Raw genomic sequence first — 54,647 nt, 5'->3', positions numbered from 1 at the left:
GCAGGCCGAGGGCAAAACCACCATCCTCGAAATCCTGGTCTCGCGCGAGCTCGGCGACCCCTTCCGCCGCGACGCCCTCTCCAAGCCCAAACGGCTGCTGGAAAAGTACAAGGACTACGTGTGAGGCCCCGAGGGCGCCCGCGCGCCCTCGCGCAAGGATGAGAAGCGGGATCGACCCGCCCAAAGCCCAGCGGGCCGGGCGCCCCAAGGCGCCCGGCGAGCGCCGCGGCAAACCCTTAGGAGAATCATGAGCGTCATCGAGCATGTCACGCTCTATCGGCTCCAGGTGCCCTTGACCACCCCGTACAAGCTCGCGTTCGGGCCGGTCAGGGCCTTCGACACCCTCCTGGTGGAAGCGGTGGACTCGGACGGCCGCGAAGGATTGGGGGAGGCGACGCTCCTCACAGGCTACACCGAAGAGACCATTGACGGGAGTTGGGCGCTGACCCGGGAGCTGGCGCCCCGAATGGTGGGCCGCTCCCCCTTGGACGCGAAGCGCGTGGCCGAGGCGGCGGTCGGCGCGGCGCCTTTCACCACCACGGCCCTCGCCACGGCTGTGGATATGCTGGAGGGCCATCCATGTTTGTCGGTGGAGCGAACGACGACAGTGCCTCTGCTGGGACTCGTGAACGGCACGCAAGCCCACGAGCTGGAGTCGGAGATCGAGAAGCTCCTCAGCGAAGGTCACGGCACCCTCAAGATCAAGGTGGGCTTCGATCCGGAGCGGGACGCGCGCAAGGTGGCCCTGGTCCAGCGGTTCAACCGCGGGCGGGCCCGGCTTCGCATCGACGCCAACCAGGGCTACAACGTCGACGAGGCGCGCCGCTTCTTGCGGACGCTGGATCCGGCCAGCGTCGAGCTCTTCGAGCAACCCTGCGCTGCGGGGGACTGGACCGCGGCCAAGGCGGTGGCCGAAATCTCGCCGGTGCCCATGATGCTGGACGAATCCATCTACGGGATCGAGGATATCGAGCGCGCCGCACGCCTGCGATGCGCCAGCTTCATCAAGCTGAAGCTCATGAAAATGGGAAGCCTCGATCGCCTCAAGGCCGGCATCGAGCGCATCCGCGCTTTGGGCATGGAACCGGTCCTGGGCAACGGCGTGGCGTGCGAGATCGGCTGCTGGATGGAGGCTTGCGTCGCCCGGGAAACGATCGGGAACGCGGGCGAGATGAACGGGTTTTTGAAGCCCGTGTCGCGCCTGCTGGAGCGGCCCCTCCGGTTCGAGCGCGGGGCCATCGTGCTGGAGCCGGGCGATCGGCCCTCCCTCGACCGCGACGCGCTGGCACGCTACACGGTGGCGCGGGAAGGATTTTCCGCGAAAGCCTCGGCCGCGCTTTGAGCGTGTTTGCATGTAAGCGCTTCCAAAGGATGGGATGATGGGACGGAAAACGCTGGTCACCGGGGTCATAGGGTCGGACACCCATATCGTGGGCAACCGCATTTTGTCCATGGCGCTGGAGAAGGCCGGCTACAAGGTGGTGGCCTTGGGGGCGCTGACCCCGGCCGAGGACTTCATCAAGGCGGCGGTGGAGACGAACGCTGATGGGATCCTGGTCTCTTCCCTCTACGGCCAGGGAGAGCTGGACTGCCGGGGCTTTCGCGACAAGTGCATCGAAGCGGGCCTGGAGAACATCCTGCTCTACGTGGGCGGGAACCTGGTGGTGGGAAAGCAGCGCTGGGAAGACGTGGAGAAACGCTTCCTCGCCATGGGCTTCGACCGGGCGTTCCCCCCCGGCACGCGCACCGACGAGGTGATCGAGGCCCTCGCCCGGGATTTCGAGGCCCGGGAAAGGCAAAAGACAGAAGCGTGATTCACCAGGGGGGAAATTTTCGCTGATCGCATGAAGACGGCGCTCCTCATCGATTTCGGCAGCACCTACACCAAGCTGCGGGCGGTGGACGTGGACAATGCCCGCATCATCGGCGCCGGCCAGGGGCCGTCCACCGTTGCCACCGACATCACCGTGGGCATGGTCACGGCGCTCCAGGACCTGGAAGCCCATATCGGTCCGCTTCCCAGGTTTACCTACCGGCTCGCCTCTTCCAGCGCGGCTGGGGGCTTGCGCATGGTCACGGTGGGGCTGGTGCGGGAACTCACCGCGGAAGCGGCCCGCCGGGCAGCCCTCGGGGCCGGGGCGAAGCTAGTAGGCACCTTCGCCTATCGCCTGACCCGCGGCGATGTCAAAAAGATCGAGGCGCTTTCCCCCGACATCCTGCTGCTCGCAGGCGGCACCGACGGCGGAAACAGCGAGGTGATCCTGCACAACGCCGAAGCGCTAGGAACCTCCTCCCTCGCGTGTCCCATCGTCTACGCAGGTAATCGGGCGGCGGCCGAAGAGGCTCAACGGCTCCTCGGCGGCAAGACGGTCATCGTTGCCGAGAACGTGATGCCCGAGTTCAACGTGCTCAACATCGAGCCCGCCCGTGCCGCCATCCGCCGGGTGTTCATCGAGCGTATCGTGCACGCGAAGGGCATCGACCGGGCCCAGGCCCTGTTCGATCAGGTGTTGATGCCTACGCCCGAGGCGGTCATGGAGGCGGCACGGCTGCTGGCCGACGGCTGGGAAGGGCAGCCGGGGCTGGGGCCCCTGCTGGTGGTGGATCCGGGTGGGGCGACGACCGACGTGCATTCGGTGGCGGACGGGCAGCCGACCCAGCCGGGGATCATACCCCACGGCTTGCCGGAGCCGCGCGTCAAGCGCACCGTGGAAGGGGACCTGGGCATGCGCCACAACATTGGCGCCGTGGCCGAGATCGTCGGTCTGGAGGCCTTGGCCCGGGATGCGGGACTGCCCGCCGACCGGGTGAGGCAAATGGTGGATGAGCTCTCGCGCGAGGTGGAGCGGCTGCCAGAAAGCGACGAAGAGCGGGCCCTCGATCTGGCCCTCGGCCGCGCCGCCGTGCGTTTGGCGGTCCAGCGCCACGCCGGGACGCTGGAGACCGTCTACACGGTCCAGGGACCGGTCCAGGTGCAGCACGGCAAGGACCTGCGGGAAGTGGCCACGGTGATCGGCACCGGCGGCGTGCTGGTCCACGGCGCCGATCCTGGAGCGATCCTGGAGACGGCCCTGTTCGATCCTGCTGAGCCCTGGTCTCTGCGGCCGAGGGCTCCGCGGCTTATGCTCGACCGCGATTATTCCCTGTACGCCTGCGGCTTGCTCGCCCAGGTGGAGCCGGCAGCCGCGCTGCGCTTGGGCTGCAACTGCCTCGTTCCCGTGCACAAGGAGTCCCGTCATGAACGCACCGTCGGCGCCTGAGACTCGGCTACCCCTCTCCCAGGAACGGATCCCCGATGACGCCTTCGACGCCATGCGCCGGGAGAACCTGGCCCGCTGGCCCACGGGGAAGGAGGTGGTGCTCGAGCGGGCGGTGGAGCTGCACCAGCGGCTGCCGAAGCACAAGCGGCTCGCCTACGTCATGCGGCGGGCGGTGCAGGAGGGCCGCTGCCTTACCCAACCCCGGGGTGGCTTCGGCACTTTCCGGCTGCAACTGGAACTGATGCAAATCCTGGACAAGGAAGGACTAGCCGACATCGTGCCCACCACCACCGACAGCTACACCCGCAACGAGCAGTGGGTGCTGGCGCAGAAGGGGATCGAGGAGTCGGAGCGGGAAGGACGCTCCATGCTGAACGGCTACCCCATCGTGAACTACGGGGTTGAGGTGAGCAAGAAGCTGATCGAGGCCATCGACAAGCCGGCCATCATGCTGACCGGCACCGCCATGCCCAAGCTCACGGGGGAGATCGGTTTCGCCTCGGGCTATTCGGGCTACCTGGGTTCTGGCATCGCCTACACCACTTCCTACATCAAGGAACTCTCCATCGAGGAGGGTATCCGCAACTACCAGTACCTAGACCGGCTGGCGGCGCTGTACCAGGAGCACGGCGTCGAGCTGCACCGGCGCCAGCCGGGTTTCCTCACCGGCACCAACATCCCGCCTTGCATCGCCATCATGACCTGCGTCCTGGACGCGCTGCTGGCCGCCGCCCAGGGGGTCAAGAATTACGGCCTGGAGATGGGGCAGACGCTGCACCTCGTCCAGGACGCGGCGGCGGTGCGGGCTTGCCAGGATCTCGTTCAGGAATACCTGCGCAAGGCGGGCTACACGGATGTATTTACCCCAGTCACCCTTCTCCACTGGATGGGCGCCTGGCCCCACGACGAGGCCCAGTCGGCAGCCCTGGTGGTCTACGGCGGAACGCTGGCCGCCGTGGCCGGGGCGGTGTCGGTCACCACCAAGACCACCCACGAGGCGTTCGGCATCCCCACGCCCCAGGCGAACGCGGAAGGGTTGCGCATGACGCGCATGGGGATTTACCTGGCGCGCCGGATCCGTCTCGATCCCCTACCCGAGTTCCAGTTCGAAGTGGAGCTGATCAAGCGGGAAGTGCGGCCCATCATCGACAAGACCCTGGAGATGGGGGACGGGGACGCGGCGGTGGGGGCGGTGCGCGCATTCGAAGCCGGCGTCATGGATATCCCCTGGTCCCCCAACCGCTGGTGCAAGAGCCGGGTGATGCCGGCCCGGGACGCCGAGGGGTACTTGCGCATCCTGGATCCTGGCCTCATGCCCTTCCCGAAGGACGTGCTGGAGATCCACGAGGAGCGGCTCAAGCGGCGCGCGGAGAAGGATGGCGTGCCCTTCGGCCCGGAGCTGGCGGTGGCGAGCGTCTACGAAATCTCCGAGCCCCTGGCACGGCTTATGAGCGACGCTTGGGCGCGGGACTGAACCCATCGGGTTTCCATTGCTTCCTCCCTTGCGCCGGGCCTTGTGCCCGGCTTTTTTTATCGGCCGGGCTTATCTATCGGACGAGCGCTCGGCGAAACCCAAAGCGTGACCCCTTCCACCCGCTCGATGTGCGCTTTAGCGCCCGGGCGGGGCACGTGTTCCTGGGGGACCGCGGCGCGTGCCTTCCATCGTTCCCCCTTGAGCCGTACGTGCCCGGCGTAGAACCCGTGCTCATCCTGCTGGAAGTCGGAGAGCACCTCCACCTCTTGGCCGGGAAGCGACTCGGGGCCGACCTGGGGTCGAATTCGGGAGGCAAGACGCTGGAGCAGAAGCTCGATGGCGATGAAGATCAGGGCGGCGATGGGAAGCCCGTACCGGGCTGGCAGGTCGAGCCCCCAGTACACGCCCACGGCGAGCAGCGCCGAAAACGGAAAGGCCAGCAGAAGCAATACGACGCGTTGACCGACCGTCATGGGAGGGTAATGCCCGATATTTCCTTAGGCCGAGGACTGCGGCGGAATGTTCCGTGGGTCGTTATCTCTTGCGTTCGAGCAAGGCGTCCAGGCCGGCGAACGGCTTGTAGGTTGCCCGGGATTCAGGCTCGGTGCCGGGCGCGGGCCGGCCGCGAACCGACTCGTCCACGACCCGCGCGTGCTCGTTCTCGTGGCAGTAGAGGCACAGGAGCTCCCAGTTGCTGCCGTCGGGCGGATTGTTGTCGTGGTTGCCGTCCCGGTGATGCACGGTGAGCTGATAGAGCGTCGCGCGGGTGAATTCCCGCCCGCACCGGGCGCAGATCCAGGGAAAGAGCTTGAGGGCCCGCGCCCGATACCCTTTCTCCCGCTCCTCCCGGGCGCGCCGGGCCTCGGCCACGATACGGTCGAGGCGTGCCTTGTCCGGCGGTTTGCCGGGCGGCATGGCTGGCCTCCTGCAAGCTGGCGGTCCGCTGAAAACGGACGCACCGCGGTTACTTTCCGTAATTCACGATCACCGTCTTGGTGGCGGTGAAGTGCTCCAGCATGGATTCTAGGGAATACTCCCGCCCTAGCCCGCTCATCTTATAGCCGCCGTAGGACAGCCCCGCCCTCGGCCCCGCGTACTGGTTCACTTGCACGAAACCCGCCTGGAGCTTTTCCGCGAAGGCGAGGGCCTTGGCGAGATCGCGGGTCCACAGCGCCCCAGCGAGGCCGTACTGGGTATCGTTGGCGAGGGTGAGGGCTTCGTCGAAGTCGCTAAACCGGTACAGCAGCGCCACGGGACCGAAGATCTCGTCGGTGCACACCGGGGAGGTGTGGGGAACCCCCTCAATCAGAGTGGGCGTGTAGAAGTAACCCTTGTCTAGCCCGGGTGCGGGGCCGCCGCCGCACAGGATGCGAGCGCCCGGGGTGGCGCGGGCCATGTCCACGTAGGACTTGACCCGCTCGAACTGCTCCCGGGAGATGATGGCCCCCATCTGGGTCGCCTCGTCCAAGGGATCGCCGATCTTGAGCTTCTCCAGTTCCTTCACGGTGCGGGCGACGACCTGGTCGTAGACCTGGTCGTGCAGGTAGATGCGGGTGCCGGCGGAACAGGACTGGCCCTGGCGGGTGAAGCGCATGCCGGCGATGATTCCTGGCACTGCTTTGTCTAGGTCGGCGTCGTCCATCACGATGTTCGGGCTCTTTCCCCCGAGCTCTAGGGTAACCGGGCAAAGCTTTTCAGCGGCGTAGCGCAGGATCTGCCGACCCACCGAAACGGAGCCGGTGAAGCTTACCTTGCGCACCAGGGGATGCTCGGCTAGGGGTCGGCCCGCCTCTTCCCCGAACCCGGAGATGGCATTCACCACGCCAGCAGGCAAGACTTCGTTCAGGATCTCCACCGTGCGGGTCACGGTCAGGGGCGCTTGCTCGGCGCTCTTCACCACCAGGGTGTTGCCCGCCACCACGGCCGGACCCAGCTTCACGCACAGGAGGGCGAGGGGCGAGTTCCACGGGATGATGGCGCCGACCACTCCCAGCGGTTCGCGCGCTACGTAGGCCAGCGTATCCGGGTCCCAGGGGATCGTGCGTCCCTTGAGCTCCGACCACAGGCCGGCGAAGAACCGTAGCAGCTCGATGGCGCCGGCCACCTCGGGCCGAGACTGGGTGGCGAGGGCATTGCCGGTCTCCAACGCCAGGAGCCGGGCGAGGGGTTCCGCCTCCTGCTCCAGCCGGTCGGCGGCCCGGCGCAGCAGGTCGCCCCGCTCCCGGGCCGGGAGGTGCGACCAGGCGGGGTAGGCCCGATGGGCGACCTCCACCGCCCAGGCCACGTCCCGGGCATCGCACCGGGCGGCTTCCGCGATGACGGTTTCGTCGCCAGGATTTTCCACCGGAAAGGTGCGGCCGCTGGGCGGAGGCTGAAGCCGACCGTCCACCAGGACCTGGCCGGCGAGGCGGCGGGCTTCCGTCAGGGCGGCGGCCTTGGCGGGGCTCGCGGGGGTGCGCAGAGGTTCGACGCTGGACATGGAGGTTCCTCAAAGACGATGCACAGACGACACCCGCCCGCGCCAAGGCGCAACGGGCGCTCTTCGAATAAAAGGGAATTTTAGGCGCGCCCCAGCCGGGGCGAAACCTCTATCGCTCAGCCGGACGGAGGATCTCCGGCCGCTTGGCGCCGTTCAAAGATCGCCGAAAGGATTTTCGATGGCGCGGGGATCGCCCTGCAGCCGGCTCGGAAAGGTGCGCGGATGACGCTCTTCCCGCCAGCAGCCGCACGCCCGGTACTCCCCGGAGGCGTCGCCGAAGGACGCCTCCTCTTCGACCGGCCGGGGGAGCCGGTCTTCGATGCTCTTCAACACTGCGCTCATCTCGGGTCTCCTCGTCCGCGCTTGTGGCGCGGGCTTCCGCCGCTCTTTTCACGATATGAAAGAGCCACGCAACATATGATAGCGCAAGAAGTATAACGAGAGCTTACCGTTTCTATTATTCTTTCTTATGATTTGATTGGGCTCGACCAAGACGGGTTAATGGTCCTCGGGCCTGTGGGCAAGGGGGTGGTCAATAGGTTCTCGAACTTTGTCTTTTTCCATGAGGCCGGCCGCTGCGGCAAGCGGCGCGGATTCACCGACGCCGGAAGAGCCATTCGACTCCACGAGGCCGCGGTGAATTCCGACAAACGGCCGGATACCGGGAAAAGATCGAGCGTCAGGACTTTAAAGCTGATCCAAGGGGCTCACCACACCGCGGCCGCCGCGGTTGAGCACGTGCGTATAAATCATCGTCGTGCTCACGTCCTGGTGGCCGAGCAACTCCTGCACCGTACGGATGTCGTAGCCGCTCTGCAACAGGTGGGTGGCGAAGGAATGGCGCAGCACGTGCGGCGTGCACGGCTTGGTTATCCCGGCGCGCGAAGCCGCCAGCTTGACCGCCCTCTGCACCGTCTCCGGCAGGATGTGGTGGCGCCGTACCGCACCCGACCGCGGATCCGTCGAGCGCACCGTCGAAGGAAACACGTACTGCCAACCCCAAGCTTTGCCGGCCTTGGGATACTTGACCGCCAGCGCGTCCGGCAGCCACACCTCGCCGTAGCCGGCGGCCAGGTCCTCATCGTGCAGCTTCTTGGCCCGCGCCAGTTGGTCTTGCAGGGGCGCGATCAGATTCTCCGGCAGCATTGTCACCCGATCCTTGCCGCCCTTGGCCTCCCGCACCACGATCTCGCGCCGCTCGAACTCCACGTCCTTTACCCGCAGCCGCAGCCCCTCCAGCAGGCGCATGCCCGTGCCGTAGAGCAGGCTGACGATGAGCCACATCGTGCCGTTCAACTCGTTCAACAACGCGCGCACCTCGCGCGGCGTCAGCACCACCGGCAGGCGCTTTTTCACCTTGGCTTGCACCACCTCGTCCAGCCACGGCAGCTCGACGCCCAGCACCCGCTTGTAGAGGAACAGCAGCGCCGCCTTGGCCTGGTTCTGGGTGGAAGGCGAAACCTGTCGCACCGTCGCCAGATGCGTCAAAAACGCGCAGACCTCCGCCGCTCCCATCTCGCGGGGATGGCGCTTGCCGTGGAACAGTATGAAGCGGCGTGCCCAGTCCACGTAGGCCTCCTCGGTGCGCAAGCTGTAGCGCTGCACTCGCAGCGCTTCGCGCATCCGGTCCAGCAGCTTCGGGCGTTTCGTGACAATGGCATCCATTCGTCAAATCTTACGCAGCCTAATTCAGGAATGTAACGCTATGTCGTTGACTGTTTGGATTATGCAATTGACTTAGTCTGCTTGCCGGTCTATGCTAGCCTTCACCTAATTTTAGTTAGGGGTGTTAAACAATGTGCGCCAATAAGCCCTCCACACTGACCGGGTACAGAAAAAATGAAAATTCCAATCCTGTGCAAGTTGCTCGGTTGTCCGTCCGGTCTTTTACAACAAACCCATAAAAACACTTCTTTGAGGTATCCCATGCTTGAAGCTCTTTGGTCAGTTGAGTTCGTTTCAAATTCTCAAGGCGTTGGTGCTGGTGTAGCCGTCATCGAAAACGGAAAAGTTCTTGGTGGTGACGCACAATATTTCTACGTTGGCGAGTGCTACGTAGAAAACGGCATTGTTCAGGCTACCGTTAAAGTCACCCACTACTTTGGGCAACCACACTCCGTTTTTGGCCCAGCAAAGCAATTCACACTCTCCTTGTCTGGCAAACCCGCACAAACAACTTTCGATATGTCGGGGTATGTCATAGAAAACCCACAGCTAAAAATCCTCATCAGGTTTACCCGCCGTGCCGAGCTTCCATAACACCCCTAACAATTCCATCAACCCGGACTGGCTTACAGCGGGCTTCGCCCGCTTCCAGCCAGCCGGTTATGTCAAACGTTAGCCAGCCAAGCCAAGCGCACGATGAAAAACCAGTACTTCGGTGACATCAACGACTACCGCAAGTATGGTCTCCTGCGCGCACTACAGTCGGGAGGCAACAGTCGTCTGCTCGTCGCCTGGATGCTCACGCCGGACGACGACACCCGAGACGGGCGACTCCGGTCGTACCTCAAAGCTCCCGCCAAGTGGGAAAAGTACGACCCGGCTCTGTTCGCCGGTCTCGCTGACCTCCTTCGCGTGGCACGGCAGCCTACCGTGTCACTGATCGAAGGGACCAGCCTCCTGCCGGGAGCGTCCTACTACTCGGCGCTGGTCCCCGACGCGCGCCGGGAACGTGAGGCGTGGTTTGATGGCCTGCTGCGTGCAGCCTCTGGCGTCGATCTCGTATTCGTCGATCCGGACAATGGGATCGAGGTGCCCTCGAGGCCAGTCGGTCGCAGAGGCTCCTCGAAGTACGTCACCTGGGACGAAATCGGAGGGCTGTGGACGGCAGGGTGTTCGATTCTCATCTACCAGCACTTCCGTCGTGAGCCCCGTGAAGCCTTCGCGGAACGTATCGCGGCAGACCTACGTTCCCGCACCGGCGCAGGTTTCGTGGAGGCGTTTCGAACGCCTCGCGTCCTATTCCTGTTGGCAGCACAGGACCGGCATGCGAAGCGTCTCGGAGATACGATTCCCTTCCTCTCGCACCGCTGGAACGGTCAAATCAAGGCGATGGGGCTGGCTAACAAGCCGCTGCAGCCGACCGGCTTCGCCGGCGGCTGAGCGGGAAGACGTTATGCGGTCGGTAGCCCGTGAAATGAACGAATGCTCGAGAGTTCCGAGCTTGCGTTTCCGAGAAGTCACACCAGACCTATGGAAAGACTTTGAGGCGCTCTTCGAAGGCAAGGGCGGACCGAAGAATTGCTGGTGCATGGTGTGGCGGACGTTGCCCAGTAAAAGCCGCAGGAACAAAGCGGCCAAGAAGCAGGCGATCAAGAATCGCATCTTGGAGGGGCAGCCTGTTGGCTTGCTTGGATACCGAGGAAGCGAACCTGTCGCGTGGTGCTCGGTCGCACCGCGCGGCACTTTCCGCGACCTCGGCGGTCTCGACGATGATAGCACTGTTGTGTGGTCCCTTGTGTGCATGTTCGTCAAGCCTGAGCTTCGCGGTCTAGGCATCGGCCAGCAACTTATTCTCGCCGCGATGGAACTCGCACGTCGTCATGGTGCGGACGTTCTGGAAGCATATCCTGTCGATCCAGAGTCTCCGAGCTATCGGTTCATGGGCTTCGTACCCGTGTTCCAAGAACTCGGCTTCAGAGAGGTAGGGAGGGCCGGAAGCCGAAGGCATGTCATGCGCCTGGACCTGCGATGAGGGCTGGTATATATGAGCCGCACAACAACCGGCTGCAGCGGACGATCCCTCGCTGCGCGCGGGATCGCCGCTGAACCGGAGCGTTAGTCGGCCTTTGGAGGGTGCGCTGAAGCGCACCCTGCTGCTTGCAGCAGTCGGCCCCGCGTGACTCCAGGCCGGTCGCTAAGCGGCGAAATGGCCCTCGAAAGCGCGGAGCGGGATTGGTGTCGCTTCTATCCCCGCGCCGCTTCCCGTTCGGCGAAGGTGTCGTTGCGCACCCAGGGACGGCAGCGCAGGTACGGGTTGGGGTAGTGAACCGTCGCGCTCAGCTCGGCGGCGGCGTGCCAGGCCCAGCGCGGGTCGTAAAGCATTCCTCGCGCCAGCGCTACCATGTCCGCCTTGCCTTCGGCCACGATCGCCTCGGCGTGGCGGGGCTCGGTGATCATGCCGATGGCCACGGTGGTGAGACCTGTCGCGCGTCGGACCGCCTCGGCGAAGGGCACCTGGTAGCCGGGGTAGGTCTTGATGACCTGATTCTTGACTAACCCGCCGCTGGAGACATCGATCCAGTCACAACCCAGTGCTTTGAGGGCGCGGGCAAACTCCAGGGTATCCGGCAGGTCCCAACCGCCCTCGGCCCAGTCGGTGGCCGACACCCGCACGCCCAGGGGCCTGTCCTCGGGCCACGCCGCGCGCATGGCGGCGAAGACCTCCAGGGGAAAGCGCATGCGATTCTGCAGGGAGCCCCCGTAGCGGTCAGTGCGGCGATTGGAGAGGGGAGATAGGAACTGGTGCAGCAGATAGCCGTGGGCGCAATGCAGCTCCAGGGCGTCGAAGCCGATGCGGGCGGCCCGCCGGGCTGAGGCGACGAAGGCGTCGCGGATCGCCTCGATCTCCTCCATCGTGAGGGCGCGGGGCACAGCGGCGCCCTCGCCGGACGCCACGGCAGACGGGGCCACCGGCTCCCAACCCCCTTCCTCCGGCGTGAGCTGCCGACGTCCCTCCCAGGGCGGGAGGGTGGAGGCCTTGCGGCCGGCGTGGGCCAATTGGATTCCGATCCGGGCGTGTCCGTGGCGCTTGCAGAAATCCACCACCCGCTTCAAAGCCCGTTCGTTCTCGTCCGAGTATAGGCCCAGGCAGTAGGGCGTGATGCGACCGCGGGGTTCCACGTCCGTCATCTCCACCATGAGGAGCCCCACTCCCGAGACGGCGAATTGCCCCAGGTGCATGAGGTGCCAGTCGGTGGCGCAGCCCTCGACGGCCGAGTATTGGCACATGGGCGAGACCATGATGCGATTGTCCAGGACGGTCTGGCGCAGGCGTAGCGGCTGAAAAAGACGGCTGCTCATCGGGGGTCCCTTCGATAACGGACGCTTGGGGACAGGCAATCGCGCGACATAAGGATATCCCATAGGCGGATAATGATGTAAGCGGTTGCATAAAGCTCCCGCTTCGTATAAAGTGCCTCTCAGGCTCCGAAAAAGACCGCATGAAACGGGCCTGTGCACCTATCGAACCAGAGGAGACGATATGATGAACCGCACTCAGCTTATCCGCCCCTTTGTCGCGGCGGCGTTGGTCGTGACGGCGGGCGCCGCAGGGTGGCCCGTGGCCCACGCCGAGGAAAAGTATCCGTCGCGCCCGGTGGAAATCGTGGTACCTTGGGGTCCGGGCGGCGGAGCCGACCAGGTGGCGCGCCAGGCGGGCAAGATCCTGGAGGAAGTGCTCAAGGTTTCCTTTCCGGTGGTGAATGTTCCTGGGGCTACTGGGCAGACCGGTCTGACCAAGATGCTGACCGCCCCTGCCGACGGCTATACCATTTCCATCATGACGGGGGACACGTTCAGCTTGCTTGGCAGCGGGGCCAAGCTCAACTGGAGCCTCAATGATTTCGTGCCGGTGGCCATCATGATCCGCCAGCCGTCGGCGTTTTTCGTTGCCGAGAACGGTCCGATCAAGAACTGGAACGACCTGGTGAACGAGGCCAAGAAGCGGCCGCTCAAGGTGGCAGTAACCGGCTTCGGCAGCCCGGACGACATCCACGTCAATTACTTCAAGAGCAAGGGCATTAACCTGGTCTCGGTGCCCTTCGCTAAGCCTGGCGAGCGCTACAGCTCCATTCTCGGCGGCCACGCCGACGTGCTGTACGAGCAACTGGGAGACGTGAAGAGCTTTCTCGAAGGCAAGCAGATGCGGCCGGTCGTCGTTTTCGATTCCAAGCGCTTCCCTGCGTTTGCCGACGTGCCAAGCTCGGCCGAGCTTGGCTATCCCATCAGCATTTACCAGTTCCGCATGTTCATCGTCAAAGCGGGCACCGATCCCCAGAAAATCAAGGTGCTCTCGGATGCGCTCGCCAAGGTGGCGGCTGACCCGGGTTATAAGGCCTACCTGAAAGACCAGTATGCCCTCGAGGACAGCTATATTCCGTCCGCAGGCGCCCAGAAGTTCCTGGAAACCGAGCTCAATAACATGAAGAAATTCGCTGCTGAAGCCGGGATGAAGTAGAAAGCCGTTCCCCCGAGGGCCGGTGTCCGGAGATGCCGGCCTTCGTATTCCATAGCCCGCCGGAAGTGGGCAGGGGGAGCGAAGGAGGAGCGAAAATGATCGTCGAGCGGCTCAAGCGAGCGCTTCCCTACGGGGTAGTGCTGACGGCGGGTTTTTATCTATTCCACGTTGCCAACCGGATCGAGTATTTCGCGCCGCCCGGCCGGATTGGTCCGGACGCCTGGCCCAAGATCGTGATCTGGCTTCTAGTGGCAGCGAGCGTCTACGGGATCATCCGAGCGCTGACCCGCCCTAGTGCCGAACCCCTTCCCGAGAAGGAAATTGTGGAAGCGCCTGTAGGGGATCCTCATCCGACGCTCGACGCCGAGCCGTCGGAGAAAACCTATCCGGGGCTGCTCCTCATGGGGGTGCTCGCCACCCTCGCCTATGTGGCCTTGGTGCCCACGCTGGGCTTCTTTCTCGCCACGAGCAGCTATCTGATCGCCTTCATGGTCATCGGCCGCTACCGGAATTGGGCGGTCATCTTTTCCACTGGCATCATCGGATCGTTGTTGATGATGTTCTTTTTCATGCGAGTGGTCTACATCTCCCTGCCGATCGGAACAGAGCCGTTCTCGGCGATCACGCTTTTCCTGATGAAGCTGATGGGCATCAAGTGACGAGGTGACGACATGGACAACGTATTACATCACCTCGCTATCGGCTTCCTTCACGTGTTCGAGCCATGGAACCTGGTGGCGCTCGTGGTAGGACTCGTCATGGGCCTACTGGTGGCCGTGTTGCCGGGGCTCACGCTGGTGATGGGCGTGGTGCTCGCCCTGCCCTTCACCTACAGCATGGACGTCATCCCGGCTATCATCCTGCTTACCGCCATGTACGTTTCCGGCACCTACGCCGGAGCCTGGACCTCCATCCTGTTCCGCGTGCCGGGCGAGCCCATGGATGTTCCCCTCCTGTGGGACGGTTACACCATGGCACGCAAAGGCCAGGCAGCCCTTGCCCTGGGTTGGACCCTGACTGCCGCCCTAATCGGCGGGCTAATTGCCGCCACCTTCATGGTGGCAGCGGCTCAGCCCATCGCCAGGATCGCGCTCACTTTTTCCACGCCCGAGTACTTCGCCATCCTGTTCTTCGGCCTGGCGAGCGTGGTGTCCCTGGGCGGTGGCTCCCTCACCAACGCCTTCATCAGCCTGTTCATCGGGTTGCTGATCGCCAGCGTGGGGATAGACGAAACCTACGGGGCCGAGCGCTTCACCTTCGGTGTGGACATTCTGCGCGACGGCATCGACTACCTGGTGGTCATGGTGGGCGCCTACGGCCTCGGGGAAGTGTTCGCCCGGATGGAAACAGGCTTCAAGTCGGTGCCGCTGCAGGCGGTCGATAGCGTAAAGACCCGCCTGCCGGGTCTGCGCGATATGTGGCACGCCAAGATCACCTACCTGCGCGGTTCCCTGACGGGCATCATCGTAGGACTGGTGCCGGGTGCCGGCGCCACCATCGCCTCCTTCGTCTCCTACGGGGTCGAGATGCAGTACGGCAAGAAGAAGGAACAGCTCGGTACCGGCATCCCCGAAGGCATCGTCGCGCCGCAGACGGCGGCCACTTCTTCGGTGGGCGGCGCGCTGATTCCGCTGATCACCATGGGCATCCCGGGCAGCGGCGCCACCGCCATCATCCTCGGTGCCTTCCTGCTCCACGGGCTGCAGCCGGGTCCCCAGGTATTCGCTAACAGCCCCCATATCGTGTACGCGATGTTCGCGTCGCTTTTCGTCGGCATCGTCGGCATGTGCCTGATTGGCTATTTCGCTGCCAAGGTACTGGTGAAAGTACTGGACTTTCCCGAAGCAGTGGTGTCCGCCTACGTGGTGATGTGCTGTTTTCTTGGCGCCTTCGCCGCGCGCAACAACGTGACCGATTTGTGGCTACTGGCGAGTTTCGGGATCCTCGGCTACCTGTTCGAGCGCTTCCGCTTTCCCATTACGCCCCTGGTGCTGGGGGTCATCCTGGGCCCGCTCGCCGAGACCAACTTCATGACCACCATGGTCAGCTACAACAACGACTGGACAATTTTCTTCACCCGGCCGATCAGCGGCACCATCATGGTGCTCGCCATCATCGCGCTGGTCTTTCCGCTGGTACGGACGCAGTTGCGCAGGCGCAAGCTTGCCCGCGCGGCCGAAGCAGGGATGATGGCGCGCGAACCGGGACGCACTAGGGAGATTGGCTCATGAACACGCGGGCGGGAAAGATCGTTTCCATGGGCGTGGCCGAGATGGTGGCGGGGCTGGTGGCGCGGGCTCGCGCCGCCCAACGGATCTACGACCGGTACACCCAGTCCCAAGTGGACGAGGTGGTCACCGGGGCCGGATGGGCCATCGTGGAGCCCGAGCGCAACCGGCGGTTGGCGGAGCTGGCGGTCAAGGACACGGGCCTGGGGGTCGTAGAGGACAAGATCCTCAAGAACCGTCGCAAGACCATGGGGCTGCTGCGGGACCTCCGGGGTGCCAAGAGCGTCGGTGTAATCGCCGAGTACCCGGAGAAAGGAATCATCGAGATCGCCCGCCCGGTGGGTGTCGTCGGCGCGATCACCCCTTCCACAAATCCGGCGGCGACCGTGGCCAACAAGGTGATCAACGCCCTCAAAGGGCGTAATGCCATCATCGTGGCCCCCTCGCCCAAAGGCGCTTCCACCTGTGCCTTGCTGCTCGAGTTCATCCATGCGGAGCTCGCCCGGGTAGGCGCCCCCCAAGACCTGGTGCAGATGCTGCCGAGCCCTGTGTCCAAGGAGCTCACCCAAGAGCTCATGCGCCAGGTGGACCTGGTCGTGGTCACCGGATCCCAGAACAACGTGCGCGCAGCCATGACGAGCGGCACCCCCGCCATCGGAGTGGGGGCGGGCAACGTGGTGGTGATCGTCGACGAGACGGCGGACCTGCCTGACGCCGCGGCCAAGATCGCCGCCTCCAAGACCTTCGACAACGCCACAAGCTGCTCTTCGGAAAATCACTTGGCGGTGCTGGAAAAGGTCTACGAGCCCACCCTCGCCGAGCTCAAGAAACAGGGGGGCGCGCTGCTCACGCCCGAGGAGAAGGCGAAGCTGCAGAAGGCCATGTGGCCCGACGGCAAGTTGTCGCCTTCGGTCATCGCCCAGTCGGTGGCGCGCATCTGCGAAGTGGCGGGGCTTTCCCGGGAGGAGCTGAAGAGAGCGCGCTTCCTCATGGTGGAGGAGACCGGGGTGGGGAAAGACTACCCCTTCTCGGGGGAAAAGCTCTCCCCGGTGCTCACCGTCTACCGGGTCAAGGACTTCGACGCGGCCTTCGAGCTCACCTGCCGCATTTACGCCTACCAGGGGGCGGGGCACTCCATCGGCATCCACACCCGGGACGAGGCCCACGTGCTGCGCCTGGGACTGGAGGCGCCCACCTGCCGGGTAATCGTGAACCAGGCCCACTGCTTCGCCAACGGGGGAAATTTCGATAACGGGCTGCCCTTTTCCTTGTCCATGGGCTGCGGCACCTGGGGCAAGAACATCATCTCCGACAACCTGAACTACCGCCATTATCTCAACATCACCCGCATCGCCCGGGTCATCCCTCCGCGGGAGCCCAGCGAGGAGGAGCTCTTCGGCGAGTACCGGCAGAAGTATGGGATATGAGTAATTCACCACAGAGGCACAGAGGAAAGAAGAAAAACTAGTTTTTTCTCTGTGCCTCTGCGGTTAGAACTCCGGTTGAAGGAATACGATGCGCACCGTCCGACATTTCATCGACCTGCAGGCCCGGGAGCGGCCGGAACGGCCTTACCTGATCGCCCCGGAGACCGGCCGCACCATGACCTACGCCCGGCTGCAGGAGCACTCCGTCGCTCTTACCCGCTATCTCCTCGCCCGTGGGCTCAAACAAGGCGACAAGGTCTCCCTCATGTTGCATAACGGCTACCAGACGGCGCGGCTGTTCCTCGGGATCATGTACGGGGGCTTCGTGGTTTCCCCGGTGAACCTGCTGTCCCAGTCCGTCCAGCTCAAGCACGTGCTGGAGCACTCCGATACCCGGCTGGTTTTCGTGGGCCCAGACTTCGAAGAGCGAGTGCGGACCATACTCAAGGAAGTTCCCCGCGAGGTGGCCATGGAGGTGATCGACGTGGACGCCGAGGATATCTTCGATCCGACGGCGCTCCCCCAGGCAGCCTTGCCCCAAGTGGGCGAGGAGGACGACGCGCTGCTCATGTACACCTCGGGCACCACGGGGCTGCCCAAGGGCGTGGTGCTCACTCACAAGAACGTGATCTCGGGCGGGCTTTTCGTGACCCAGGCCCACCGGCTCGCCGCCGAGGACAGGGTGCTGTCGTCGCTGCCCCTGTACCACATCAACGGGCAGATCGTGACGGCGGTCGCGCCCCTGGTGCACGGGGGGTCCGTCGTCATGCCCCACCGCTTTAGCGTCTCCAGCTTCTGGGATCTGGCGTGCCGCCACAGTTGCACCTGGATCAACGTGGTGCCAACCATCATCTCTTACCTGCTCAACGCCTCCGATCCTCGGGAGAAAGGCTTGGACCTGTCGAAGATCCGCTTCTGCCGTTCGGCCTCCGCGCCCCTGCCGCCGGCCCAGCACAAGGCGTTCGAGGAGAAATTCGGCATCGGCATCATCGAGACCTTCGGCATGACCGAGACGGCGGCGCCCTGCTTCACCAATCCCCTGGAGCCGGAAAAGCGCAAGATCGGCAGTCCGGGCCGAGCCTTCGGCAACGAGGCCAAGATCATCGACCCCGAAACCGGGAAAACCCTGCCACCCGGCCAGGCGGGAGAGATGATGGTGCGCGGGGATAACGTGATGCGAGGCTACTACAAGGACGCTGCCGCCACTGCCAAGACCTTGGAACCCGACGGTTGGATGCATACTGGCGATCTCGGCTACATGGACGAGGACGGCTTCGTGTTCGTCACCGGCCGCATCAAGGAACTCATCATCAAGGGCGGGGAGAACATCGCGCCCCGGGAGATCGACGAGGCGCTGCTCAAGCACCCGGCGGTGCTGGAGGCCGCCGCGGTGGGCATTCCCGACGAGCACTACGGCCAGGAGATAGCCGCCTACGTGGTGCTCAAGGAGGGTTGCGAATGGTGCACTGAGGAGGAGCTCACCGAGTTTTGCCGCGAGCAGCTCGGCCGTTACAAGACGCCCAAGCAGATCCGCTTCGTCGCCGACTTGCCCAAGGGCCCCTCGGGCAAGGTGCAGCGGCTGAAGTTGCTGGAGCTGGACGCCGCCTCCTCGGGCGCGAAGGCGCAAGCCGGTCGCGCCCAGGCGGCGTGAGGCGACGTCGAGGCGCGAAGCCGGGACCGATCACAACCCCGGCGGGCGCGTCCGGAACACCTGGGTCACCGTTGCCCCAGGTCAGGCGCCGACCTCGGAGCCGCGGGGGGTCGAGGCTATTCCGAACGGCCCAAGGCTCGCAGCCATTGCCGGCCCGGAATGAAATTGGTACGCTCATGAAGTTGTCCTAGCCCAACGAGGCTACCGGTTGAAAAAGTCCGTCAAGCTCGCCGACGTGGCCCGCCATGCTCGTGTGTCCACGGCCACCGTTTCCCGGGCCCTTTCCCATCCTGAAAAGGTCAAGCCCGAGACGCTGGAGCGCATCCAGCGGGTGATCGACCGGCTCGGCTACGTGCCCCACGGCACGGCCCGGGCGCTTGCCACTCGGCGCACCTATGCCATCGGCGCCGTGATGCCCACCCTGGACAACGCCATCTTCGCCAACACCACCCATGCCCTGCAGAAGACCCTGGACGAAGCGGGCTACACCCTGCTCCTCGGCTGCCACGAATTCGACCCCAAAGTGGAGACGCGCATCGCCCGCAAGCTGATCGAGCGCAGTGTGGACGGCCTGATCCTGTTCGGCACCGACCACGAGCCTGAGCTGTGGGCGCTAGTGGAACGGGTGCAGATCCCCTACGTGCTCACCTGGGCCCTTGACCGTAGCGGGCAGTGGCCGTGCGTCGGGTTTGACAGCCACGAGGCGGGAGTGCAGGTGGCCCGGTACCTGATGGAGCTGGGACACCGGCGCTTCGCCATGATCGCCGGCATCACCGCCACCAACGAGCGCCATCGGGCGCGGGTGCAGGGGGTGCGGGAAGCGCTGGAGGCCCGCGGAATCCAACTGCCACCGACGCGGATCATCGAAAAGCCCTTCTCGCCCACCGCCGGCCGGGAGGCGATGCGGGAGATCCTACGCCAGCGCTGGCGGCCGACGGCGGTCATCTGCGGCAACGACGTGCTGGCGATCGGCGCCATCGCCGAGTGTCATGCCCAAGGGCTTCACGTGCCCAACGACATCTCCGTCACCGGCTTCGACGACATGGAGTTCGCCTCCATGGTCACGCCGGCCTTGACCACGGTGCATTTCCCTGCCGCCGAGCTGGGGCAGTATGCGGCGGAGCATCTCTTGAGGCGCCTGGCCGGGGAGAAAGTGCCTTCCGTGTTGCAGCTTCCCGTGGAACTAATCGTGCGCGCCTCCGCGGCACCGCCCAAGCCCGCCGTGGAGCGCAGCGCCCTAGCCGAGGTGAGCTAACAACCGCTCCATCATAGCCTGCGCTTGGGCGGCGTAGCCTGCGCCGAACAGGTTCGCGTGGTTCAGCAGGTGATAGAGGTTGTAGAAGTCCTTGCGCACCCGGTAGCCCGGGTCGAGGGGATACGCCTCCTGGTAGGCCCGATAGAAGGCCGGGCCGAAGCCGCCGAAGAGCTCGGTCATGGCGAGGTCCGCCTCCCGATCCCCGTAGTACACCGCCGGATCGAAAACCACTGGCGTCCCCTCCCGGGTCGCCCCGTGATTGCCGGCCCACAGGTCGCCGTGCAGCAGGGAGGGCACCGGCGTATAGCCTTGGAACAGGGCGGGAAGCCGTTCCAGGAGCCGCTCGCCGAGTCGCTGCAAGGCACCGCGGTGGCCCCGGCGCGCTGCCAGCTCCAACTGGAACCCGAGGCGCGCCTCGCGCCAGAAGCCGATCCAGTCGGCGCTCCACGGGTTGCGCTGGGGCGTGGAGCCGATGGCGTTGTCCCGGCGCCAGCCAAAGCGCTCAGCGGTGCGGCGATGCATCCGTGCAAGCGCCGTACCCAGGGCCGCAAGGCTCTCGGAATCGCCGCGCCCGAGCTCCAGGTATTCCAGCACCAGGTAAGCACACCGGCCCGCCACGCCGTGGGTGACAGGATGGGGTGCCTTGACCGCTCCGGTGGCGAGGATCTCCTCGAGGCCGTCCGCCTCGGCTTCGAACATGGCTGCATGTTCCGCCCGATTGAGCTTCACGAAGTAGCGGCGGCCGGCGCCTTCCAGGCGGTACGCCTCGTTGATGCAGCCGCCGCCCACCGGCTCTAGGCGCTCGACGAAAAAGCCGATGCCCTCGGCCGCCGCGATGCTCCCGGCGATGGCGTCCCAGGGCGCTTGCTGCGCTTTCATGACAAAGGCGTTTTTCCTCTGTGCCTCTGTGTCTCTGTGGCAGATCTTCAGCCGAGGGACCGCCGCGCCTCGTGCACCGCCCGCAGCACCTGCTCGGGCGCGGTGCCGCCCGGGTGGCGGCGGCTGGCCACCGACCCCTCCAGGGTGAGGACCTGGTAGACGTCCTCCGCGATGAGGGGGGAGAACCGGCGTAGCTCCTCCAGGGACAGTTCGGCCAGGTCAGCGCCCTTCTCCTCGGCGAAGCGCACCGCCCGCGCCACCGCCTCGTGGGCGTCCCGGAAGGGGAGCCCCTGGCGTACCAGGTAGTCGGCCAGGTCCGTGGCGGTGGCGTAGCCTTCCCGCGCCGCGGCGCGGGTCCGCTCGACGTCCACTTCCAGCCCCGCCAGCATCTCCCGGAACACCCGCAGCGTGTCGGTCACCGTGTCCACCGTATCGAACAGGGGTTCCTTGTCCTCCTGGTTGTCCTTGTTGTAGGCGAGGGGCTGGGCCTTCATGAGGGTGAGAAGCGCCACCAGGTGGCCGTTCACTCGCCCCGTCTTGCCCCGGGCGAGCTCCGGAACGTCGGGGTTTCTCTTCTGCGGCATGATGCTGGAGCCGGTACAAAAGCGGTCCGGGAGCTTCACGAAGCCGAAGCGGGGGCTCATCCACAGGACGAGCTCCTCCGAGCACCTGGACAGGTGGGTCATGAGGAGGGCCGCGCAGGCGACGAACTCCACCGCGAAGTCCCGGTCGGACACGGCGTCCAGGGAGTTCTCGCACAAGCCTTCGAAATCGAGTTCCTTCGCCACCCGCTCCCGGTCGATGGGGAAGCTGGTGCCCGCCAGGGCCGCGGCGCCCAGAGGCAGGCGGTTCAGGCGCCGGCGGCAGTCGGCGAACCGCTCCGCGTCCCGCTTGAGCATCTCGAAGTAGGCCATGAGGTGGTGCCCGAAGGTGACGGGCTGGGCCACCTGCAGGTGGGTGAAGCCAGGCATCACCGTACCGGCGTGGCGTTCGGCCTGGTCGAGCAGCGCCCGTTGCAGCGCCCGGATGTTCTCCTGGATGCCGTCGATCGCGTCCCGCAGCCACAGCCGTACGTCGGTGGCCACCTGATCGTTGCGCGAGCGCGCCGTGTGCAGCCGCTTGCCCGCGTCGCCTACCAAGTCGGTCAGCCGTTTCTCGATGTTGAGGTGCACGTCCTCCAGGTCCAGGGACCAGGGAAAAGTACCGGCCTCGATCTCGGCCAGGATCCGCTGCATCCCGCCCTCGATGGCGGCCAGGTCTTGCGCGGATAAAATGCCGGCAGCATGGAGCATGCGCGCATGGGCGAGGGAGCCGCGGATGTCGTGGCGGGCGAGGCGCCGGTCGAAAGGGACGGAGGCGGTATAGCGCTTGACCAGTTCGTCCACGGGTTCGGTGAAGCGCCCGGACCAGGGTTTATGCTCACTGTTCGATCGATCTTGCATGGGCCGCCAACCTGGCGAAAAATAAACGAATTCAGCAAATGCCCAGTATAAATCAAAACACCGGCGCGGCCGGCCTGCCCGACTTCCGCAACCTGGGGGTAATCGCCCGGGTGCTGGTGGCTGTGGAGCTCCTCGGCTTCGCCGCGGCCATCGCCCGGACCTCCGGTTGGGCCGAGGTGGGGGCCGAATTCGCGAACCTTTCGGCGGTGCTGCAGCCAGCCCTGATTCTCGCCGTTGTGCTCCTTTACCTGCTCCATCCCTGGCTCAAGGGCCTGCCCTATGGGTTCGGCGCGGCGTCGGTGGCGGCCGTCGCCTTGGTTGCCGTCGTCCTGGTGCACGCGGCGGCGGGGGAGGTACTGCAGTCGCTGGAGGCGAGCGCTCTCGAGCGCCACGCCTTGTTCGCCCTCGGGGCGAGCGCGCTGCTGCTCTTTTACTTCCACCTGCGCAGCCGGGCCCTATCCCCTGCCCTGGCGGAAGCCCGGCTCCAGGCTCTCCAGGCCCGCATCCGCCCCCACTTCTTCTTCAACAGCCTGAACGCGGTACTGGGGCTGATCCGCTCGGACCCGCGCCGGGCGGAAGCCGCTCTGGAGGACCTGGCGGAGCTGTTCCGGGCGCTCATGGCGGACAACCGCCAGCTCTGCACCCTGGAGCGGGAGGTGGCCCTGTGCCGCCAGTACCTGCAGATCGAGCAATTGCGGCTTGGGACGAGGCTCAAGGTGGAGTGGCGCATCGACGAGATGCCCGGGGAGGCCCTGGTGCCGCCCCTCACCCTGCAGCCCCTCATCGAGAACGCGGTCTATCACGGCATCGAGCCGATCCAACAGCCCGGAACCATCGAGATCCAGATCCAGCGGCGCAACGACCAAGTGCACGCCCTGCTGCGCAATCCCTACCGGCGCGGCGGCGCTCATACCACGGGCAACCGCATGGCGCTCAACAACATCCGCGAGCGCCTGGCGCTGCACTTTGACGCCGAGGCGCTCCTCTCTACCCGGGAGGCGGACGGCTTGTACGAGGTTCACATCGTGCTGCCATACCGCACGGGAGCTTGACGGGAACGGATCCATGAGCGCAGGCGAGCAAGCCTTGAGGGTTCTGATCGTGGACGACGAGGCCCCAGCCCGGGCGCGGCTGCGCGATCTGCTGGCGGACTGCGGGGAGAAGATGCCCCTGGAGGTGGTGGGTGAAGCGGCGAGCGGCCTGGAGGCGCTCAGATGCCTGGAGGAGGCGCCCGCCGACGTGGTGCTGCTCGACATCCGCATGCCGGAGATGGACGGCATCGAGCTCGCCCAGCACCTGATGAAGCTCCCCGACCCGCCGACGGTGATTTTCACTACCGCCTACGACGCCTACGCCCTGCAGGCCTTCGACGTGCACGCGCTCGACTACCTGCTTAAGCCGGTGCGCCTTGGGCGCCTGTTCGACGCCCTCACCCGAGCGCGCTCCATCACGCCGCTGCGCATCGAGATCCTGCAGCAGCTCGCCCGCCGGCCCCGCAGTCATTTCTCCATCCAGGAGCGGGGGCGAGTGCACCTGATCCCGGTCGATTCCATCCTCTATCTCAAGGCGGAACTCAAGTATGTGACGGTGCGCACCCGGGAGCGGGAATACCTACTCGAGGAATCCCTTTCTCGGCTGGAGGAGGAATTCGCCGACCGTTTCCTGCGCATCCACCGCAACTGCCTGGTGGCTAAGGACGCCATCAGCGGCTTCGAGAAACAGTCCCCGGACGGAGAGGGGCAGTGGGCGGTAGTGATCAAGGAGCTGAACGAGAAGCTTCCCGTCTCCCGCCGCCAGTGGTCGGCGGTGAAGGCCCTCATGGACCGCTGAGGCTGGGTTTTTCGCTACAGAGAGCCCCAGACGCTCAGCCGCTGTTGCGCAGGGCCGAAGCCACTCCGTTGATGGTGATGTGGATGGCCCGCTTGACCGTGGGGTCGGCGTCCCCTGCCCGGTGCCGCCGCAGCAGCTCCACCTGCAGGTGGTTCAGGGGATCGATGTAGGGGGCGCGGTTCTTGAGGCTGCGGGCGAGAGCAGGGTTGTCCTCTAACAGCCCCCGGTGGCCAGTCACGGCGAAGAAATGCTGGAGGGTCTTGTGCCATTCGCTGCGGATGCGACCGAACACGTGCTCGCGCAGCGCCTCGTCCCGCACCAGGCCGGCGTAGCGGGAGGCAATGGCCATGTCGGATTTGGCCAGCACCTGGTCCATGTTGGACAGCAACGTGCTGAAGAAGGCCCACTCCCGCACCATGGTCCGCAGCCGCGCGAGGCCCCGCTCCCCGTGGCGAGCGGCGTAAGCCTCCACGGCGCTGCCGAAGCCGTACCAGCCGGGCAGCATTATGCGGGCGAGGCTCCAACTAAACACCCAGGGAATGGCCCGCAGGTCCTCGATGCGCTGGGAAGGCTTGCGGGACGCCGGCCGGCTGCCGATGTTGAGCTCGGACAGCTCCCGGATCGGGGTGGCGGCGCGGAAGAATTCGTCGAACCCGGGCGTCTCGTACACCAGGCTGCGGTAGGCGCGATGGGCGGTCTCGGAGAGCTCCTCCATCGCCTCGTGGAATTCCGGGGCCCGGTCCCCGGCGTGACCGTCCGAGAGGAGGCTCGCCTCCAGGGTGGCGGCGATCAGGGTCTCCAGGTTGCGCCGTCCGATGTGGGGGTCAGAGTACTTGGAGCCGATCACCTCGCCCTGTTCGGTGATGCGGATCTGGCCAGTCACCGCCCCCGGCGGTTGGGCCTTGATGGCCTGGTAGCTGGGCCCGCCGCCCCGGCCCACGGTGCCGCCGCGCCCGTGGAACAACCTCAAGGCGACACCATGGCGCCTGAACACCTCCACCAGAGACACCTGGGCCTTGTATAGCTCCCAATTGGAAGTAAGGAAGCCGCCGTCCTTGTTGCTGTCCGAGTAGCCCAGCATCACTTCTTGTGCCTCCCCACGGCTCGCCAGCAGCCGCCGGTACCAGGGCAGCGAGAACAGGGTTTCCATGACGGTGGGGCAGCGTCGCAGGTCGGCGATGGTTTCGAACAGGGGAACTAGGTTCATCTCCGAATGCGGCGTTGGGCCGGGCCGCAGCAGCCCCACCTCCTTGAGGAGCAGGGCGACTTCCAACAGGTCGCTCACGTCGTCGGTTTTCGAGACGATGTAGGTGGGCACCGCCTCCGGGCCGAAGCGGCCCCGGATTTCGGCCGCGGTGCGCAGCACTGCCAGCTCCTCCCGGGTGGTTTCGCTGTATTCGATGAAGGGGGAGGTGAGGGGGCGGGGGCTTTCCAGCTCCGCGAGGAGCAGCGCTCGCCGCCCGGCCTCGGGCAGGCTCAGGTAGTCAGGCCCGCCCGCCCGCTGGAACAGCTCCGCTACCACCTGCTCGTGCATGCCGCTGTGCTGGCGCAGGTCGAGGGGCGCCAGGTGGAAACCGAACACCCGCGCCGCGCAGCGCAGGCAGCGCAGCCGCCCGCGGGCGATGAGCCCGGAGCCGCCGGCGCGCAGCGACTCGTCCAGCAGGTCCAAGTCGGCGAGGAGCTCGGCGGCCGTGCCGTAGGGGGGCGCGTCCCCCACCGGGTGATGCTCCAGGACTGCGTGGCCGAAGGCCTTGGCGGTGGCAGCGAGCCGCGCGTAGATACCGATCAGGGCCCGGCGGTAGAGCTCGTCCGAGCGTCCCGCGGCATGATCGGGAGAGGCGGCCGCCAGGCGCTCCAGTGCCGGCGCCGCCCGGGTCAGGCGGGTAGACATGGAAAGCTCGGCGCCGAGCCGGTGGGTCTCCGCCAGCAGAAAGTCCAGCGCCAGGGCGGTTTGGCTACGCATGGCGTGGTCCAGCATCCGGGCGGTGACGAAGGGGTTGCCGTCCCGGTCGCCGCCGATCCAGGTGCCGATGCGGAAGAAGGGCGGCAGGGGCGAGTCCGGTTCCCGTCCGTAGTGGCGGGCGAGCAGGTCCTCCAGCTCCCCGTAGAGCCGGGGCACTTGCTCCAGGAAGGTGTAGCGGTAGTAGGCGAGGCTGTTCTTGATCTCGTCTTCCACGTTGAGGCGCGTGTGGCGCAGCAGCCGCGTCTGCCACAGGGTGAGCACGGCCCGGCGCAGCGCCTCCTCGTTCTCCTCCAGCTCCTCGGGGGTGAGCGCCCCCCTCGAGCGCTCGGCCAGCAGCCGGGCGATGTCCAACTGGCGGTCCAGGATGCTTTGCCGCTGCACCTCGGTGGGATGGGCGGTGAGGACCGGCGAGATGAGGGCCCGCTGGAAGAAAGCGGCGATCCGCTCCCCGCTCACCCCTGCCTCTTTCAGCCGCTCCACCGCCCGGGCGATGCTCCCGTCCTGATGGAGGGAACCCGCCATGGCGTGGGCCCGGCGGCGCCGGTTGTGGTGTTGATCCTCGGCGATGTTGGCGAGCTGGCTGAAGAAACCGAAGGCCCTCACCACCACGATGGTTTGCCAATGGGACAGCCCGTTGAGGATCGCTTCCAGGTCCCGGCGGGCCTCCGGGTCGTCTTCCCGGCGGAAGCGGATGGCGGTCTTGCGGATGGATTCGATCAGCTCGAACGCCGCCTCCCCCTCCTGGGCCCGCAGGGTGTCCCCCAGGATGCGGCCGAGGAGCCGGATGTCTTCCCGCAGCGGCAGATCCTTGTCCGCCACGGCTTCGGCGATGGGTTGGTTCATCGGATGCGACGGGCGACGAAAAGCGAGCCGGCGAACGGCGGGGCGGGAACGCGAGGCCTCGCGCCCCGGGGACACGCGGGCCCCCATGCTAAAATGAAAACTTTGTTTTTCACCTTGCGCGCGTTCCTGGCGTTTCCGCTACAGGCTGTCGTCTCTTGAGCTCCGGCCGCGAACCCCGCTCCGATCAGCTCGATCCCGGCCGCATCGTCATCGCGACCCGGGAGAGTGCGCTCGCCCTATGGCAGGCCCGGCACATCGCCGAGCGGCTCGGGCAATTATACCCGCGGTTGGAAGTCGCCATTCGGGGCATGACCACCCAAGGGGACCGGATCCTGGACACGCCGCTGGCCCTCGTGGGCGGCAAGGGCCTGTTCGTGAAGGAGCTGGAAGCGGCCCTGGCGCGGGGCGAGGCCCATCTCGCCGTGCATTCCATGAAGGATGTGCCGATGACCCTGCCCGAGGGCTTCCAGATCGCGGCCATCACCGAGCGGGAAGACCCGCGGGACGCCTTCGTCTCCAACGCCTATGCCTCCCTGGCGGCCCTGCCCCCGGGGGCGGTGGTGGGCACCTCGAGCTTGAGGCGCCAAAGCCAGATCAAGGCTCGCCATCCCCATTTGCAGGTGAGGACGCTGCGGGGCAACGTCCCTACCCGGCTGCGCAAACTGGACGAGGGCCGGTACGATGCCCTGGTGCTGGCGGCGGCGGGGCTCAAGCGCCTGGGGCTCGCTTCCCGCATCACGGCGCTCCTTTCCCCCGAGGAGAGCCTGCCCGCCGTGGGCCAGGGGGCCCTCGGGATCGAGTGCCTGGCCGGGCAGCCGGCGCTGGAAGCGCTCCTCGCCCCCCTCAACCACTTCGAGACGGCGGCCTGCGTGCGGGCCGAGCGGGCCATGAGCCGGGCATTGACCGGCAGTTGCCACGTCCCCCTGGGAGGCTACGCGGAGCTGCGGGATAGCCGGCTCTGGCTGCGGGGCTTCGTGGCCAGCCCCGACGGCTCGGCCCTGGTGGAGGCCGAGGAGACGGGTGACGCGCAGGCGCCGGAGGCGCTGGGGGAGGCGGTGGCCCAACGCCTGCGGGAGCGGGGCGCCGGGCCCATCCTGGCGGCCCTCGCCGCCTGAAGGGGGATGGCGGTGACCCGCTCCCCGCAGGAGGCCGGGCGGCCCCTCGCCGGGCTGGGCATCGGGGTGACTCGTCCCGCCCATCAGGCGGAAGAGCTCATGGCGCTGATCCGCGCCGCCGGCGGCGTTCCGGTGGCGTGCCCGGTGCTGGAAATCCAGGACGTGGAGGATTTGGGCCCGCTGATGGCGTTGATCAATCGCCTGGAGACTTTCGATCTCGCCGTCTTTATCAGCCCCAATGCGGTGGCCAAGGCCATGAACCTGATCCAGGCGCACCGGACGCTGCCCGCGGGCCTGCGGCTGGCCGCCGTGGGCAAGGCCTCGGCGCGGGAACTGGCCAAGTTCGGCGTGACGGAAGTGATCGTGCCGGAGCAGCGCTTCGACAGCGAGGCGCTGCTGGCGCTTCCGGCCCTCCAGGACGTGGCCGGAAAGCGCGTGGTCATCTTTCGCGGCGATGGCGGGCGGGAGCTGCTGGGCGACACGCTGGTTGCTCGCGGCGCGCGCATCGAATACGCTGAGTGTTACCGGCGCACGCGCCCGCGGAGCGGCGCGGAGAATCTGCTGCGTGCCTGGGCGCGCGACGAGCTCGCCGCGATCACCGTCACCAGCAGCGAGGGACTGCACAACCTGTTCGACATGGTGGGTGCTCTCGGCCGGCAGTGGCTAAAGAAAACGCCTCTGTTCGTGCCCCACGAGCGCATCGCGGCGACCGCCCGGACGCTGGGCCTGCAGCAGGTGATCGTGACCGAGCCCGGCGACGAGGGCCTGCTGCGCGGGCTCGTCGAATGGTTCCGCAACAAAGGGGGCGCTGCCGTCCCCGAGAACAAACAGACATGAGCGATACCAGCGAAGCCAAACCCCCCGCCGAGGAAGGGTCTCAACCGTCCGCTCCTGCCTCCTTCCCCCCCGAAAGAGAGCTCGCGTCCCCGCCCGGGCCCGGCGAGGAGAGGCCTGGGCCGCGGCAGCCCCGGTGGTACCTGCATCCCGCCCTCTACGTGGCGCTCTTCGCTTTGGTCCTGGGAGGCTGGGACGCCTGGCAGACCCGGGTTCAGATGAATGAGATGCGCCGCGACCTGGCCGTGCGCCTGGCGGACACGGACGCAGCCCTAGGAGAGGCCCGGGTGAGCGCCCAGCGGGCGGAGGCCGCCGTGCGCGACCTCGCTGCCAAGCTGACGGCGGTGGAAGCCCGGCTTGCCGAGTCCCGCAGCCAGCAGGAAGCCCTGGAAGCCCTTTACCAAGAACTTTCCCGCGGCCGGGACGAAACGGCCTTGGCGGAGGTGGAGCAGCTTCTCCTCATCGCCAACCAGCAGCTCACCCTCGCTGGCAACGTGAAGACGGCTCTCATTGCCCTGCGTAACGCGGAAGCCAAACTCGCGCGCCTGGACCGGCCCCAGTTCGGGACCCTCAAGCGCTCCATCGCCTCCGCCATCGAGCGGCTGGAAGGTTTGCCGATCATGGACGTGGACACCCTGAGCCAGCGGCTGGAATCCCTGATCCGGCGGGTGGAAGAGTTGCCGCTCGCCGCCCACGCCCGCCCCGCCCCCCAGCCCACGGCTCAACCCGAACCTACCGGCAAAGCCTGGCTCGACTTCCTGCGCTTGGCGTGGCACGACCTAAAAAGTCTAGTGCGGGTGGAGAAGCTGGAAGAGCCGGCCGCGCCCTTGCTCACGCCCGAGCAGGCTTTTTTCTTGCGGGAGAACGTGAAGTTGCGGCTTCTCTCCGCCCGGCTCGCCCTGCTGGGCCGGGACGAGGTGAGCTATCGCGCCGATCTGGCCGCCGCCGGGGAATTGCTCCAGCGCCACTTTGACACCCGGGCCCGGAGCACGGCAGAGGCCTTGGCCGAAGCGGCCGACCTGGCCCAGGCGCCCTTGAGCGCTCCCCTGCCCGACGTCTCCGCCGCCCTGGAGGCGCTGCGCCACGCGCGCCTCGCGACCGACAGGGGCGCGCGATGAAAGGAGTCCTGTGGCTGATCCTGCTCACGGCTCTCGCCGTGGCGGTGACCCTGATCGTCCGCGAGAGCACCGGCTACGTCATCTTCGTCGCCGGCGGCTACCGGGTGGAGCTGTCCCTCAACCTGCTCATCGTCCTGCTGCTGGCGGGATTCGTCGGCCTATACCTAGCGGTGCGCCTGGTCGCCAACGCCTTCACCCTTCCCCGGCGGGTGCGGGAATATCGGTTGCGGCGCAGGCAGCGCAGGGGCCACCACCTGCTCCTGGCGGCCCTCTCGGCGTATTTCCAAGGAGAATACGCCCGGGCGGAGAAAGCTGCCCTCAAGGCCATGGACCTGGGGGAGGCCCCGGTGCTCTGCAGCGTGCTGGCGGCCCACAGCGCCCATCGGCTGCGCCAGCCCGAACGCCGGGACGCCCACTTGAAGGAATCGGAGGCCGCCTCCCCCGAGGAGGAGCTCCTGCGGGACCTCGCCCGGGCGGAGTTCTTGCTGGCCGAGGGGGACGCGGCCGGGTCCCTGGCGGTCGTGGAAGGGTTGCGGGGGGCGGCGCGCCGCCCTCCGGCGGGTTTGCTGGCGCTCGCGCTGGAAGCCCATCGGCGGGCGGGCCACTGGGACGAGTTGCTTGCCCTGCTCAAGGAAGCGGAGAAGCGCCAAGTGCTCGATTCCGCCCAGGCGGAGGAGCTGCGCCGCCTGGCCCACATCCAGAACCTCCAGACGCGCGGCCACGACCTGGAAGCCCTGCGGCGCTACTGGGAAAGCCTTCCCGCTCGCGACCAGGAGCATCCCCAGGTGGCGGCCGCGGCGGCCCGGGCCTTCCTCGAGCACAAGGAATGCCGTGCCGCCCACGCCGTCATCGAGCGGGCCTTGACCCGGCAGTGGGCGCCGGAGCTGCTGGAGTTCTACGCCGAGTGTCCCGAGGAAGATCCGGCCCGCCAGCTCCAGCAGGCCGAGCGCTGGCTTACGGAGCATTCCGACGACGCCGCCCTGCTGCTTGCCCTGGGGAAGCTCTGCGCCCAAGCCGGGTTGTGGGGCAAGGCCCAGTCCTACTTGGAGGCAAGCCTCTCCCTGCAGCCGTCCCACGCCGCCTACCTGGCCCTGGCGGGGATCCAGGAGCGGCTCGACCGGGCGGAAGAGGCGCGGGCCGCCTACCGCCGCAGCCTGGAGCTGGCGCTGGAGCGGCTCGGCGCGCCGGCGCAACGCAGCCTTTGAGCGCCCTCGTGGGGGTAGAGCGTTTCTCCCGCGGCCGAGCGGCGTCAGGGCGAAGCGCCAGGCCGCGGTGGCTCGCCGGGGGTGAAGGCATCGGAGAAGAATTCCTCCTCCGGCAGCCCCCGTTCCCGGGTGAAATCCCGGTGGGCCGCCTCCACCATCACCGGCGCTCCGCAGGCGTACACCTGGTGGCCCGAGAGATCCCCGAAGTCCTCCATCACCACCCGGTGCACCAGGCCGGTGCGGCCGCGCCAGTCGTCCTCGGGCAGGGGCTCCGAGAGCACCGGAACGTAGCGGAAATGGGGGTACGCCCGGGCCCAACCCTCGGGCAGGCCCGGCAGGTACAGGTCGGCGCGGGTGCGGTTGCCCCAGTAGAGGGTCATGGGCCGCTTGATCCCCACGTACAGGGCGTGCTCGATGATGGCCTTGATGGGGGCGAAGCCGGTGCCGCTCGCCAGAAAGACGATGGGCTTGTCCGAGTCCTCCCGCAGGAAGAAGGTGCCCAGCGGTCCCTGGAAGCGCAGGATGTCCTTCACCTTCATGGTGGTGAAGACGTGCTGGGTGAAGGCCCCGCCCGGGTAGTTGCGCACGTGCAGCTCCAGGAACTCGTCGTTGTGGGGCGGATTGGCCATGGAAAAGCTGCGCCGCTTGCCGTCTTTGAGCAGGATGTCGATGTACTGGCCGGCGAGGAACTGCAGTCGCTCGTACTGGGGCAGCTTGAGCTTGATCACCATGACCTCGGGCGCGACCCGCTCCAAGGCATGGACCCGACAGGGCAGGGTCTTGATGGGGATGTCGCGCACGGCGCCCACTTCCCGCGACTCGATCACCAGGTCGCTCTGGGGACGGGCGCAGCAGAACAGGGCCATCCCCACCTGCTTTTCCATGGGGGTGAGGGCGGCCTCCTGGTGCGGCCCGTAGTCCACCGTGCCCTCCAGCACCTTGCCCTTGCACGCGCCGCAGGCGCCGTTGCGGCAGCCGTAGGGCAGGGGAAAGCCCTCCCGCAGCGCCGCCTCCAGCACGGTTTCGCCGGGCTGGCAGCGGAAGGTGTGGCCGCTGGGTTTGATGATTACCTGATATGACATGGGCGTATCGATGCTCCGGGGGCGGTCGCGCGGTTCGCTGAGGCGGCTCATCATCGTCGGCTGCGGCGACGTGGGCCTGCGCCTCGCCGCGCGCTTGTCCGGCCGCTACCGGCTGCTCGCCTTGACCCACAGCCCGGCGCGCCACGCCCTGCTGCGGGCGCGGGGGGTAGCGCCCCTGCCCGGCGACCTGGACCGGGCCGCGTCCTTGGCGCGGCTCGGTGGCGTCGCCCACGCCCTGGTCCATCTCGCGCCGCCGCCGGGGCAAGGCGCGCGGGACACGCGCACGATGCATTTGCTCGCCGCGCTGGGAAAGCGGGGCATGTTACCACAGACCCTGGTGTACATCAGCACGAGCGGCGTCTACGGCGATTGCGGCGGGGCGCTGGTCCCGGAGACCCGGCCGGTCAATCCAGCGACGGCCCGTGCCCGCCGCCGCGTGGACGCCGAAGAGCGCTTGCGCGCCTTCGGCCGGCGTCACGGCGTGCGGGTGGTGATCCTGCGGGTGCCCGGCATCTATTCCGGGAAGCGCCTGCCCCTCGAACGGTTGAGAGCCCGCACCCCCGCCCTGGTCCCCGAGGAGGACAGCTACAGCAACCACATCCACGCCGACGACCTGGCGGCCGCAGTGGCGGCCGCCCTGGCGCGGGGGCGCCCCGGGCGGGTGTACAACGTGAGCGACGACTCCGAGCTACGAATGGGGGACTACTTCGACCGAGTCGCCGACCGTCGCGGGCTGGCGCGCCCCCCGCGCATCCGGCGCGGGGAGGCGCCGGGCCGCATCCCCGAGACGCTCTTGAGCTTCATGAACGAGTCCCGGCGGCTTGTGAATGCGCGCATGAAGCGGGAGTTGAGGCTCAAGCTGCGCTATCCGACGGTGGACCAGGGCTTGGAAGCGCCTTAGCCTCCGGGCCGGCCGCCCGGCGGGAATAATTCAATCCAGGCGGCGGTATTCGCCCTCGATCACCCCCTCGTCCCGGGGCGGCTCGGGGTTCAGGCTCTTCCACGGCAGCAACAGCAGGAGGAGCGCCAGCACGTCGCTTACGACGCCCGGAAACAGCAAGAGCGCCCCGGCGAGGAACTGGCGGCCGCTGTCCAGGAGGGCGGAGAAGAGCATGTCTCCCCGGGCGCGGGCCCGCTCCAGGCGCGAGGCGAAGAGCCGCCGCTCCCCCCGGATCAGGGCCCAGCCCGCTAGGGCCGAAAGGGCGAGGGGGGCAAGGGTCCACCAGCCCAGGGCCTGGCCGAGCTGGGCGAGCCCCCAGATCTCCAGGAGGGGAAAGGCGAGGAGGGCCAAAAGAAAGAGGATCACCCGCATCGGATCGAACGCTGGTCGTCGCGCGGCGGCGCGCCGCGAAAGTGGATAGAATTTAATATTTTAATCGGTTTAGCTTATGACTTCGTTACTCGTCATCACCAACCTCCCGGACCGGGACAGCGCCGAGAAGCTGGCCGAGGCCCTCATCGAGCAGCGGGCGGCGGCCTGCGTCAACGTGACGGGGGCCTGCCGCTCGGTGTACCGGTGGCGCGGGCAGGTGGAGCGGGCGGACGAATTCCCGGTGTTCATCAAGACGACGGCGGAAGCCTACCCGCGCCTGGAGCAACTCATCCGGGAGCGGCACCCCTACGAACTCCCGGAAATCATCGCGGTCCGTATTGAGCAGGGCCTGCCGGCCTATCTCGCCTGGGTGGCAGCGGAAACCGGCGGCCCAGGCGCCTCATAGAAAATAGTCCGCCCCCATGCGGTTGGTCCTTGTCCTGCTGTTCCTGGTTTCCCCCTTCGTCGGCCTGCCCGAGGCGGGGGCTCAGGATTTCCTCCGGGCCGCTCGCCAGGCGTTGGCCGCGCCTGCGGAAGAGGAGCTGCTGCCGCCAGACGCGGCCTTCCGGGCTGAGGTGCTCGCCCGGGATGGGCGGACCCTGGAAGCCCGCTTCAGCCCGGCCAAGGGCTATTACCTCTATCGGGACAAGTTCTCCTTCAGCCTGGTGGATGCCCCCGGGGTGCAGCTCGCCAGCGTGGAGATTCCCCCCGGGAAGCCTAAGGACGACCCCTTCTTCGGCAAGATAGACGTCTTCTACGAGCCGGTGGCGGTATTGATTCGGCTGCAGCGGGAGGCCGAGGTGGCGGGCCCGATTAAGCTGAAGGCCGGCTACCAAGGTTGCAACGAGCCGGTGGGGGTGTGCTATCCGCCTATCGAAAAGGTCTTCGAGGTGGCCCTGCCCGCTGCGGTGGCTGCGCCGCCGGGAGCCGCGACCGCCCAGGCGGAGGATGACCGGGTGGCCGGGCTCCTCAAGTCCGAGGGGTTCTGGCTGATCGTGGCGAGCTTCCTGGGCTTCGGGCTGCTCCTCGCCTTCACGCCCTGCGTGCTTCCCATGATTCCCATCCTGTCCGGGATCGTCGCCGGGCAGGGCCATCGGCTCACCAAGCTGCGCGGGTTCACCTTGGCCCTCGCCTACGTGCTGGGCATGGCCATCACCTACGCGGCCGCCGGCGTGGCGGCGGGGCTTTCGGGCACCATGCTGTCGGCGGCCCTGCAGAACCCGTGGGTGCTGGGAATGTTCGCGGCCCTCTTCGTGCTGCTTGCCCTGTCCATGTTCGGGTTCTACGAGCTGCAACTGCCTGCCTCCCTCCAGAGCCGGCTCGCCGGCACGGCCAACCGGCTGGGCAGCGGCCACTACGCCGGGGTCTTCGTCATGGGGGCGCTGTCGGCGGTGATCGTGGGTCCCTGCGTGGCGGCGCCCCTGGCGGGGGCGCTCCTGTACATCAGCCAGACCCGGGACGTGGTGCTGGGCGGCGCGGCCCTCTTCGCCATGGCCATCGGCATGGGCCTGCCCTTGCTCGCCGTGGGCGCTTCCGCCGGGGCGCTCCTGCCCAAAGCCGGCCCCTGGATGGAAAACGTCAAGCGCTTTTTCGGCGTCGTGCTGCTGGCGGTGGCGATCTACACCGTCTCCCCAGTGATCCCGGCGGTGGTGCACATGCTTCTATGGGCGGCGCTCCTCATCGTCTCCGCCATTTATCTCCACGCCATCGATCCCCTGCCACCGGAGGCTTCCGGCTACCGCAGGTTCTGGAAGGGCGTGGGCGTCATCGCCCTCCTCGTGGGGGTGTCCCTGCTGGTGGGGGCCCTTTCCGGCGGGCGCGACGTGCTCCAGCCCCTGGCGGGGCTGAGGTTCGCCGGGGGCGAGGTCGCCGCGGGCGCCGCCCAGGCGGGCCATTTGCCCTTCGAGCGGGTGCGCTCCCTGGCGGAGCTGGAGACCCGGTTACAGGCTGCGGGGGGCCGCTACGCCATGCTGGATTTCTATGCCGACTGGTGCATCACGTGCAAGGAGATGGAGCGCTTCACCTTCAGCGACCGCCGAGTGCAAGCCAAGCTCCGGGACGCGGTGCTGCTCCAGGCGGACGTGACCCGCAACACCCTTGAGGACGCAGCCCTGCTCAAGCGCTTCAACCTCTTCGGCCCGCCCGCCATCCTCTTTTTCGACCGGCAGGGTCGGGAAGTGGCCGGGGTGCGGGTCGTGGGTTTCCAGAACGCCGATGACTTTCTCGCCACCTTGGAGAGGGCAATGCCATGAGCCGTGCCCGCCGGATCCTGATCGCGGCCGCGGTGGCGGCCGTGGCCCTCACGGCGGGGGCCGGCCTGCGTTTCCACCTCGCGGCGCCAACTGAGGACGCAGCAGAGGCAGGTAAGGCGCTGCTCGAAGCGAGCTTCGAAGACCTGGCCGGGGAGCGGGTGGGCCTCACCCGGTTCCGGGGCCAGGTGCTGGTGGTCAACTTTTGGGCCACCTGGTGTACCCCCTGCCGGGAAGAGATCCCGGAGTTCGTCGAGGTGCAGGAGGAGTTCCGGGAGCGGGGAGTAACCTTCGTGGGCATCGCGGTGGACCGCAAGGAGCCGGTGGCGGCCTTCAGCCGGGAGCTGGGCATCAACTATCCCATCCTGATCGGCAGCCTGGAGGCCATGGAGTTGGCCCAGAGGGCAGGCAACCGGCTCCAGGCGCTGCCCTTCACGGTGATCCTGGACCGGAACGGCCAAGCCGCCAAAGTTCACCTGGGCAGGCTCTCCCGGGACGAGCTGGTCTCCTTGCTCCTCCAACTCCTCTAGCCCTCCAGCCGGCCCCTTCCAGGTCGTTCCTGGACATGTTGCCGCGAATTGCGGCAAAATTCGCCGATCTTTCGAGCCAGGAGCCCCCTTCGAGTGAAATCTTCCCAAGTCCTGGTCCTCCATGGGCCCAACCTGAATCTCCTCGGCGTGCGGGAGCCCGAGGTCTATGGGCTCGTCACGTTGGGCGAAATTAACGAGCGTTTGATGAAGTTGGGCGAGGCCCATGGGGTGCCGGTGGTGTGCTTCCAGAGCAACTCGGAATCCGACCTGGTGGAGCGGGTACACAAGGCCCGGGACGACCACACCGGTTTCATCCTCGTCAATCCGGCGGCCTTCACCCACACCAGCGTGGCCTTGCGGGACGCCCTTTCCGCCGTGGCAATCCCCTTCATCGAGGTGCACCTGTCCAACCTCCATGCCCGCGAACCCTTCCGGCGGGTCTCCTACTTTTCCGATCGCGCTGTGGGGGTCATCACCGGCCTGGGCGCCAAGGGCTACGAGCTGGCGCTCCTCTACGCCCTGGATTTCCTGGCTCACAAGGCCTGAGCCGTTTTCTCCGATACCACAAGGAGTCTTGCCATGGACCTGCGCAAGCTCAAGAAGCTGATCGACCTGGTGCAGGCCTCCGGCATCGCCGAGCTGGAAATCACCGAAGGGGAGGAGAAGGTACGGATCACCCGCAACGCGGTCTCGGCCGCCCCTTCGGTGGCCATGGTCCCGGCGGCCTCTCCCACCCCGCCTGCCCCGGCCCCCGCCCAGAACTCGACCGTCGAACCGGCCGCCGCCCCCAAGCTCCCCGAAGGCCACGTGATCAAGTCCCCCATGGTGGGCACGTTCTACCGCTCTTCCTCCCCCGGGTCCAAGCCTTTCGTCGAGCTGGGCCAGACGGTTAAGGCGGGCGATACGCTGTGCATCATCGAGGCCATGAAACTCATGAACGAGATCGAGTCGGACGTGGCCGGCGTGGTCAAGGCCATCCTGGTGGAGAACGGCCAGCCGGTAGAATACGGCGAGCCCCTGTTCGTGATCGAGGTCGAGTGAGGGAGTGGCCGCAAGAAGAGCCCCCGATCGAGCCGCGGTGAGCCATGTTTGAAAAAATTCTGATTGCGAACCGCGGCGACCACACGCCGCGCAGCGGCTTGTGGCTGTGGAGGCTAACGGGCGCTTTGCGCCCGTTAAGCGAGCGCACGCGAGCGGCCGGAACTAGATCGCAGATCGAGCCGCGGTGAGCCATGTTTGAAAAAATTCTGATTGCGAACCGCGGCGACCACACGCCGCGCAGCGGCTTGTGGCTGTGGAGGCTAACGGGCGCTTTGCGCCCGTTAAGCGAGCGCATGCGAGCGGCCGGAACTAGATCGCAGATCGAGCCGCGGTGAGCCATGTTTGAAAAAATTCTGATTGCGAACCGCGGCGAGATCGCCCTGCGCATCCAGCGCGCCTGCCGGGAGCTGGGCATCAGGACCGTGGTGGTGCACTCGGAAGCGGACGCGGAGGCGAAGTACGTGAAGCTCGCCGACGAATCCGTGTGCATCGGCCCGGCGCCCTCGGCCCAGAGCTACCTCAACGTCCCCGCCATCATCAGCGCCGCCGAGGTGACCGACGCCGAGGCGATCCATCCGGGCTACGGGTTTCTCTCGGAAAACGCCGACTTCGCCGAGATGGTGGAAAAGAGCGGCTTCGTCTTCGTCGGGCCGCGCCCCGAGACCATCCGCCTCATGGGCGACAAGGTGAGCGCCAAGAACGCCATGAAGAAGGCGGGGGTGCCCACGGTGCCCGGCTACGACTCGCCCCTGCCGGACAACCCGGCGGAGATCCGCCGGATCGCCAAATCCATCGGCTACCCGGTGATCCTCAAGGCCGCCGGAGGCGGAGGCGGGCGCGGCATGCGGGTGGTGCACACGGAAGCGGCGCTGCTCAACGCCGTGGCCACGGTCCAGGCGGAGGCCCAGGCGGCCTTCGGCAACCCGGCGGTGTACATGGAGAAGTTCCTGGAAAACCCCCGCCACATCGAAATCCAGGTGCTCGCCGACGAATACCGCAACGTGGTCCACTTGGGCGACCGGGACTGCTCCATGCAAAGGCGCCACCAGAAGATCATCGAAGAGGCCCCGGCCCCCGGGCTGACCCCGCGCCAGCGGGAGAAAATCGCCGAGCGCTGCGTGGAGGCCTGCCGGCGCATCGGCTACCGAAGCGCGGGCACCCTGGAGTTCCTCTACGAGAACGGGGAGTTCTACTTCATCGAGATGAACACCCGGGTCCAGGTGGAGCATCCGGTGACCGAGATGATCACCGGGGTGGACATCGTCAAGCAGCAGATCTTGATCGCGGCGGGCGAGCGCCTGAAGTTTCGCCAGCGGGACATCGTCTTCCGCGGTCACGCCCTCGAGTGCCGCATCAACGCCGAGGATCCCTTCACCTTCAGCCCCAGCCCGGGCCGCATCACCTCCTATCACCCGCCGGGAGGACCGGGCGTACGGGTGGACTCCCATGTCTACCAGGGCTATTTCGTCCCGCCCCACTACGATTCCCTGATCGGCAAGGTCATCGCCTTCGGCGATACCCGCGAGCAGGCCATCGCCCGCATGCGCTCGGCCCTTTCGGAAATGGTGGTGGAGGGCATCAAGACCAACATCCCCCTGCACCAGGAGCTTCTCATGGACACCGCTTTCCTGCAGGGCGGGGTGAGCATTCACTATCTCGAGCAGAAGCTGGCGGGCGCGGCCAAGAAAAAGACCGCATGAAGGGCTGGCTCGCCCTTTCCCTGGCAGTGGAGGCGGCCCAGGCCGAGGCCCTCTCCGACGCCCTCCAGGCCCTGGGGGCGATCTCGGTGGAGCTGGGCGACGCGGCGCCCGAAACCAGCGCCCTGGACGACACGCCGGAGGAGCCCTTTCCCCTCTGGCCGCGCTGCCGGGTGACCGCCCTCTTTCCCGAAGGGGTCGATGGGCGGGCGATCGCAGAGGAGGCGGCCCGGCTCGCCGCCTTGGGGGCGGTCCCCCCCGTGGAGATGGCTCCGGTTTCGGAGCGGGACTGGGTGCGGGAGACCCAGTCCCAGTTCGGCCCGTTCCAGGCGAGCCCCAGGCTTTGGGTGGTGCCGAGCTGGGCGGCGCCTCCTCCCGACGCCCTCATCCCGCTGCGCCTGGATCCCGGAGTCGCCTTCGGCTCCGGAAGCCACCCGACCACGCGCCTGTGCCTTCACTGGCTTGACGCCACGGTGCGCGGTGGCGAACATGTGCTGGATTACGGCTGCGGCTCCGGGATCCTGACCATCGCCGCGATAAAGCTGGGGGCCGCCCGGGCCGTGGGGGTGGACATCGATCCGCTGGCCCTGGCGGCGAGCCGGGAGAACGCTCGGCTGAACCGGGTGGCCGCCGAATTCCATGATCCCGCCCAGCTCCCCACCGACTTCCGCGCCGACCTTGTGGTGGCCAACATCCTGGCGAGACCCTTGATGCTGCTCGCCCCCGTGCTGGTCCAGGCCCTCAAGCCCGGCGGGCGTCTCGCCCTGGCAGGCATCCTGGGGGAGCAGGTCGAAGCGGTGGCAGGGGCTTACCGGCCGACCCTGGCCCTCACCGTGGCGGCGGTGGCGGAGGAGAACTGGGTGCTGCTCGCAGGGGAGAAAAGCGCCCCATGACCATGGCGACCCGCTGCCCGGGGTGCGGCACCCTTTTCAAGATCACGGCGGAGCAGCTCCAGGTGCGGGAGGGTCGGGCGCGCTGCGGCCGCTGCCGGCAGGTCTTCAACGCCCTCGATACCCTCACCAGCCTGCCCGATCCGCCGGTGCCTGCCGTCCCCATCGAAGCGGAGCCGCCCACGCCGGAGCCCACTGGGATACCACCGGCGGAAGAGGGACAATGGGAAACGCCGCCGCCTTCCGGAGCGCAAGCCCCGGCGGAGCAAGGGACGAACGCGGGGAACGAGGCAGTCGCGGGGGAGACCGGCTGGTGGCCGGAAGAGCCGCCGGGGGTGCTCCGTCGCCGGTCTCTCTCTTGGGCCGCCGGCGCCGGGGCGTTGTTCCTCCTCCTGGTGGGCCAGCTCGCATACCTTTTCCGCGTCGAGCTGGCGACCCTCTATCCCGGCGCTCGCCCGCCCCTGGAGCAAGCCTGCGCGTTTCTGGGCTGCCAGATTCCTCTCCCGCAAAAGGCCCAATTCATCCATATCGAGGCCTCCGACTTGCAGGCGGACTCGGCACGGCCCGAGCGCCTGACCCTGATGCTGGCGCTGCGCAATCGAGCGCCGTTCCGCCAGGCCTATCCCGCCATCGAGCTCACCCTCACCGACGGGGAGGGCCGGCCCCTGGCACGGCGGGTGCTGCTGCCCCGGGACTACCTGGGGGAACGGAGCGTCGAGGCCCAGGGAATAGGACCGAACGCGGTGACCGACATCAGACTCCCCCTGGAGACGGGCGACCTGCGCCCGAACGGCTACCGCCTGTACACGTTCTATCCTTGATGGCGCTCAAAACGACCCCCCTTACTCACCTCCATCGTCGGCAGGGCGCCCGGCTGGTGGATTTCAGCGGCTGGGAAATGCCGCTCCATTACGGCTCCCAGATCGAGGAACACCATCGGGTGCGCCGGGACGCCGGGGTCTTCGACGTGTCCCACATGCTGGCGATCGACCTGGAGGGTGCGGGCGCCGAAGCGCTGCTCCGCCGGCTGCTCTCGAAGGACGTGGGCCGGCTCGCCCGCCCCGGCGCGGCCCTCTACGCCTTGATGCTCAACGAAGACGGGGGCATCGTGGACGATGTGATCGCCTACCAGCGGGGCCCCGCCGCCTTCCGGGTAGTAGTGAACGCCGGCCCGGCGGAGAAGGATCTCGCCTGGATCCGGCGCCATGGCGCGGGACTTTCGGTGACGATGACGCCGCGCCGGGATCTGGCCATCCTGGCGGTGCAGGGGCCGAACGCTCGCCGTCGCGCGGCGGAGGCGCTCCCAGCGGCCGCCGCCCTCCTGCAGGGCCTCGCCCGGTTCCAGGCGGCGGAGGCGGACGGCGCCTTCGTCGCGCGCACGGGCTACACCGGCGAGGACGGCTGCGAGCTGATGCTCCCCGCCGAGCGGGCCGAAGGCGTGTGGCGGCGGCTCCTGGACGCGGGCGTCGCCCCCTGCGGGCTGGGCGCCCGGGACACCCTGCGGCTAGAAGCCGGGTTCAACCTGTACGGTCAGGACATGGACGAGGACGTGACCCCCTTCGAGTGCGGGCTGGGCTGGGCCGTGGACCTGAACGGAACGCGGGACTTCGTGGGGCGCGCGGCACTGGCGAGCGCGCGTCCCCGCTGGCAGCGGTTGGGGCTGGTACTGGAGGACAAAGGGGTCCTGCGCCACGGCCAGCGGGTGGAATCGGCCGCTGGCGAGGGTCTCGTCACCAGCGGCGGTTTCGCGCCGACCCTGGGCCGCTCCATCGCGCTGGCGCGCGTGCCCCTGGGCGTCGCGCCGGGCGCGTCCGTGAGCGTTGCGATTCGCGATAAAATGGCGCAAGCCAAGTGCGTGCAACCGCCGTTCGTGCGCGAAGGCAAGCCGTGCGTTCCCGCGTTATCGGGCGGCGATTCCGCGAAAAGCATAAGGAACAACCCATGACCGCACCCCACCATCTGCGCTATAGCAAGACCCACGAATGGGCACGCCTGGACGATGACGGCCTGGTGACCGTGGGCATCACCCATCACGCCCAGGAGCAGCTCGGCGACATGGTGTACGTGGAGCTGCCCGAGGTGGGGAGAGCGTACAAGGCGGGCACGGAATGCGCGGTGGTGGAATCGGTGAAGGCCGCCGCCGACGTCTATGCGCCCGTGGGCGGCACCGTGGTGGCGGTGAATGAGTTGCTTGAGGCGCACCCCGAGCAGTTGAACCAGGACCCCTACGGGGCCTGGATCTTCAAGCTCAAGCCCGAGAACGCCGAGGACTTGAAGCGCCTCTTGAGCGCCGCCCAGTATCAATCCATGGTGGATGCCGACGAGGGCTGACCCGGTGAAGGAGCGCAACCTGGGCGCGCCGCCGGCGCGGCCGTGAGGTCCCGGTTTTACCCCTTAGGTTCCACGATGCCTTTCATTCCTCACACCGAGCGGGACGTGGCCGAAATGCTCGAAGCCATCGGCATCGAGGCCCTCGACGACCTGTTCGACGAGATCCCCGCGGGCCTCAAGCTCGACGCCTTCGCAGAGCTGCCGCCGGCCCTTGGAGAGGCCCAGGTTACCCGGCTGATGCTGGAGCGCGCCGAAGCGGACGGTCGTTATCTCAACTTCTGCGGCGCCGGTGCCTACGAGCATTTCGTTCCCGCCGCCGTGTGGCAGATCGTCATCCGCGGAGAGCTCTATTCCGCCTATACCCCTTATCAGGCGGAGGCGAGCCAGGGAACGCTGCAGCTCATGTACGAGTACCAGTCCATGATCTGCGCCCTGACGGCCATGGAGGTGGCCAACGCCGGCCTCTACGACGGCGCTTCCGCCCTGGGCGAAGCGGTGCTGATGGCGGTGCGCTGCCACGGCGGTGGGGCAGAGACCAGGCGCCGGGTCCTGGTTCCCCGCGCGGTTCACCCCGCTTACCGGGCCGTCGCCCGCACTCTCACCCAGCCCCAGGGCATCGAGCTCATCGAGGTGCCGTTCGATCCGGGCAGCGGCCGTACCGACTTGCAGGCCTTGGAAGCCATCGACACGGCGGGCTGCGCCGCGCTGGTGATCCCCCAGCCCAACTACTTCGGGGTGCTGGAGGATGCCGACGCCCTGTGCCGCTTCGCCCGCTCCCGGGGACTGCTGGCCATCGGGCTCGTGAACCCGATGACGGCGGCGCTCCTGAAGCCGCCGGGGGAATGGGAAGGGGAAGGCGCCGACATCACCGTAGGGGACGGGCAGCCCCTGGGCCTACCGCTTTCCGGTGGCGGTCCCTATTTCGGCTTCATGACCTGCCGCCAGGCCCTGGTGCGCCAACTCCCCGGGCGACTCGCCGGCGCCACCGTGGATCGGGACGGGCGCCGCGGTTTCGCACTGACCCTCCAGGCGCGGGAGCAGCATATCCGCCGCGCCAAGGCTACCTCCAACATCTGCACCAACCAGGGCCTGGCGGTGGCGGCGGCCACCGTGTACATGGCCCTGCTGGGGCCCGAAGGGTTGCGCCGCGTGGCCGGTCGCTGCCACGCCAACGCGCGCCGGCTGGCACGGCTGCTGGAGGCGGTGCCGGGCGTGGAGCGGCTATTCGACGGGCCCGTGTTCCACGAGATGGCCTTTCGCGTGGCGGCCCCGACCACCGAGGTGCTGCGGGCGCTGGAGGCCCAGGGCATCCTGGGTGGTGTCGAGCTGGCCCCTGACTACCCCGAACTCGGGCACGGGCTACTCATCTGCACCACCGAGACCAAAGAGGAGGACGATTTGAAGCGCTTGGCCGAGCACCTGGAACGCATTCTCGGCAAGCGCATCAAGCTTCCGCCTTGTGCGATGAAAACGTAACCCCCAAGGAGAACATGATGGTCACTTTCGCAGGCAATCCCATCACCCTCAATGGCAACTTTCCCACCGTCGGCACCAAGGCGCCCGCCTTCACCCTCGTGGGCAAGGACCTGAAAGACGTGTCCCTCAAGGACTTCGCCGGCAAGCGCAAGGTGCTCTCCATCGTGCCGAGCCTGGACACGCCCACCTGCGCCAAGTCCACCCGCGTCTTCAACGAAAAGGCTTCCAGCCTGCCCAACACCGTGGTGCTGGTGATCTCGGCGGATCTGCCGTTCGCCCAGGCGCGCTTCTGCGGCGCTGAGGGCTTGAGCAACGTCATTACCCTCTCCACGCTGCGCGGGTCCGAGTTCAAGAAAAACTACGGCGTAGAAATCGCGAGCGGGCCTCTGGCGGGCTTATGCGCCCGGGCGGTGTTGGTGCTGGACGAGAACGACGTGGTGAAGCATGCCGAACTCGTGTCCGAGATCAAGAACGAGCCCAACTACGAGGCGGCGCTGGCGGCGCTGAAGTGAGCGTTTTTCCCGATGATCGCATGCTGATTTTCGAGCTGTCGCAGCCCGGTCGCCTGAACACGGCGTTGGCCCCCGAGTGGGTGGAGCCGGAAGACATCCCAGCCGCACTGCGTCGGTGCTCCGCCATCGCCCTGCCCGAGGTATCGGAGCTGGACGTGGTGCGCCATTACACGCGGCTATCGCAACGGAATTTCTCCATCGACACCCACTTCTATCCGCTGGGCTCCTGCACCATGAAATACAACCCGCGGGCGGCCGGGGCTCTTGCGATGTTGCCCCAATTCCTGGCGCGCCATCCGCGGGCACCTGAACGCACGGGTCAAGGCTTTCTCCGTTGTCTCTACGAGCTCCAGGAAATCCTGAAGGCGGTGACCGGCATGGCCGGCGTGAGCCTGGCGCCGATGGCAGGGGCCCAGGGCGAGTTTGCCGGTGTCGCGATGATCCGCGCCTACCACGAGGCCCGGGGCGATGGAGAGCGCACCGAAATCATCGTTCCCGACGCGGCCCACGGCACCAACCCGGCCACCGCCAGCATGTGCGGCTACACGGTGCGGGAAGTGCCCACCACGCGCGATGGAGACGTGGATCTGGATGCCCTTGCAGCCGCGGTGGGACCGAAGACGGCGGGACTCATGCTCACCAACCCCTCGACGCTCGGTGTGTTCGAGCGCCGCATCCTGAACATTCAGCGCCTGGTGCACGAGGCCGGGGGGCTGCTGTACTACGATGGCGCCAACCTGAACGCCATCCTGGGACGCGTGCGTCCTGGCGACATGGGCTTCGACGTGGTCCACGTGAACCTCCACAAGACTTTTGCGACACCCCATGGCGGAGGTGGCCCGGGCGCGGGGCCGGTGGGAGTGAGCGAGAAGCTCCTGCCGTTTCTGCCCGTGCCCATCGTAACGGAGGAAGGCGGAGGGCTTCGGCTTTTGACCGAGCGCGACCGGCCCCAGACCATCGGGCGCCTGTCCGCCCACCTGGGCAACGCGGGCGTGCTTCTTCGGGCTTACGTCTATGCCCGCATGTTGGGCGCGGAAGGCATGCGCCGGGTGTCCGCCTTCGCCGCCCTCAACGCCAATTACCTCATGGTGCGGCTCAGGCAGGCAGGGTTCGAGTTGGCGTATCCCAGCCGGCGCGCGGGCCACGAGTTCGTGGTCACGCTCAAGCGCTTGAAGCAGGAGACCGGGGTGAGCGCCATGGATTTCGCCAAGCGGCTGCTCGACTACGGCTTTCACGCGCCCACCACCTATTTCCCTCTACTTGTCCCCGAATGCCTGCTCATCGAGCCCAGTGAGACCGAGTCCAAGCAGACCCTGGATGCGTTCGTGGAGGCGATGGTCCAGGTGGCGCGGGAAGCGCGCGAAGACCCCGAGCGGGTCAAGACCGCGCCCCACACCCTTCCCGTGAAGCGGCTCGACGAGACGCGCGCCGCGCGCGTGCTGGACCTGCGGTGGAAATAACCCCGCCCGAGCATCCGCGCAAAGGGGAGGCGGGACTCAAGCACGTGTGGGACGCCCTGTTCCACTCCCTGGATGGGCTGAAGGCCGCCTACCGCTGGGAAGGGGCCTTCCGCCTGGAAGTATGGATCGCCGCGGTGCTCATCCCCCTGGCCCTGTTCCTGCCCGCTTCGGGCACTGGCAAGGCCCTCATGGTGGCGAGCGTCTTCCTGGTGCTGATCGTGGAGCTGCTCAACTCCTCGGTGGAAGCGGCGGTGGACCGGGTGTCGCAGCAAAATCGCTCCCTCGCCAAACGGGCCAAGGACATTGACGGCGCGGCGGTGTTGGTGAGTGCGGTGAACGTCTCCGTCGTTTAGGCCTGCGTCATCCTCGGTTGAGTCCTGGTCGCCGGTTTCACCCGTTTCCCTGAACGCCTCCCGCCGGGAAATCCGCACCCAGTGCAGGCTGTGGGGATGTGTTGACCCCACCTGTGACTGCGCCTCTTGAAGGACTACGCTTCAGGATGCTCTGAGTTGAGAACTCGGGCTTCTTTGCTGAAATTTCCCTTCGCCGGGAAGCAAACTTCTATCAAATCATCAAGGTGCAGCTAAACAGGCAAGGCTCGGCTGTGGCTGCCACCGTTCTGGTTTTTCTCGCTGTTGTTGCGCCATGAGGAGACAAGCCTTTGTATTTTTGTGGTCTTCCTCAGCGGCATGAATATTGCGGAAAAGGGCTGCGCTCGAGCCGCAAAGGTTTGATTGTTTAACTACCAGGAGGAGTCAATGGCGTTCACCTACTTGAAAGGTCAGTTGGAAGACTGGGTGGCTCAGCGGGAGCGGTGGGAAACTCGGCGTCAATTTGGTGCCGAAGGTCCAAATAACCGCCGGCTGTGGGTCTTGGCATGCATGGACGAACGCTTGCCGGTGGATGAAGCGCTTGGCATCCGGTGCGACACGCCGGTCGGCGGTGGCGATGCCCATTTGTTCCGCAACGCTGGGGGCATTGTCACCGACGATGCCATTCGTTCGGCAATGCTGACAATCAACTTTTTTGGCACGCGGGAAATCGTGGTGCTGCAGCACACCGGCTGCGGGATGCTTTCAGCAAATGCGGCTGATCTTGAAAAGGCATTGCGTGACAAAGGAATTGACGTGGACAACGTGCCGATCGATCCCTCTTTGCCCGAACTCAAGCTCGAGAAGGGCGCGTTCGCAAAGTGGATCGGAATGATGGATGACGTGGACTTGACCTGTATTAAGTGCGTCGAGCTTTTGCGCAACCATCCACTCATACCGAAAGATGTGGTGATCAGTGGCTGGATTTGGGAAACGGAGTTCCGCAGGCTGCGCAAGCCAGATCCGAACGCGGCGACCAGAGCGGTCACCCAGGCGACGGCTGCCTCCATGAAGGTGAAGGGTAAACAGCCTCCGCGCTGGTCATAGGCGACAAGGAGGGAGAGCGCGGGAGCGACCGACCAAGTTCGGGGCATGGACGCAAGCGCTCTCCCTCTTTCGGGAGTCTTCAACAGAGGAGGGAAGCGATTCCATGCCCACGTACGATTATCGCTGCCTCGCCTGCAATGCCGTCTTCGAAGTTCAACAGCGGATACGCGCTCCTGGTCCAGTTTGTCCCGCCTGCGGCGGTGCGACGCAAAAAGTGATTCTTTCCGCGCCGGCGATCCACGACTCCTCGGCCGTCGGAAGGGAATTGGCGATGAGGTCCCTACCCGAGTGCGGAAAGGGATGCCGCTGCTGCCCCTAGGACAGGGCGCCGGGACGCGGACTGTAATTGCGCAAAGCGCTGCCATGGCTTGTGAGGGAGGAGTATGAGAGGTTCCGCGGTCTTTTTGATAAGAGCGTCTCGTTGGGACTCCTTGGGTGTCACGGCCTCCTTGCTGTGCATTACCCATTGCTTAGCGCTGCCGGTGATCGCAGTGGTATTGCCCACTTTGGCCTTGGCGGAGATCGCAACTCACAGGGTACTGGTGTTGCTCGTTTTCCTGATGGGCATTCTTGCCTTCGTGTCCGGTTACAAAAGGCATCGGAAACGAGGCGTGTGGATCGGCTGCGTGCTGGGCGTGGGCATGCTCTTGACTGCTGTATTGCTGCCGGAGCAGCTAGTGAGTGAAGCGCTCGAGACAGTGCTCACGGTAGCAGGCGGAGCGGTAATGATCGTCTCGCATGTCGCTAACGCGCGATTCTGTCGCGTCTGTTTGAACTGCGGCGAAGGCGGCTGCGGCGCGGTGTGAGAGTGACAAGACCTTCAAGCGGGGAGAGTGCGCTGACCAGCATTTGCGAGCGTGCCTTTCGGGAGTGCGAGAAGAGAGAGGAAGGAGAAAGAGATGACGCGGCTATTGTGCACAACGGTCTTCCTCGGCGCCTTGTTTTTTTATTCTGTAGCCCAGGCCGAACCGCAGCCTAGGGAAACAAGCCGCGGCTTGGGTCTCGATGTGGCGGTCGGTCTGATGCATGTCTCGCCTCAGATCGACTCTCCAGTGATCGGCGCCGACGCCAGCACCGAGACTAATCCGGTAGTCGGCCTGACGTACCATTTGAACGAAAGCATCGCGCTGAACACGGCACTCGGCATTACGCGGCATGAGTTTTCAGCGCCGGGCCTGGGGAACCTCGGCAAGGTCAGCCTTGCCCCGTTTCACGTGGTGGTCCAGTACCGTTTTCTGCCCGGGAGCGCCTTCAGGCCCTACGTGGGCGTAGGTGTCAATCGCACCGTATTTTTCCGGCAAGGCGGTCCGGTGTTCTCCCTGCTGGAGGACTTCAAGTCCAGCACCGGGCCGGTCCTGCAAGCGGGCTTCGACTATGCCTTGGGCAAACAGTACTTCCTAAATTTGGATTTCAAGAAGTTCTACATCGACACCGACGTGGTCTTCAAAGGGGGCTCCAAGGTAGAGACTATTGGTTTGGATCCCACAGTGATCAGCGCCGCCATCGGCTACCGCTTTTAGATGTCCCGCAGCGAAGGAGCTAGCCTTGGTGAGGTGTTCATACTTGAGGCCCCAATGTTGTCGTCGCTTAGGTTGTCGGCGGCCAGAGAGGGGACGCCTGCCGTGCAAAAGGCTAAGCGGGCTGTCGACGTCAGAGTGCCGGTGCCGTACTTGTCTTCGCTTCGCCACGCTTCTCGCCTTGCTTTGCCTGGCGATGAGCGAGCCAAAGCCTGCGGCCGCAATGGAATTGGTCGAGAGACAGGGGGCGGGTCAGGGTAGCCGTATTGCCCAACTTGGAGGGGACGCCGTTACTCTTGCCGGGGCGACTAGCCACCGTGAGCCGCTTGGCAAAGCGCAACAGGAAAGCGGCGATCAGTTGCCTGGCGTACCAGGAGCCGAACTCAGTCTCACCTATGTCGGTATGATTGGCGTAAGCACCGCGGAGGACGCAACGCTCGCTATTTTGCAGGGGGGTGCGCACGAGGCGAACCGCAATGCCCGCCCGCTGCATTTGTTTACCCTGCATCCCAGGGTCGCCTTTATCCGAAACGCCGCAGTGGAGGCCAGCGCCATGCTGCGTGCGTCTCCCGGCGATGGGATCACGGCGGAGCTGGAAGAGGCGTATCTAATCCTGGGTGACGGGCGCGATCATCCGCAGCTCAAGCTCGGCCGCTTCTTTGCTGAAGTGGGGCGCTTCAATCCAGAGCATTTCGAGGATTCACATTTCGTCGACAAACCCGTCATCCATACCCGTCTCTTCGGCCCCGAGCAGCTTAGCAACGGGGGTATCAGGATTCTATGGCCCTTCTCTGGGACATACAGGCTTTTCTACGGCGTGCAGAGCGCTCGGGGCGAGACGGCGAGCAGTTTTTTGTTTGAACCGGGCGAAGAAGTGGGGGGGCACGGTCTGATCGCCCGCCGTTCCAGAGGACTGCGCGAGCGGCTGCATTGGGTGCGTGGAGAGACAGAAGGGACCCTCTCCGAAGGATCGAGGGTCGTATCGGGGCTCACCGCATTATGGGGCCCCAACGCGAGTGGAATGACGACGACCACTTCGATCATCGAGGCGGATGTTGAACTGCGACGAACCCCGGGCCCTGGCCCCTTGGGGGGCTTGACCAGCTTTAGGCTGGAAGCACTCGGGCGCCGCTATGAAGCTGGCGACCCAGGGAATGCTGATCGGGAGACGCTCAGGGACTGGGGGCTGGTTGTGCAAGGCGTTTGGCGCTTGGAGCGGACGCTGGCAGCCGGCATGCGCCTGGAGTACGCCGACGGTCGCAACGGCAAAACGCCTGACCCAGAACGGAGCCGGCGTATGCGGGCAACGGCAAGTCTGACCCGATTCTTGGGCCGGTACGTAGGCCTCCGAGTGCAGTACAACCGGGATTGGCCGACGGGACTCCAGGGGGCGGAAAATTCCTTCTGGCTTCAGCTCAAGCTGACAACCGAAAGGGTAGACGCGGCTTACGCCCACTAACGGGTGTTGTACTCGAGAAATTGTACTTCTTAGCGCGAAGCGCAAGTTCGTATGTACACCAAACTGATTCAATGCGTTTTTTCTGATACGCGTTTCCAGTCGGGAAGATATTTTTCTTAAACGCCTACTCCTTAGGCGCATCTAATTGATTTAACAATAAAATTACTGGCTTCGTCTTGGTACGATGATTGCACTATAGTTGAAAAAATAATCGCTTAGCGCTACGCGCAAGGAGGAGGCCATGACGAGCCAGTCACATTCGAAGTTGAGCGCGATCTCTTTCCTGCAAAGCTTCGTGGTCCAGAGCCTAAAGGTGGCCAATCAGCTCGGGTGCAGCCAGTGTGGAAGAAAATCGAGTTACATCGAGCACTTGGGTTTGGGGGCGAGTATTTGTTTTGAAAAAGCATGCCGTGAGCATAAAGGCATTGGAGATGGGCCGCTGACTGCAGATCAGTACGCCGACGTGATCGTGTCCATTAAAAACCAGATCGGTGGAAATTTTTCCCGCGCTTCTAGCCAAGCGGGTGTGGTGCGGGTCGTGAATACGCGCTGCCCATTCGGGGACGCGGTGAAGGAGGCTCCCGAACTATGCCGCATGACTTCCAGCGTTTTCGGCGGAATCGCCGCTCGCAACATGGGTTATGCAAAGGTGGAACTCAAAAAGCGCATCGCTACGGGTGCCGACATGTGCGAGGTCCTCATTTATCTTGATCCGGAGAAGGCTAAAGGAAAGGAGGGAGACGAATACCACCGGGCCGGCGATCTCATTGTCTCCACGTCCCTTTCGTCTGAAGTCACCATGCGGGTTCAGGAGAAATTCCGCCAGTTCTGGTGCGCTGTCCCTGACGGAAGCCCAGGGCGTGCAGGGCGACCCAGTATCGTTGCCGAGTCGGCGGCCATGCGCAGAGCGTTGGAGGCTGTGGAACGGGTTGCGCCCACGACAGCGACGGTTTTGATCCTGGGTGAAACCGGCGTCGGCAAGGAGGTCATCGCGCGCGCCATCCACGCGCTGAGCGGGCGCAGAAATCGTGAACTTGTGGCCGTCAACTGCGGTGCGATTCCGGAGAGCTTGATCGAGAGCCAACTCTTTGGTCACGAGAAAGGGGCTTTCACGGGCGCCTATCAAGTCCACCACGGCTTCTTCGAGCGCGCGGAAAGGGGCACGCTGTTTTTGGACGAAATCAATTCGCTGCCGCTGTCTGCCCAGACGCGCCTGCTGCGCGTTCTCCAGGATGGTACCTACGAGCGGGTCGGGGGGAAGCACACGCTGCGCGCGGACGTGCGAGTGGTCGCCGCCTCGAACCGCAGCATCGAAGAAATGGTCGCCGCTGGACAATTCCGGCGCGACCTCTTTTATCGGCTGAACGTGGTTCCCATCTACATTCCCCCGCTGCGCGAGAGGAAGGAAGACATTTCGGCGCTTACCCACCACATGCTCAGCCAGCTATCTGAGAAATATGGGACCGCGGCGAAAACGCTGAGCGAGCGAGCTTGGATCCAGATTATGACCTACGATTGGCCGGGGAATGTACGGGAGCTAGAGAACGTCCTGGAGCGCTCCTTCCTGTTCGCCGAGGGGGCGGTCATTGAGGAGATCCTATTTGATTCCCAGGCTTGCGCGCTTCGCACCGAGCCGGAACGCTTTGGGCTACGGATGATCAAGAGACAGGCCGCCATGCAGATTGAAGACAAGGTCATTCGTGAGGCGCTTGCGCGTTATGGAGGGAATGTGACGGCTGTGGCGCGGGAGATGGGCATCACGCCCAGGGCGGTGCATTTTAAGCTCAAGGCTTATGGCATTGATGCCAAGCTTTATCGCAACCGCAAGGGTGCGCTGGCAAAAGGCGGCTGCGAGCGCGAAGCGATGCTTCCCTTACGCTGAGGGCCTTTATGAATTCACGTTGAGGCTTCGTTTCATGGCCAAGATCGGTGTTGTGGTGGTTTCGGGGATGCGGGAGCGGTTGCAGATGGCGGCGATGGTGGCCTCGGTGGGGGCGGTGAGCGGCCACGAAGTGGCGGTGTTCTTATCGATGAATGCTTTGCCCTATTTTCGCCGAGGGGTTGAGCCCCTGGCGCTGGCCGAGGGCGAGGCGGGTGTGCGGCTGGAAGAGAGGCGGGCGCCGCCTTTCAAGCAGCTGTTTCAACAGGCGGTGGAGCTGGGGCAGGCCAAGCTCTATCCCTGTTCGATGGCGATGGACGTGCTGGGTTTGCAGCGCGAGGACTTGGAGCCTTATCTGGCCGAGCCCTTGGGGCTGACGAAGTTTTTAGAGGATTGTCAGGATGCCCAGGTCTGGTCGTTCTGAGGTGGGGGGTGATGGTCAAAAAGATCGTGGATGCCCGCGGCAGTTTCTGTCCAGGGCCCCTGATGGAGTTGATTGCGCAGCTCAAGCTCGTTGAAGTGGGCGACGAGCTGGAAGTGCTCTCCACCGACCGGGGTTCGGCCCACGACATCCCGCAGTGGGTGCGCAAGGTGGGGCACGAGTTGCTCGGCAGCCGAGAGGAGGACGGCGTCTGGCACATCACGGTGCGCAAGGCCAAATAGCGGATTCACAGCAACCCGAGGGGCAGCGATGAAGATCTTGATTGTCGGCGGCGGGATGGGCGGCACCATTCTCGGCAACAACTTAGCGCGGCGGCTGCGGCCGGAGCTCAAAGCGGGCGCGGTGCGCCTGATCATGCTCTCGGCCTCCGAGCGCCACATGTATCAGCCGGGGCTGCTCTATGTGGCGCTGGGGCGCATGACGCCGGAGGAGCTCTACCGCGAGCAAGCGAGCCTGCTCGAGCCGGGGATCGAGTTTCAAGTCGATCCGGTGACCGAGTTTTGGCTGGACAAGAACCAGGTCAAGACCCAGAGCGGGGCGGTCTACGACTACGACATCCTGGTAATTGCCACCGGCTCCCGTATGGCGCCGTAGCTGACGCCGGGGCTGGCCGAAAACGCCCACTGCTTCTATACCGAAGCCTCGGCGGTGAAGATGTTCAAGGCGCTGCAGGGCTTCAAGGGTGGCAAGGTGGTGATCGCCATGGGCGTGCCCCACAAGTGTCCTATGGCGCCGCTGGAGATCACCTTCATGCTGCACGACTACTTTCAGGAGCGGGGCATTCGGGACAAGGTCCAGATCCACTACACCTATCCCCTCGGGCGCATCCACACGCTCGAGAACGTGGCCCGGTGGGCGGCGCCCGAGTTCGACCGTCTGGGCATCACCTACGAGACCCTGTTCAACCTGAAGGCGGTCGATGGAGACAAGCGCCTTGTCTACAGCGAAGAAGGCGCCGAGGTGAGCTACGACCTGCTGATCACCATCCCGGCCCATCGGGGGATGGAAGTGATCGAGAAAAACGGCTTGGGGGCGGGGGGCTGGATTCCCACCGACCGGTATCGGCTCAACATGGAGGGGCGCGACAACGTCTTCGTCCTCGGCGACACCACCAATCTTCCCATCAGCAAAGCGGGCTCGACGGCCCACTTCGAGGCCGAGGTATTGGGCGAGAACCTGGCGGCGCTGGTGCGGTTCGGCGTGCCGGTGCGCGACTACGACGGCAAGGTGTTCTGCTTCATCGAAGCGGGCAAGGACCGCGCCACCTATGCCATGTTCAACTACACCCAGCCGCCCCAGCCGCAGCCGCCCACCCGCGCGGTGCACTGGTTCAAGGTGGCCTACAACAAGCTCTACTGGCTCTCGGCGCGGGGCCTGCTTTAAGCGGAGGCGAGGCATGGAAGCGCAAGGGCAAGGGGGTGCGCTCTGCGAGTGGGAGCACTTGACGGGGGCGGCCCGAGACGCGGTCACCGACGACATGGTGGCGCGGCTGGCGGAGGCGGCGGGCGCGGGCCTGGGGCTTGTGGATCGGTTGAGCCGTGGCGGGCTTGATCGCCTGGTGGCGATGCTCGAGCGGCTGGAAGCGCAAGGGGCGCTGGAGCGCATCGCCCAGGCGCTGCCCCGGGTGCTGGCGCGGCTGGAGACGGTGGAGGCGCTGCTGGCGAGCCTGGAGCAGGCGGTCCAGGCGGCGGAGAAAGCGCCGGCGGCGGGGGGCTTAAGCGGGCTGTGGCGGCTGCTCAAGGAGGCGCAAAGCCAGCAGGCGCTGGGCCTGTTTCTCGCCTGGGGCCGGGCGCTCAAGAAGCGGCTTCAGGGGGGCGAAGGCGCAGGGGCAGCCTCTGGGCGCTGAGCGCCCGAGCGGGGACCGGCATTTCCCGCGACGGACGAACAGATGGACAAACGGACAAGCGAGGAGCCCATGGGAAGCAAAAAGGCGATGGTTGCGGTGGTGGCGGCAAGCCTGGGGCTCGGGGGGGCCAGCAGCCTGGCCGCCGAAGACCTTCAGGCGCGCAGTTGGGCGGCGAGCTGCGCCGCCTGTCACGGTACCGAGGGGCGCGCGGTGGGCGGCATGCCGGCGCTGGCGGGGAAACCCAAGGAAGATCTTTACAAGGCGCTCAGAGCCTTCAAAGACGGCTCGAAGCCCGCCACCGTCATGCACCAGCACGCCAAGG

The 54,647-nt window shown here is 66.0% G+C and carries 55 protein-coding genes and 1 pseudogene; 45 read left to right on the top strand and 11 right to left on the bottom strand.

Going from position 1 to position 54,647, the window contains the following annotated elements; genetic code table 11:
* Positions 1-247 precede the first annotated feature (247 nt).
* From ACUVYZ_RS16115 to ACUVYZ_RS16100, 4 genes are read left to right on the top strand one after another with little or no spacing between them, the layout of a single operon-like run.
* The gene (locus tag ACUVYZ_RS16115; protein WP_439935413.1) at positions 248-1,342 is read left to right on the top strand and encodes a mandelate racemase/muconate lactonizing enzyme family protein; all 1,095 of its coding nucleotides are present in this window, start codon (positions 248-250) and stop codon (positions 1,340-1,342) included.
* 37 nt (positions 1,343-1,379) lie between these two features.
* The gene (glmS, locus tag ACUVYZ_RS16110) at positions 1,380-1,814 is read left to right on the top strand and encodes a methylaspartate mutase subunit S (protein ID WP_439935414.1); all 435 of its coding nucleotides are present in this window, start codon (positions 1,380-1,382) and stop codon (positions 1,812-1,814) included.
* Between the two features lie 30 nt (positions 1,815-1,844).
* Positions 1,845-3,260 carry a methylaspartate mutase accessory protein GlmL gene (glmL, locus tag ACUVYZ_RS16105; protein WP_439935415.1) on the top strand — a complete coding sequence of 472 codons (1,416 nt, stop codon included), beginning with the start codon at positions 1,845-1,847 and terminating at the stop codon, positions 3,258-3,260.
* On the top strand, positions 3,238-4,734 hold the full coding sequence (locus ACUVYZ_RS16100; protein ID WP_439935416.1) for a methylaspartate mutase subunit E: 1,497 nt from the start codon (positions 3,238-3,240) through the stop codon (positions 4,732-4,734). The genes glmL and ACUVYZ_RS16100 overlap by 23 nt, the downstream gene beginning before the upstream one ends.
* 56 nt (positions 4,735-4,790) lie before the next feature.
* Here the strand turns inward: ACUVYZ_RS16100 and ACUVYZ_RS16095 are convergent, their stop codons facing one another.
* The 5 genes from ACUVYZ_RS16095 to ACUVYZ_RS16075 form a co-directional block, all read right to left on the bottom strand.
* Positions 4,791-5,207, bottom strand: coding sequence for an NfeD family protein (locus ACUVYZ_RS16095; protein ID WP_439935417.1), 417 nt, complete (start codon positions 5,205-5,207; stop codon positions 4,791-4,793).
* Between the two features lie 61 nt (positions 5,208-5,268).
* Positions 5,269-5,649 carry a YajD family HNH nuclease gene (locus tag ACUVYZ_RS16090; RefSeq protein ID WP_439935418.1) on the bottom strand — a complete coding sequence of 127 codons (381 nt, stop codon included), beginning with the start codon at positions 5,647-5,649 and terminating at the stop codon, positions 5,269-5,271.
* A gap of 49 nt (positions 5,650-5,698) precedes the next feature.
* A complete protein-coding gene (locus tag ACUVYZ_RS16085; RefSeq protein ID WP_439935419.1) occupies positions 5,699-7,213 on the bottom strand; it encodes an aldehyde dehydrogenase family protein in 1,515 nt (504 codons plus the stop codon).
* 153 nt (positions 7,214-7,366) lie between these two features.
* Positions 7,367-7,555, bottom strand: coding sequence for a hypothetical protein (locus tag ACUVYZ_RS16080; protein WP_439935420.1), 189 nt, complete (start codon positions 7,553-7,555; stop codon positions 7,367-7,369).
* Between the two features lie 345 nt (positions 7,556-7,900).
* On the bottom strand, positions 7,901-8,878 hold the full coding sequence (locus ACUVYZ_RS16075; protein WP_439935421.1) for an integron integrase: 978 nt from the start codon (positions 8,876-8,878) through the stop codon (positions 7,901-7,903).
* A gap of 174 nt (positions 8,879-9,052) precedes the next feature.
* Here ACUVYZ_RS16075 and ACUVYZ_RS16070 point away from each other — a divergent pair, with 174 nt between their 5' ends.
* From ACUVYZ_RS16070 to ACUVYZ_RS16060, 3 genes are all read left to right on the top strand, one after another.
* Positions 9,053-9,472, top strand: a complete 420-nt coding sequence (locus ACUVYZ_RS16070) for a hypothetical protein (protein ID WP_439935422.1) — start codon at positions 9,053-9,055, stop codon at positions 9,470-9,472.
* 102 nt (positions 9,473-9,574) lie between these two features.
* Entirely contained in the window at positions 9,575-10,318 is a 744-nt protein-coding gene (locus ACUVYZ_RS16065) for a hypothetical protein (protein ID WP_439935423.1), read from the top strand.
* A gap of 13 nt (positions 10,319-10,331) precedes the next feature.
* On the top strand, positions 10,332-10,910 hold the full coding sequence (locus tag ACUVYZ_RS16060) for a GNAT family N-acetyltransferase (RefSeq protein ID WP_439935424.1): 579 nt from the start codon (positions 10,332-10,334) through the stop codon (positions 10,908-10,910).
* A 212-nt stretch (positions 10,911-11,122) separates the two neighbouring features.
* Here ACUVYZ_RS16060 and ACUVYZ_RS16055 read toward each other — a convergent pair whose 3' ends face one another.
* Positions 11,123-12,238 (bottom strand): NADH:flavin oxidoreductase/NADH oxidase, encoded by a 1,116-nt coding sequence (locus ACUVYZ_RS16055; protein ID WP_439935425.1) that lies wholly within the window; start codon positions 12,236-12,238, stop codon positions 11,123-11,125.
* A 181-nt stretch (positions 12,239-12,419) separates the two neighbouring features.
* Between ACUVYZ_RS16055 and ACUVYZ_RS16050 the strand changes: the two genes are divergently transcribed.
* The 6 genes from ACUVYZ_RS16050 (at position 12,420) to ACUVYZ_RS16025 (ending at position 19,955) form a co-directional block, all read left to right on the top strand.
* Positions 12,420-13,394 (top strand): Bug family tripartite tricarboxylate transporter substrate binding protein, encoded by a 975-nt coding sequence (locus ACUVYZ_RS16050; RefSeq protein ID WP_439935426.1) that lies wholly within the window; start codon positions 12,420-12,422, stop codon positions 13,392-13,394.
* A 95-nt stretch (positions 13,395-13,489) separates the two neighbouring features.
* Positions 13,490-14,053, top strand: a complete 564-nt coding sequence (locus ACUVYZ_RS16045; RefSeq protein ID WP_439935427.1) for a tripartite tricarboxylate transporter TctB family protein — start codon at positions 13,490-13,492, stop codon at positions 14,051-14,053.
* Between the two features lie 12 nt (positions 14,054-14,065).
* Positions 14,066-15,625, top strand: coding sequence for a tripartite tricarboxylate transporter permease (locus ACUVYZ_RS16040; protein ID WP_439935428.1), 1,560 nt, complete (start codon positions 14,066-14,068; stop codon positions 15,623-15,625).
* A complete protein-coding gene (gene sauS / locus ACUVYZ_RS16035; protein ID WP_439935429.1) occupies positions 15,622-17,049 on the top strand; it encodes an acylating sulfoacetaldehyde dehydrogenase in 1,428 nt (475 codons plus the stop codon). The genes ACUVYZ_RS16040 and sauS overlap by 4 nt, the downstream gene beginning before the upstream one ends.
* Before the next feature lie 88 nt (positions 17,050-17,137).
* Complete coding sequence (locus ACUVYZ_RS16030) at positions 17,138-18,700, top strand: AMP-binding protein (RefSeq protein ID WP_439935430.1); 1,563 nt, start codon at positions 17,138-17,140, stop codon at positions 18,698-18,700.
* Between the two features lie 208 nt (positions 18,701-18,908).
* A complete protein-coding gene (locus ACUVYZ_RS16025) occupies positions 18,909-19,955 on the top strand; it encodes a LacI family DNA-binding transcriptional regulator (protein ID WP_439935431.1) in 1,047 nt (348 codons plus the stop codon).
* Here ACUVYZ_RS16025 and ACUVYZ_RS16020 read toward each other — a convergent pair.
* Both ACUVYZ_RS16020 and argH read right to left on the bottom strand, forming a co-directional pair.
* Positions 19,938-20,834, bottom strand: a complete 897-nt coding sequence (locus ACUVYZ_RS16020) for a fructosamine kinase family protein (protein ID WP_439935432.1) — start codon at positions 20,832-20,834, stop codon at positions 19,938-19,940. The genes ACUVYZ_RS16025 and ACUVYZ_RS16020 overlap by 18 nt on opposite strands.
* Before the next feature lie 47 nt (positions 20,835-20,881).
* Positions 20,882-22,276 (bottom strand): argininosuccinate lyase, encoded by a 1,395-nt coding sequence (gene argH / locus ACUVYZ_RS16015; protein ID WP_439935433.1) that lies wholly within the window; start codon positions 22,274-22,276, stop codon positions 20,882-20,884.
* Between the two features lie 38 nt (positions 22,277-22,314).
* Between argH and ACUVYZ_RS16010 the strand changes: the two genes are divergently transcribed.
* Together ACUVYZ_RS16010 and ACUVYZ_RS16005 are read left to right on the top strand one after the other, a co-directional pair.
* Positions 22,315-23,328 (top strand): sensor histidine kinase, encoded by a 1,014-nt coding sequence (locus tag ACUVYZ_RS16010; RefSeq protein WP_439935434.1) that lies wholly within the window; start codon positions 22,315-22,317, stop codon positions 23,326-23,328.
* Between the two features lie 13 nt (positions 23,329-23,341).
* Positions 23,342-24,106, top strand: a complete 765-nt coding sequence (locus ACUVYZ_RS16005) for a LytR/AlgR family response regulator transcription factor (RefSeq protein ID WP_439935435.1) — start codon at positions 23,342-23,344, stop codon at positions 24,104-24,106.
* Positions 24,107-24,140: 34 nt separating this feature from the next.
* Here ACUVYZ_RS16005 and ppc read toward each other — a convergent pair whose 3' ends face one another.
* Positions 24,141-26,999, bottom strand: a complete 2,859-nt coding sequence (gene ppc / locus ACUVYZ_RS16000; protein WP_439935436.1) for a phosphoenolpyruvate carboxylase — start codon at positions 26,997-26,999, stop codon at positions 24,141-24,143.
* Positions 27,000-27,067: 68 nt separating this feature from the next.
* On the opposite strand from ppc, the gene hemC reads away from it, so the two are divergent.
* Genes hemC through ACUVYZ_RS15980 form a run of 4 tightly spaced genes read left to right on the top strand, consistent with a single transcriptional unit; the run spans position 27,068 to position 31,184 of the window.
* Positions 27,068-28,027 carry a hydroxymethylbilane synthase gene (gene hemC / locus ACUVYZ_RS15995; RefSeq protein WP_439935437.1) on the top strand — a complete coding sequence of 320 codons (960 nt, stop codon included), beginning with the start codon at positions 27,068-27,070 and terminating at the stop codon, positions 28,025-28,027.
* A gap of 12 nt (positions 28,028-28,039) precedes the next feature.
* Positions 28,040-28,864, top strand: coding sequence for a uroporphyrinogen-III synthase (locus ACUVYZ_RS15990; RefSeq protein WP_439935438.1), 825 nt, complete (start codon positions 28,040-28,042; stop codon positions 28,862-28,864).
* Positions 28,861-29,979: a uroporphyrinogen-III C-methyltransferase gene (locus tag ACUVYZ_RS15985; protein WP_439935439.1), complete on the top strand. Its 1,119-nt coding sequence runs from the start codon at positions 28,861-28,863 to the stop codon at positions 29,977-29,979. Before ACUVYZ_RS15990 ends, ACUVYZ_RS15985 begins: the two co-directional genes overlap by 4 nt.
* Entirely contained in the window at positions 29,976-31,184 is a 1,209-nt protein-coding gene (locus tag ACUVYZ_RS15980) for a heme biosynthesis HemY N-terminal domain-containing protein (protein ID WP_439935440.1), read from the top strand. Before ACUVYZ_RS15985 ends, ACUVYZ_RS15980 begins: the two co-directional genes overlap by 4 nt.
* 44 nt (positions 31,185-31,228) lie before the next feature.
* Here ACUVYZ_RS15980 and ACUVYZ_RS15975 read toward each other — a convergent pair whose 3' ends face one another.
* Positions 31,229-32,266, bottom strand: coding sequence for a CDP-6-deoxy-delta-3,4-glucoseen reductase (locus tag ACUVYZ_RS15975; RefSeq protein WP_439935441.1), 1,038 nt, complete (start codon positions 32,264-32,266; stop codon positions 31,229-31,231).
* Here ACUVYZ_RS15975 and ACUVYZ_RS15970 point away from each other — a divergent pair.
* A complete protein-coding gene (locus tag ACUVYZ_RS15970; protein WP_439935442.1) occupies positions 32,265-33,167 on the top strand; it encodes an NAD-dependent epimerase/dehydratase family protein in 903 nt (300 codons plus the stop codon). The genes ACUVYZ_RS15975 and ACUVYZ_RS15970 overlap by 2 nt on opposite strands.
* 30 nt (positions 33,168-33,197) lie before the next feature.
* Here the strand turns inward: ACUVYZ_RS15970 and ACUVYZ_RS15965 are convergent, their stop codons facing one another.
* The gene (locus ACUVYZ_RS15965; protein ID WP_446033086.1) at positions 33,198-33,578 is read right to left on the bottom strand and encodes an FxsA family protein; all 381 of its coding nucleotides are present in this window, start codon (positions 33,576-33,578) and stop codon (positions 33,198-33,200) included.
* A gap of 76 nt (positions 33,579-33,654) precedes the next feature.
* On the opposite strand from ACUVYZ_RS15965, the gene cutA reads away from it, so the two are divergent.
* The 25 genes and pseudogenes from cutA to ACUVYZ_RS15840 all read left to right on the top strand — a co-directional run.
* Entirely contained in the window at positions 33,655-33,984 is a 330-nt protein-coding gene (gene cutA / locus ACUVYZ_RS15960) for a divalent-cation tolerance protein CutA (protein WP_439935444.1), read from the top strand.
* A gap of 16 nt (positions 33,985-34,000) precedes the next feature.
* Positions 34,001-35,830 (top strand): protein-disulfide reductase DsbD, encoded by a 1,830-nt coding sequence (dsbD, locus tag ACUVYZ_RS15955; RefSeq protein WP_439935445.1) that lies wholly within the window; start codon positions 34,001-34,003, stop codon positions 35,828-35,830.
* Entirely contained in the window at positions 35,827-36,357 is a 531-nt protein-coding gene (locus ACUVYZ_RS15950) for a TlpA disulfide reductase family protein (protein WP_439935446.1), read from the top strand. The genes dsbD and ACUVYZ_RS15950 overlap by 4 nt, the downstream gene beginning before the upstream one ends.
* 93 nt (positions 36,358-36,450) lie before the next feature.
* Positions 36,451-36,903, top strand: a complete 453-nt coding sequence (aroQ, locus tag ACUVYZ_RS15945; RefSeq protein WP_439935447.1) for a type II 3-dehydroquinate dehydratase — start codon at positions 36,451-36,453, stop codon at positions 36,901-36,903.
* Between the two features lie 33 nt (positions 36,904-36,936).
* Positions 36,937-37,398 (top strand): acetyl-CoA carboxylase biotin carboxyl carrier protein, encoded by a 462-nt coding sequence (gene accB / locus ACUVYZ_RS15940; protein ID WP_439935448.1) that lies wholly within the window; start codon positions 36,937-36,939, stop codon positions 37,396-37,398.
* Between the two features lie 338 nt (positions 37,399-37,736).
* Positions 37,737-39,098, top strand: a complete 1,362-nt coding sequence (accC, locus tag ACUVYZ_RS15935) for an acetyl-CoA carboxylase biotin carboxylase subunit (protein ID WP_439935449.1) — start codon at positions 37,737-37,739, stop codon at positions 39,096-39,098.
* Positions 39,095-39,988, top strand: coding sequence for a 50S ribosomal protein L11 methyltransferase (gene prmA / locus ACUVYZ_RS15930; RefSeq protein ID WP_439935450.1), 894 nt, complete (start codon positions 39,095-39,097; stop codon positions 39,986-39,988). Before accC ends, prmA begins: the two co-directional genes overlap by 4 nt.
* On the top strand, positions 39,985-40,806 hold the full coding sequence (locus tag ACUVYZ_RS15925) for a zinc-ribbon and DUF3426 domain-containing protein (protein ID WP_439935451.1): 822 nt from the start codon (positions 39,985-39,987) through the stop codon (positions 40,804-40,806). The genes prmA and ACUVYZ_RS15925 overlap by 4 nt, the downstream gene beginning before the upstream one ends.
* Entirely contained in the window at positions 40,806-41,930 is a 1,125-nt protein-coding gene (gene gcvT / locus ACUVYZ_RS15920; protein ID WP_439935452.1) for a glycine cleavage system aminomethyltransferase GcvT, read from the top strand. The genes ACUVYZ_RS15925 and gcvT overlap by 1 nt, the downstream gene beginning before the upstream one ends.
* A complete protein-coding gene (gene gcvH, locus ACUVYZ_RS15915) occupies positions 41,927-42,316 on the top strand; it encodes a glycine cleavage system protein GcvH (RefSeq protein WP_439935453.1) in 390 nt (129 codons plus the stop codon). Before gcvT ends, gcvH begins: the two co-directional genes overlap by 4 nt.
* A 75-nt stretch (positions 42,317-42,391) precedes the next feature.
* Positions 42,392-43,792: an aminomethyl-transferring glycine dehydrogenase subunit GcvPA gene (gene gcvPA, locus ACUVYZ_RS15910; RefSeq protein WP_439935454.1), complete on the top strand. Its 1,401-nt coding sequence runs from the start codon at positions 42,392-42,394 to the stop codon at positions 43,790-43,792.
* 17 nt (positions 43,793-43,809) lie between these two features.
* Positions 43,810-44,304 carry a thiol peroxidase gene (gene tpx, locus ACUVYZ_RS15905; protein ID WP_439935464.1) on the top strand — a complete coding sequence of 165 codons (495 nt, stop codon included), beginning with the start codon at positions 43,810-43,812 and terminating at the stop codon, positions 44,302-44,304.
* Positions 44,305-44,324: 20 nt separating this feature from the next.
* Positions 44,325-45,764: an aminomethyl-transferring glycine dehydrogenase subunit GcvPB gene (gene gcvPB, locus ACUVYZ_RS15900; protein WP_439935455.1), complete on the top strand. Its 1,440-nt coding sequence runs from the start codon at positions 44,325-44,327 to the stop codon at positions 45,762-45,764.
* Positions 45,761-46,117 carry a diacylglycerol kinase gene (locus ACUVYZ_RS15895; RefSeq protein WP_439935465.1) on the top strand — a complete coding sequence of 119 codons (357 nt, stop codon included), beginning with the start codon at positions 45,761-45,763 and terminating at the stop codon, positions 46,115-46,117. The genes gcvPB and ACUVYZ_RS15895 overlap by 4 nt, the downstream gene beginning before the upstream one ends.
* A gap of 405 nt (positions 46,118-46,522) precedes the next feature.
* Positions 46,523-47,182, top strand: a complete 660-nt coding sequence (locus ACUVYZ_RS15890) for a beta-class carbonic anhydrase (protein WP_147800720.1) — start codon at positions 46,523-46,525, stop codon at positions 47,180-47,182.
* A gap of 103 nt (positions 47,183-47,285) precedes the next feature.
* Positions 47,286-47,501 carry an FmdB family zinc ribbon protein gene (locus ACUVYZ_RS15885; protein WP_439935456.1) on the top strand — a complete coding sequence of 72 codons (216 nt, stop codon included), beginning with the start codon at positions 47,286-47,288 and terminating at the stop codon, positions 47,499-47,501.
* Positions 47,502-47,613: 112 nt separating this feature from the next.
* Positions 47,614-47,988, top strand: a complete 375-nt coding sequence (locus ACUVYZ_RS15880; protein WP_446033085.1) for a MerC domain-containing protein — start codon at positions 47,614-47,616, stop codon at positions 47,986-47,988.
* Between the two features lie 93 nt (positions 47,989-48,081).
* On the top strand, positions 48,082-48,702 hold the full coding sequence (locus ACUVYZ_RS15875) for an OmpW/AlkL family protein (protein WP_439935458.1): 621 nt from the start codon (positions 48,082-48,084) through the stop codon (positions 48,700-48,702).
* 220 nt (positions 48,703-48,922) lie between these two features.
* Complete coding sequence (locus tag ACUVYZ_RS15870) at positions 48,923-50,158, top strand: hypothetical protein (protein ID WP_439935459.1); 1,236 nt, start codon at positions 48,923-48,925, stop codon at positions 50,156-50,158.
* 241 nt (positions 50,159-50,399) lie between these two features.
* Positions 50,400-52,040, top strand: coding sequence for a sigma 54-interacting transcriptional regulator (locus ACUVYZ_RS15865; RefSeq protein WP_439935460.1), 1,641 nt, complete (start codon positions 50,400-50,402; stop codon positions 52,038-52,040).
* 34 nt (positions 52,041-52,074) lie between these two features.
* The gene (locus ACUVYZ_RS15860) at positions 52,075-52,461 is read left to right on the top strand and encodes a DsrE/DsrF/DrsH-like family protein (RefSeq protein WP_439935461.1); all 387 of its coding nucleotides are present in this window, start codon (positions 52,075-52,077) and stop codon (positions 52,459-52,461) included.
* An 11-nt stretch (positions 52,462-52,472) separates the two neighbouring features.
* On the top strand, positions 52,473-52,700 hold the full coding sequence (locus ACUVYZ_RS15855; protein WP_147800727.1) for a sulfurtransferase TusA family protein: 228 nt from the start codon (positions 52,473-52,475) through the stop codon (positions 52,698-52,700).
* A 28-nt stretch (positions 52,701-52,728) separates the two neighbouring features.
* Positions 52,729-53,862: pseudogene (locus ACUVYZ_RS15850) on the top strand (NAD(P)/FAD-dependent oxidoreductase).
* Positions 53,863-53,875: 13 nt separating this feature from the next.
* On the top strand, positions 53,876-54,325 hold the full coding sequence (locus tag ACUVYZ_RS15845; protein WP_439935462.1) for a hypothetical protein: 450 nt from the start codon (positions 53,876-53,878) through the stop codon (positions 54,323-54,325).
* Positions 54,326-54,394: 69 nt separating this feature from the next.
* Positions 54,395-54,647: c-type cytochrome (locus tag ACUVYZ_RS15840; protein ID WP_446033084.1), on the top strand; the 253-nt coding region annotated here is incomplete at its 3' end.

It is taken from the genome of Pelomicrobium sp. P1, assembly GCF_052805615.1.
This window is presented reverse-complemented; position numbering and strand designations above follow the sequence as displayed.

Excerpts from the sequence above, each read along its gene's own strand:
- ACUVYZ_RS15965 (WP_446033086.1), bottom strand. The coding sequence starts at position 33,578 with ATGCGGGTGATCCTCTTTCTTTTGGCCCTCCTCGCCTTTCCCCTCCTG.
- gcvPB (WP_439935455.1), top strand. The coding sequence starts at position 44,325 with ATGCTGATTTTCGAGCTGTCGCAGCCCGGTCGCCTGAACACGGCGTTG.
- ACUVYZ_RS16030 (WP_439935430.1), top strand. The coding sequence starts at position 17,138 with ATGCGCACCGTCCGACATTTCATCGACCTGCAGGCCCGGGAGCGGCCG.
- glmL (WP_439935415.1), top strand. The coding sequence starts at position 1,845 with ATGAAGACGGCGCTCCTCATCGATTTCGGCAGCACCTACACCAAGCTG.
- ACUVYZ_RS15890 (WP_147800720.1), top strand. The coding sequence starts at position 46,523 with ATGGCGTTCACCTACTTGAAAGGTCAGTTGGAAGACTGGGTGGCTCAG.
- ACUVYZ_RS16010 (WP_439935434.1), top strand. The coding sequence starts at position 22,315 with ATGCCCAGTATAAATCAAAACACCGGCGCGGCCGGCCTGCCCGACTTC.
- ACUVYZ_RS16020 (WP_439935432.1), bottom strand. The coding sequence starts at position 20,834 with ATGAAAGCGCAGCAAGCGCCCTGGGACGCCATCGCCGGGAGCATCGCG.
- gcvPA (WP_439935454.1), top strand. The coding sequence starts at position 42,392 with ATGCCTTTCATTCCTCACACCGAGCGGGACGTGGCCGAAATGCTCGAA.
- ACUVYZ_RS16085 (WP_439935419.1), bottom strand. The coding sequence starts at position 7,213 with ATGTCCAGCGTCGAACCTCTGCGCACCCCCGCGAGCCCCGCCAAGGCC.
- accC (WP_439935449.1), top strand. The coding sequence starts at position 37,737 with ATGTTTGAAAAAATTCTGATTGCGAACCGCGGCGAGATCGCCCTGCGC.
- ACUVYZ_RS15975 (WP_439935441.1), bottom strand. The coding sequence starts at position 32,266 with ATGTCATATCAGGTAATCATCAAACCCAGCGGCCACACCTTCCGCTGC.
- ACUVYZ_RS15980 (WP_439935440.1), top strand. The coding sequence starts at position 29,976 with ATGAAAGGAGTCCTGTGGCTGATCCTGCTCACGGCTCTCGCCGTGGCG.
- ACUVYZ_RS15855 (WP_147800727.1), top strand. The coding sequence starts at position 52,473 with ATGGTCAAAAAGATCGTGGATGCCCGCGGCAGTTTCTGTCCAGGGCCC.
- ACUVYZ_RS16055 (WP_439935425.1), bottom strand. The coding sequence starts at position 12,238 with ATGAGCAGCCGTCTTTTTCAGCCGCTACGCCTGCGCCAGACCGTCCTG.
- ACUVYZ_RS16065 (WP_439935423.1), top strand. The coding sequence starts at position 9,575 with ATGAAAAACCAGTACTTCGGTGACATCAACGACTACCGCAAGTATGGT.
- ACUVYZ_RS16075 (WP_439935421.1), bottom strand. The coding sequence starts at position 8,878 with ATGGATGCCATTGTCACGAAACGCCCGAAGCTGCTGGACCGGATGCGC.
- ACUVYZ_RS15875 (WP_439935458.1), top strand. The coding sequence starts at position 48,082 with ATGACGCGGCTATTGTGCACAACGGTCTTCCTCGGCGCCTTGTTTTTT.
- sauS (WP_439935429.1), top strand. The coding sequence starts at position 15,622 with ATGAACACGCGGGCGGGAAAGATCGTTTCCATGGGCGTGGCCGAGATG.
- ACUVYZ_RS16045 (WP_439935427.1), top strand. The coding sequence starts at position 13,490 with ATGATCGTCGAGCGGCTCAAGCGAGCGCTTCCCTACGGGGTAGTGCTG.
- ACUVYZ_RS15970 (WP_439935442.1), top strand. The coding sequence starts at position 32,265 with ATGGGCGTATCGATGCTCCGGGGGCGGTCGCGCGGTTCGCTGAGGCGG.
- ACUVYZ_RS15870 (WP_439935459.1), top strand. The coding sequence starts at position 48,923 with ATGGAATTGGTCGAGAGACAGGGGGCGGGTCAGGGTAGCCGTATTGCC.
- ACUVYZ_RS16080 (WP_439935420.1), bottom strand. The coding sequence starts at position 7,555 with ATGAGCGCAGTGTTGAAGAGCATCGAAGACCGGCTCCCCCGGCCGGTC.
- ACUVYZ_RS15860 (WP_439935461.1), top strand. The coding sequence starts at position 52,075 with ATGGCCAAGATCGGTGTTGTGGTGGTTTCGGGGATGCGGGAGCGGTTG.
- ACUVYZ_RS16095 (WP_439935417.1), bottom strand. The coding sequence starts at position 5,207 with ATGACGGTCGGTCAACGCGTCGTATTGCTTCTGCTGGCCTTTCCGTTT.
- ACUVYZ_RS15885 (WP_439935456.1), top strand. The coding sequence starts at position 47,286 with ATGCCCACGTACGATTATCGCTGCCTCGCCTGCAATGCCGTCTTCGAA.
- ACUVYZ_RS15985 (WP_439935439.1), top strand. The coding sequence starts at position 28,861 with ATGAGCGATACCAGCGAAGCCAAACCCCCCGCCGAGGAAGGGTCTCAA.
- glmS (WP_439935414.1), top strand. The coding sequence starts at position 1,380 with ATGGGACGGAAAACGCTGGTCACCGGGGTCATAGGGTCGGACACCCAT.
- ACUVYZ_RS16005 (WP_439935435.1), top strand. The coding sequence starts at position 23,342 with ATGAGCGCAGGCGAGCAAGCCTTGAGGGTTCTGATCGTGGACGACGAG.
- ACUVYZ_RS16115 (WP_439935413.1), top strand. The coding sequence starts at position 248 with ATGAGCGTCATCGAGCATGTCACGCTCTATCGGCTCCAGGTGCCCTTG.
- ACUVYZ_RS16090 (WP_439935418.1), bottom strand. The coding sequence starts at position 5,649 with ATGCCGCCCGGCAAACCGCCGGACAAGGCACGCCTCGACCGTATCGTG.
- ACUVYZ_RS15950 (WP_439935446.1), top strand. The coding sequence starts at position 35,827 with ATGAGCCGTGCCCGCCGGATCCTGATCGCGGCCGCGGTGGCGGCCGTG.
- ACUVYZ_RS15925 (WP_439935451.1), top strand. The coding sequence starts at position 39,985 with ATGACCATGGCGACCCGCTGCCCGGGGTGCGGCACCCTTTTCAAGATC.
- accB (WP_439935448.1), top strand. The coding sequence starts at position 36,937 with ATGGACCTGCGCAAGCTCAAGAAGCTGATCGACCTGGTGCAGGCCTCC.
- ACUVYZ_RS16060 (WP_439935424.1), top strand. The coding sequence starts at position 10,332 with ATGCGGTCGGTAGCCCGTGAAATGAACGAATGCTCGAGAGTTCCGAGC.
- cutA (WP_439935444.1), top strand. The coding sequence starts at position 33,655 with ATGACTTCGTTACTCGTCATCACCAACCTCCCGGACCGGGACAGCGCC.
- ACUVYZ_RS15845 (WP_439935462.1), top strand. The coding sequence starts at position 53,876 with ATGGAAGCGCAAGGGCAAGGGGGTGCGCTCTGCGAGTGGGAGCACTTG.
- ACUVYZ_RS16070 (WP_439935422.1), top strand. The coding sequence starts at position 9,053 with ATGAAAATTCCAATCCTGTGCAAGTTGCTCGGTTGTCCGTCCGGTCTT.
- dsbD (WP_439935445.1), top strand. The coding sequence starts at position 34,001 with ATGCGGTTGGTCCTTGTCCTGCTGTTCCTGGTTTCCCCCTTCGTCGGC.
- gcvT (WP_439935452.1), top strand. The coding sequence starts at position 40,806 with ATGGCGCTCAAAACGACCCCCCTTACTCACCTCCATCGTCGGCAGGGC.
- ACUVYZ_RS15865 (WP_439935460.1), top strand. The coding sequence starts at position 50,400 with ATGACGAGCCAGTCACATTCGAAGTTGAGCGCGATCTCTTTCCTGCAA.
- argH (WP_439935433.1), bottom strand. The coding sequence starts at position 22,276 with ATGCAAGATCGATCGAACAGTGAGCATAAACCCTGGTCCGGGCGCTTC.
- ppc (WP_439935436.1), bottom strand. The coding sequence starts at position 26,999 with ATGGGGGCCCGCGTGTCCCCGGGGCGCGAGGCCTCGCGTTCCCGCCCC.
- ACUVYZ_RS16100 (WP_439935416.1), top strand. The coding sequence starts at position 3,238 with ATGAACGCACCGTCGGCGCCTGAGACTCGGCTACCCCTCTCCCAGGAA.
- ACUVYZ_RS16050 (WP_439935426.1), top strand. The coding sequence starts at position 12,420 with ATGATGAACCGCACTCAGCTTATCCGCCCCTTTGTCGCGGCGGCGTTG.
- ACUVYZ_RS16040 (WP_439935428.1), top strand. The coding sequence starts at position 14,066 with ATGGACAACGTATTACATCACCTCGCTATCGGCTTCCTTCACGTGTTC.
- prmA (WP_439935450.1), top strand. The coding sequence starts at position 39,095 with ATGAAGGGCTGGCTCGCCCTTTCCCTGGCAGTGGAGGCGGCCCAGGCC.
- tpx (WP_439935464.1), top strand. The coding sequence starts at position 43,810 with ATGGTCACTTTCGCAGGCAATCCCATCACCCTCAATGGCAACTTTCCC.
- gcvH (WP_439935453.1), top strand. The coding sequence starts at position 41,927 with ATGACCGCACCCCACCATCTGCGCTATAGCAAGACCCACGAATGGGCA.